Annotated in this window: 57 protein-coding genes (2 of these 57 cut by a window edge); 21 read left to right on the top strand and 36 right to left on the bottom strand. The window is 66.0% G+C overall.

Annotated elements, in window-relative coordinates:
• From BW970_RS12000 to cysQ, 4 genes are all read right to left on the bottom strand, one after another.
• Positions 1–577: the 5' portion of a glycosyltransferase family 2 protein gene (locus BW970_RS12000; RefSeq protein WP_076531588.1), read on the bottom strand. It extends 434 nt beyond the left edge of the window; the window shows 577 of its 1011 coding nt (coding positions 1–577); its start codon is at positions 575–577; its stop codon lies off the left edge, out of view.
• A gap of 57 nt (positions 578–634) precedes the next feature.
• Entirely contained in the window at positions 635–1702 is a 1068-nt protein-coding gene (locus BW970_RS11995) for a glycosyltransferase family 2 protein (RefSeq protein ID WP_083701248.1), read from the bottom strand.
• A 7-nt stretch (positions 1703–1709) separates the two neighbouring features.
• A complete protein-coding gene (gene galU / locus BW970_RS11990; RefSeq protein WP_076531585.1) occupies positions 1710–2600 on the bottom strand; it encodes a UTP--glucose-1-phosphate uridylyltransferase GalU in 891 nt (296 codons plus the stop codon).
• Positions 2601–2807: 207 nt separating this feature from the next.
• Positions 2808–3599: a 3'(2'),5'-bisphosphate nucleotidase CysQ gene (gene cysQ, locus BW970_RS11985; RefSeq protein ID WP_076531583.1), complete on the bottom strand. Its 792-nt coding sequence runs from the start codon at positions 3597–3599 to the stop codon at positions 2808–2810.
• Positions 3600–3736: 137 nt separating this feature from the next.
• Between cysQ and BW970_RS11980 the strand changes: the two genes are divergently transcribed.
• The 4 genes from BW970_RS11980 to radC all read left to right on the top strand — a co-directional run bounded on the left by BW970_RS11980 (position 3737) and on the right by radC (position 8735).
• Complete coding sequence (locus BW970_RS11980; RefSeq protein ID WP_076531581.1) at positions 3737–4558, top strand: ABC transporter permease; 822 nt, start codon at positions 3737–3739, stop codon at positions 4556–4558.
• Between the two features lie 163 nt (positions 4559–4721).
• Positions 4722–6626 (top strand): molecular chaperone DnaK, encoded by a 1905-nt coding sequence (gene dnaK, locus BW970_RS11975; protein ID WP_076531579.1) that lies wholly within the window; start codon positions 4722–4724, stop codon positions 6624–6626.
• A gap of 70 nt (positions 6627–6696) precedes the next feature.
• A complete protein-coding gene (gene dnaJ, locus BW970_RS11970) occupies positions 6697–7848 on the top strand; it encodes a molecular chaperone DnaJ (RefSeq protein WP_076531577.1) in 1152 nt (383 codons plus the stop codon).
• Between the two features lie 116 nt (positions 7849–7964).
• Positions 7965–8735 (top strand): RadC family protein, encoded by a 771-nt coding sequence (gene radC, locus BW970_RS11965; RefSeq protein ID WP_076531575.1) that lies wholly within the window; start codon positions 7965–7967, stop codon positions 8733–8735.
• Between the two features lie 30 nt (positions 8736–8765).
• On the opposite strand, the gene BW970_RS11960 is transcribed toward radC, so the two are convergent.
• The 3 genes from BW970_RS11960 to secA form a co-directional block, all read right to left on the bottom strand.
• Positions 8766–10235 carry an OmpA family protein gene (locus BW970_RS11960; RefSeq protein ID WP_083701247.1) on the bottom strand — a complete coding sequence of 490 codons (1470 nt, stop codon included), beginning with the start codon at positions 10233–10235 and terminating at the stop codon, positions 8766–8768.
• Between the two features lie 18 nt (positions 10236–10253).
• Positions 10254–11219: a hypothetical protein gene (locus BW970_RS11955; RefSeq protein ID WP_076531571.1), complete on the bottom strand. Its 966-nt coding sequence runs from the start codon at positions 11217–11219 to the stop codon at positions 10254–10256.
• A gap of 87 nt (positions 11220–11306) precedes the next feature.
• Complete coding sequence (gene secA / locus BW970_RS11950; RefSeq protein WP_076531569.1) at positions 11307–14006, bottom strand: preprotein translocase subunit SecA; 2700 nt, start codon at positions 14004–14006, stop codon at positions 11307–11309.
• 194 nt (positions 14007–14200) lie between these two features.
• Here secA and BW970_RS11945 point away from each other — a divergent pair, with 194 nt between their 5' ends.
• The 3 genes from BW970_RS11945 to mutT all read left to right on the top strand — a co-directional run bounded on the left by BW970_RS11945 (position 14201) and on the right by mutT (position 16951).
• Positions 14201–15040 (top strand): peptidylprolyl isomerase, encoded by an 840-nt coding sequence (locus BW970_RS11945; RefSeq protein WP_076531567.1) that lies wholly within the window; start codon positions 14201–14203, stop codon positions 15038–15040.
• Positions 15041–15051: 11 nt separating this feature from the next.
• A complete protein-coding gene (gene argJ, locus BW970_RS11940; protein ID WP_083701246.1) occupies positions 15052–16434 on the top strand; it encodes a bifunctional glutamate N-acetyltransferase/amino-acid acetyltransferase ArgJ in 1383 nt (460 codons plus the stop codon).
• A gap of 118 nt (positions 16435–16552) precedes the next feature.
• On the top strand, positions 16553–16951 hold the full coding sequence (gene mutT, locus BW970_RS11935) for an 8-oxo-dGTP diphosphatase MutT (protein WP_076531565.1): 399 nt from the start codon (positions 16553–16555) through the stop codon (positions 16949–16951).
• Between the two features lie 67 nt (positions 16952–17018).
• Here mutT and BW970_RS11930 read toward each other — a convergent pair whose 3' ends face one another.
• The 6 genes from BW970_RS11930 to BW970_RS11905 all read right to left on the bottom strand — a co-directional run bounded on the left by BW970_RS11930 (position 17019) and on the right by BW970_RS11905 (position 20906).
• Positions 17019–17483 carry a PTS sugar transporter subunit IIA gene (locus BW970_RS11930; protein ID WP_076531563.1) on the bottom strand — a complete coding sequence of 155 codons (465 nt, stop codon included), beginning with the start codon at positions 17481–17483 and terminating at the stop codon, positions 17019–17021.
• A 53-nt stretch (positions 17484–17536) separates the two neighbouring features.
• Positions 17537–18118, bottom strand: a complete 582-nt coding sequence (hpf, locus tag BW970_RS11925) for a ribosome hibernation-promoting factor, HPF/YfiA family (RefSeq protein ID WP_076531561.1) — start codon at positions 18116–18118, stop codon at positions 17537–17539.
• A gap of 244 nt (positions 18119–18362) precedes the next feature.
• Positions 18363–19139: an LPS export ABC transporter ATP-binding protein gene (lptB, locus tag BW970_RS11920; RefSeq protein WP_076531559.1), complete on the bottom strand. Its 777-nt coding sequence runs from the start codon at positions 19137–19139 to the stop codon at positions 18363–18365.
• Positions 19139–19639, bottom strand: coding sequence for a lipopolysaccharide transport periplasmic protein LptA (gene lptA / locus BW970_RS11915; RefSeq protein WP_076531557.1), 501 nt, complete (start codon positions 19637–19639; stop codon positions 19139–19141). Before lptA ends, lptB begins: the two co-directional genes overlap by 1 nt.
• 10 nt (positions 19640–19649) lie before the next feature.
• A complete protein-coding gene (gene lptC / locus BW970_RS11910; protein ID WP_076531555.1) occupies positions 19650–20288 on the bottom strand; it encodes an LPS export ABC transporter periplasmic protein LptC in 639 nt (212 codons plus the stop codon).
• Positions 20289–20291: 3 nt separating this feature from the next.
• Entirely contained in the window at positions 20292–20906 is a 615-nt protein-coding gene (locus BW970_RS11905; protein WP_076531553.1) for a ribonuclease D, read from the bottom strand.
• 331 nt (positions 20907–21237) lie between these two features.
• On the opposite strand from BW970_RS11905, the gene BW970_RS11900 reads away from it, so the two are divergent.
• Complete coding sequence (locus tag BW970_RS11900; protein WP_229740502.1) at positions 21238–22875, top strand: MFS transporter; 1638 nt, start codon at positions 21238–21240, stop codon at positions 22873–22875.
• A gap of 342 nt (positions 22876–23217) precedes the next feature.
• Here BW970_RS11900 and BW970_RS11895 read toward each other — a convergent pair whose 3' ends face one another.
• The 3 genes from BW970_RS11895 to BW970_RS11885 form a co-directional block, all read right to left on the bottom strand.
• Positions 23218–24585, bottom strand: a complete 1368-nt coding sequence (locus BW970_RS11895) for a sigma-54-dependent transcriptional regulator (protein ID WP_076531551.1) — start codon at positions 24583–24585, stop codon at positions 23218–23220.
• The gene (locus tag BW970_RS11890) at positions 24582–26405 is read right to left on the bottom strand and encodes a sensor histidine kinase (RefSeq protein WP_229740492.1); all 1824 of its coding nucleotides are present in this window, start codon (positions 26403–26405) and stop codon (positions 24582–24584) included. Before BW970_RS11890 ends, BW970_RS11895 begins: the two co-directional genes overlap by 4 nt.
• Before the next feature lie 63 nt (positions 26406–26468).
• Complete coding sequence (locus BW970_RS11885) at positions 26469–27056, bottom strand: TetR/AcrR family transcriptional regulator (RefSeq protein ID WP_083701245.1); 588 nt, start codon at positions 27054–27056, stop codon at positions 26469–26471.
• A 192-nt stretch (positions 27057–27248) separates the two neighbouring features.
• Between BW970_RS11885 and BW970_RS11880 the strand changes: the two genes are divergently transcribed.
• The 12 genes from BW970_RS11880 (at position 27249) to BW970_RS11825 (ending at position 37901) form a co-directional block, all read left to right on the top strand.
• Complete coding sequence (locus BW970_RS11880) at positions 27249–27701, top strand: SRPBCC family protein (RefSeq protein WP_076531545.1); 453 nt, start codon at positions 27249–27251, stop codon at positions 27699–27701.
• Positions 27698–28543 carry an FAD binding domain-containing protein gene (locus BW970_RS11875; protein ID WP_076531543.1) on the top strand — a complete coding sequence of 282 codons (846 nt, stop codon included), beginning with the start codon at positions 27698–27700 and terminating at the stop codon, positions 28541–28543. Before BW970_RS11880 ends, BW970_RS11875 begins: the two co-directional genes overlap by 4 nt.
• A complete protein-coding gene (locus BW970_RS11870; RefSeq protein ID WP_076531541.1) occupies positions 28543–29019 on the top strand; it encodes a (2Fe-2S)-binding protein in 477 nt (158 codons plus the stop codon). Before BW970_RS11875 ends, BW970_RS11870 begins: the two co-directional genes overlap by 1 nt.
• Positions 29016–31319: a xanthine dehydrogenase family protein molybdopterin-binding subunit gene (locus BW970_RS11865; RefSeq protein ID WP_076531539.1), complete on the top strand. Its 2304-nt coding sequence runs from the start codon at positions 29016–29018 to the stop codon at positions 31317–31319. The genes BW970_RS11870 and BW970_RS11865 overlap by 4 nt, the downstream gene beginning before the upstream one ends.
• Positions 31320–31440: 121 nt before the next feature.
• Entirely contained in the window at positions 31441–32628 is a 1188-nt protein-coding gene (locus tag BW970_RS11860) for an amino acid ABC transporter substrate-binding protein (protein WP_076531537.1), read from the top strand.
• A 58-nt stretch (positions 32629–32686) separates the two neighbouring features.
• Positions 32687–33577, top strand: coding sequence for a branched-chain amino acid ABC transporter permease (locus BW970_RS11855; RefSeq protein ID WP_076531535.1), 891 nt, complete (start codon positions 32687–32689; stop codon positions 33575–33577).
• Positions 33574–34476, top strand: a complete 903-nt coding sequence (locus tag BW970_RS11850; protein WP_083701243.1) for a branched-chain amino acid ABC transporter permease — start codon at positions 33574–33576, stop codon at positions 34474–34476. The genes BW970_RS11855 and BW970_RS11850 overlap by 4 nt, the downstream gene beginning before the upstream one ends.
• A complete protein-coding gene (locus BW970_RS11845; protein ID WP_076531533.1) occupies positions 34473–35189 on the top strand; it encodes an ABC transporter ATP-binding protein in 717 nt (238 codons plus the stop codon). The genes BW970_RS11850 and BW970_RS11845 overlap by 4 nt, the downstream gene beginning before the upstream one ends.
• Complete coding sequence (locus BW970_RS11840) at positions 35186–35902, top strand: ABC transporter ATP-binding protein (RefSeq protein ID WP_076531531.1); 717 nt, start codon at positions 35186–35188, stop codon at positions 35900–35902. The genes BW970_RS11845 and BW970_RS11840 overlap by 4 nt, the downstream gene beginning before the upstream one ends.
• Before the next feature lie 2 nt (positions 35903–35904).
• Entirely contained in the window at positions 35905–36192 is a 288-nt protein-coding gene (locus BW970_RS11835) for a YciI family protein (protein WP_076531529.1), read from the top strand.
• A 14-nt stretch (positions 36193–36206) separates the two neighbouring features.
• Positions 36207–36653 carry a cupin domain-containing protein gene (locus BW970_RS11830; RefSeq protein WP_076531527.1) on the top strand — a complete coding sequence of 149 codons (447 nt, stop codon included), beginning with the start codon at positions 36207–36209 and terminating at the stop codon, positions 36651–36653.
• A 3-nt stretch (positions 36654–36656) separates the two neighbouring features.
• Entirely contained in the window at positions 36657–37901 is a 1245-nt protein-coding gene (locus BW970_RS11825; protein ID WP_076531525.1) for an FAD-dependent monooxygenase, read from the top strand.
• A 197-nt stretch (positions 37902–38098) separates the two neighbouring features.
• On the opposite strand, the gene BW970_RS11820 is transcribed toward BW970_RS11825, so the two are convergent.
• The 12 genes from BW970_RS11820 to BW970_RS11765 form a co-directional block, all read right to left on the bottom strand.
• The gene (locus BW970_RS11820; protein ID WP_076531523.1) at positions 38099–38914 is read right to left on the bottom strand and encodes a bifunctional 5,10-methylenetetrahydrofolate dehydrogenase/5,10-methenyltetrahydrofolate cyclohydrolase; all 816 of its coding nucleotides are present in this window, start codon (positions 38912–38914) and stop codon (positions 38099–38101) included.
• Positions 38911–39690 carry an IclR family transcriptional regulator gene (locus BW970_RS11815; protein ID WP_083701241.1) on the bottom strand — a complete coding sequence of 260 codons (780 nt, stop codon included), beginning with the start codon at positions 39688–39690 and terminating at the stop codon, positions 38911–38913. The genes BW970_RS11820 and BW970_RS11815 overlap by 4 nt, the downstream gene beginning before the upstream one ends.
• Positions 39683–40522 (bottom strand): bifunctional 5,10-methylenetetrahydrofolate dehydrogenase/5,10-methenyltetrahydrofolate cyclohydrolase, encoded by an 840-nt coding sequence (locus BW970_RS11810; protein ID WP_076531519.1) that lies wholly within the window; start codon positions 40520–40522, stop codon positions 39683–39685. The genes BW970_RS11815 and BW970_RS11810 overlap by 8 nt, the downstream gene beginning before the upstream one ends.
• Position 40523: 1 nt before the next feature.
• Positions 40524–41675 (bottom strand): hypothetical protein, encoded by a 1152-nt coding sequence (locus BW970_RS11805; protein WP_229740493.1) that lies wholly within the window; start codon positions 41673–41675, stop codon positions 40524–40526.
• A 49-nt stretch (positions 41676–41724) separates the two neighbouring features.
• Positions 41725–42624: an ABC transporter permease gene (locus BW970_RS11800; protein WP_076531517.1), complete on the bottom strand. Its 900-nt coding sequence runs from the start codon at positions 42622–42624 to the stop codon at positions 41725–41727.
• Between the two features lie 3 nt (positions 42625–42627).
• Positions 42628–43368, bottom strand: a complete 741-nt coding sequence (locus BW970_RS11795; RefSeq protein WP_229740494.1) for an ABC transporter ATP-binding protein — start codon at positions 43366–43368, stop codon at positions 42628–42630.
• 11 nt (positions 43369–43379) lie between these two features.
• A complete protein-coding gene (locus tag BW970_RS11790; RefSeq protein WP_076531513.1) occupies positions 43380–43961 on the bottom strand; it encodes an NAD(P)H-dependent oxidoreductase in 582 nt (193 codons plus the stop codon).
• A 10-nt stretch (positions 43962–43971) separates the two neighbouring features.
• Positions 43972–45351: an FAD-binding oxidoreductase gene (locus BW970_RS11785; RefSeq protein WP_076531511.1), complete on the bottom strand. Its 1380-nt coding sequence runs from the start codon at positions 45349–45351 to the stop codon at positions 43972–43974.
• Positions 45342–46592: an amidohydrolase family protein gene (locus tag BW970_RS11780; RefSeq protein WP_076531509.1), complete on the bottom strand. Its 1251-nt coding sequence runs from the start codon at positions 46590–46592 to the stop codon at positions 45342–45344. Before BW970_RS11780 ends, BW970_RS11785 begins: the two co-directional genes overlap by 10 nt.
• Positions 46589–47374: a creatininase family protein gene (locus BW970_RS11775; protein ID WP_076531507.1), complete on the bottom strand. Its 786-nt coding sequence runs from the start codon at positions 47372–47374 to the stop codon at positions 46589–46591. The genes BW970_RS11780 and BW970_RS11775 overlap by 4 nt, the downstream gene beginning before the upstream one ends.
• A 172-nt stretch (positions 47375–47546) precedes the next feature.
• Positions 47547–47936 (bottom strand): RidA family protein, encoded by a 390-nt coding sequence (locus BW970_RS11770; protein WP_076531505.1) that lies wholly within the window; start codon positions 47934–47936, stop codon positions 47547–47549.
• A 59-nt stretch (positions 47937–47995) separates the two neighbouring features.
• Positions 47996–49138, bottom strand: a complete 1143-nt coding sequence (locus BW970_RS11765; protein ID WP_076531503.1) for an alpha-D-ribose 1-methylphosphonate 5-triphosphate diphosphatase — start codon at positions 49136–49138, stop codon at positions 47996–47998.
• A gap of 95 nt (positions 49139–49233) precedes the next feature.
• Here BW970_RS11765 and BW970_RS11760 point away from each other — a divergent pair, with 95 nt between their 5' ends.
• Entirely contained in the window at positions 49234–49914 is a 681-nt protein-coding gene (locus BW970_RS11760) for a DUF1045 domain-containing protein (protein ID WP_076531501.1), read from the top strand.
• Here the strand turns inward: BW970_RS11760 and phnN are convergent.
• The 8 genes in view from phnN to phnG are tightly spaced (at most 38 nt apart) and all read right to left on the bottom strand, a layout consistent with a single transcriptional unit that may run on beyond the window.
• Positions 49896–50423, bottom strand: coding sequence for a phosphonate metabolism protein/1,5-bisphosphokinase (PRPP-forming) PhnN (gene phnN, locus BW970_RS11755; RefSeq protein WP_076531499.1), 528 nt, complete (start codon positions 50421–50423; stop codon positions 49896–49898). The genes BW970_RS11760 and phnN overlap by 19 nt on opposite strands.
• Positions 50424–50433: 10 nt before the next feature.
• Positions 50434–51117: a phosphonate C-P lyase system protein PhnL gene (gene phnL, locus BW970_RS11750; protein ID WP_076531497.1), complete on the bottom strand. Its 684-nt coding sequence runs from the start codon at positions 51115–51117 to the stop codon at positions 50434–50436.
• Positions 51118–51120: 3 nt separating this feature from the next.
• The gene (phnK, locus tag BW970_RS11745; RefSeq protein ID WP_076531722.1) at positions 51121–51876 is read right to left on the bottom strand and encodes a phosphonate C-P lyase system protein PhnK; all 756 of its coding nucleotides are present in this window, start codon (positions 51874–51876) and stop codon (positions 51121–51123) included.
• A gap of 38 nt (positions 51877–51914) precedes the next feature.
• The gene (locus BW970_RS11740) at positions 51915–52784 is read right to left on the bottom strand and encodes an alpha-D-ribose 1-methylphosphonate 5-phosphate C-P-lyase PhnJ (RefSeq protein ID WP_076531495.1); all 870 of its coding nucleotides are present in this window, start codon (positions 52782–52784) and stop codon (positions 51915–51917) included.
• Complete coding sequence (fosX, locus tag BW970_RS11735; protein ID WP_076531493.1) at positions 52781–53200, bottom strand: FosX/FosE/FosI family fosfomycin resistance hydrolase; 420 nt, start codon at positions 53198–53200, stop codon at positions 52781–52783. The genes BW970_RS11740 and fosX overlap by 4 nt, the downstream gene beginning before the upstream one ends.
• Positions 53197–54375, bottom strand: coding sequence for a carbon-phosphorus lyase complex subunit (locus BW970_RS11730; RefSeq protein WP_076531491.1), 1179 nt, complete (start codon positions 54373–54375; stop codon positions 53197–53199). Before BW970_RS11730 ends, fosX begins: the two co-directional genes overlap by 4 nt.
• Positions 54375–54941 (bottom strand): phosphonate C-P lyase system protein PhnH, encoded by a 567-nt coding sequence (gene phnH, locus BW970_RS11725; RefSeq protein ID WP_076531489.1) that lies wholly within the window; start codon positions 54939–54941, stop codon positions 54375–54377. Before phnH ends, BW970_RS11730 begins: the two co-directional genes overlap by 1 nt.
• Positions 54938–55097 carry the 3' portion of a phosphonate C-P lyase system protein PhnG gene (gene phnG, locus BW970_RS11720; RefSeq protein ID WP_076531487.1) on the bottom strand. 287 nt of this gene lie beyond the right edge of the window, so the window shows 160 of its 447 coding nt (coding positions 288–447); its start codon lies beyond the right edge, outside the window; its stop codon occupies positions 54938–54940. Before phnG ends, phnH begins: the two co-directional genes overlap by 4 nt.

Genomic DNA, 55097 nt, shown 5'->3' with positions numbered 1-55097 from the left:
AATTGCCACTGTCGAACCAGCAGGCGATTTCAAAGGGATCCTGCCCTTCGGCATAGGCTTGTTCGTCGATCCGGCCCTTGGGGTACATATCCAGCATCATGGCCGCGAACGCCCGTATCGACGAGGCGTCCAGCCAGTCGGTCAAGGCCCGCAGGGGCCGCGTATCGCAAAACGGGTAGACGAGAAATTCGTCCGGGTCCACCGTCAGGCACCAGTGGCCATGGCCATAGCGGCGCAGCAGCCAGTTTTGCCAATCCACGCCATACCGGGCCTGTTTGTAGCTGGCGGTCGTGGTCCAGACCGACGCATCGGGCTGGTCGGCCAGCCATTCGCGCGACCCGTCGTCTGAGCCGTTGTCGATGACCAGAAAGTGCCGCACGCCCAGCTTGCGGTAATAGTCGAAGAAATACGGCAGGCGGATGCGTTCGTTGCGCAGGCAGACACAGGCCAGAATATCGCCCCGCCCAATCCTGGCGGTGCGGTTCTGCACCGGCGACAGATCCCTGCTGCGCCACAAGGCGCGAAGCCGCCATCGCTTGCGTTGAAGGCGCATCCGATAGGAACTGATCAGTCCCAAGCCACACTCCCCTTGCCCACCCAGCGGCGGTGCATCCCACTCATACCCGGCAGGCCGTCAGACCCAGCCCCCGCGCGACATCAGGCCCAGTGCTTCCAGATGCCGCCAGCCTTGATAGCGCGCGGATCTGTGGCACCACAAGTCGGGTGCCTGGGCCAATTCGTCGTAATATCCGTCATATAGCGCGCTGTTGGCGAAATGTTGGCGCCGCGCCTTCTCCTCGACCGACTTTGCGACGATGGTGTTAAGAAATTTGGTATGCAGCAAGACCCCGGACAATTTTTCGCCGCCGTCCGTGTCATAGACCGCGTTCAGCGCGCGGGGTAGCAGCGTATGGGTGGAACTGACATAGGCATAGCGCCAATGCCATTTCACCAGCGGCACCTTGCCCAGGGTCGGCGCGCGGCGCGGGGTTTCGGCAAAGAACCGGCGCGCGCGTACCCCGCCCTGAATCCACAGGTTTCCCATGAGCGGCTGGCGCCGCATGACGTAGTTTCCGGCATCGAACCAGGGCATGACCTGTGCGGGATCGTCGCCTGGCCGGTGGTGCGCCGCGTCCAGCGGTCCTTGCGGATACAGGTCGAGCATCATGGTGCCCATGGCGGGCAGGCCACGGTCCTGCATCCAGCCGGTCAGGGCGGGCAGGGGCCGCGTTTCCCAATGCGGGTAGATCAGCAACTCGTCGGCATCGACAGTCAGGGTCCAGTGGCCATGGCCATGGCGCAGCAGCAGCCAGTTCATCCAGTCCATGCCAAAGCGCGATTGCTTGTAGCCATGCCGGGTGGACCACACGGATACATCCGGCTGCGCTGCCAGAAGTGCTTGCGTGCCATCGGTACTGTCGTTGTCGACGATCAGGAAATGGGCGACACCAAGCCTGCGGTAATGCTCAAGGAAATACGGCAGCCGCTGATCTTCGTTTCGCATGGTGGCGAAGACCAGAATATCCTGGCGCTGAATCGTGTCGGTCCGGTCGGACACCACGCGCAACTGTCGGCGCCGACGGATGGCGCGGGCAAGAAGAAAGCGCCTGCTGTGCCGCAGGCGCCAGGCATCCCACAGGCGGGACACCAGCGGCGCGGACGGGCGATCGAGTGCGCCCGGCGATGTCCGCGCCAGTGGCATCGCGCGCTTACTGAGCCGCCTTCGGCAGCGCGACCATATGGGTCAGGAACTCTGCCAGTTCGTCGTGCAACTCGGCGCGGGCCAAGCCAAAGGCAACCGTGGCTTGCAGGAACCCGGCCTTGGAGCCGCAGTCATAGCGCTGGCCACGGAAACGGAAGCCATGCACATTGCCGGTTTCGGTTTCCTCGGCGATGGCGTCGGTCAACTGAATCTCGCCACCTGCGCCTTGTTTCATGCGGTTGAGGTTCTGAAGCACCTTGGGGCTGAGGATATAGCGGCCGATCACCGCAAGGTTGGACGGAGCCGTCCCGGCAGCGGGCTTTTCCACCATGCCCTTGACCTGAACAACAGAACCCATGTCCTGGGCCACATCCAGCACACCATAGGCCGAGGCCTTTTCCGGGGGCACTTCCATCGCGGCAACCATGTTGCCACCGACTTCGGCATAGGCTTCGACCATCTGTTGCAGACAGGGCTTTTCGGCGGCGATCACGTCGTCGGGCAGCAGGACGGCAAAGGGTTCGTCCCCGATCAGGCGCCGGGCGCACCAGACGGCATGGCCCAGCCCCTGCGGACGGTTCTGGCGCACATAGGCGATGGCGCCGGAATCCATGTTGGTGGACCGCAATTCGTCCAGCAAATCCATCTTGCCCTTTTTCTTCAGGGCCGTTTCCAGTTCCGGGGCGTCGTCGAAATAGTCTTCAAGTGCGGATTTCCCGCGCGATGTCACGAAAATGAATTCTTTGATGCCAGCCGCCCGCGCCTCGTCGATCGCATATTGGATCAGCGGTCGGTCGACCAGGGTCATGATCTCTTTGGGAATGGACTTGGTGGCAGGCAGGAAGCGGGTTCCAAGCCCGGCTACCGGAAACACCGCCTTGGTGACCTTTTTCTTCATTGCAAATTATCCTCGGTTTCTTGTCCCGCACCTGGGGGCGTGTCGCCCCAGACAGGGCGCGTCCCGTTTCCGCTAAACTATAAAAATTTGGCGGAATTAAGACGTGCACAGCCTGAGCGCTACCCCAGATCTAACCAGTCGGCCTCGTTGCAGCAATACCTGATTGGGGCCGGTGCTGCTGCGTTGCGGCGAGAAGCGGATAGATGCCTATCGCAGCATAACGCCCGGCGCATGGGCGATGAAAAAGGGGTTGTCCCAGCCCGGCTTGCCATAGGTCAGGGGGCTATGATCGTCGAAGCGCACCACATGCCCTCCTGCGCCGCGCAGCACCGCGTCGCCGGCCGCCGTGTCCCATTCCATCGTGCGGCCAAGGCGGGGGTAGAGATCGGCTTCGCCCGTCGCCACCAGGCAGAACTTCAGGCTGGATCCGGCGCTCGTCATGTCCTTGACAGCGTATTTGCCGATATAGTCATCCGTGGCCTGATCGCGGTGGGACTTGGACGCAACGACCATCAGCGCATCATTGTCGGGCACGGACACGTTCAGCGCCGTGAGCGCGCCGGAGGTTTCCTTGGCAAAGGGGCCGGCTTCCTCGACCGCGGTTCCGTCGGGCAGGGTGTAGAACAACCGCCCCTTGGCCGGGGCATAGACAACGCCCCGCAGCGGAATGCCGTCTTCGACATAGGCGATGTTGACGGTGAAATCGCCGCGGCGCTGCACGAATTCCTTTGTGCCGTCCAGCGGATCGACGATCAGGAAGGTGCTGGCCGACAGGCTGTGGCTGGCCGCCTGTTCTTCGGTGATCAGCGTCACATCGGGATAGGCCGCGCGCAGACCGTCCGAAATCACGGCGTCGGCCGCTTCGTCGGCGGCTGTCACCGGGCTGGCGTCGGATTTGGAGCGCACCTCGAAATCGGGCGCGCTGTAGATCTGCATGATCGCATCGCCTGCCTCCAGGGCCAGGCGCCGCATGTCCGAAACCAGCTTGTCAAAATCCATACCGTCGCGTCCCCACCTGAAATCTGTGCCTTCATCATGCCGCAAAGCGGCGCTAGGGTTATGGCCTGCGCGTAACGCTTCGGCAAGCGGTCGCGGGCAAGATGGTGCAGTTATCCCCGAAAGGCGGCAGGCGCGGCATGTTCCATATCGAAAAGCGCAGAACACGGGTCAGTGGTGCGTTCGAACTGCTGGAACTGATATTCCATGCGGCCGTGCGCAACGTGCGCAAGAGCCATGGGAACGCGGTGCTCGGGCTGCTGATCAACATCTTCCAGACCGTTCTGATGGTCGGGGTGTTCTACATCATGTTCGATCTGCTGAACCTGCGCCGCCTGGCGATCCGGGGGGATTTCCTGCTGTATGTCATGTCGGGTGTCTTCCTGTTCATGACGCATACCAAGACCGTCGGCGCCGTATCCAATGCCGAAGGGCCGACCTCGCCCATGATGAAACATGCCCCGATGAACACGATCGTGGCCATCGCCGGGGCTGCGCTTTCGGCATTGTATCTGCAACTTCTTTCGGCCGCGCTGGTGCTGTATTTCTATCATGCCGCGATCAAGCCGCTGGAGATCTTTCATCCCGTCGGCGTGATGGGGGTGTTCCTGATGAGCTGGTTCACAGGGGTCGCCATCGGCATGGTGCTGCTGGCGGCGCGGCCATGGGCGCCGGATCTGGTGGGCATGGTGACGCTGATCTACCAGCGGGTGAACATGATCGCCTCGGGAAAGATGTTCGTTGTCAATATGCTGCCCGGCTGGATGATTGCGCTGTTCGACTGGAACCCGCTGTTTCACTGTATCGACCAGGCACGCGGCGAGATGTTCCTGAACTACACCCCGCATCATACCTCGATGAGCTATCCGTTCTATGTGGCGCTCAGTTGTCTGATGATCGGTCTCATGGCCGAGTTCTATACGCGCCGCCATGCCTCGGTCAGTTGGGGTGCCGGGCGCTGATCTTGCGAAAATCACGGCGCTGTGACACTTGCAGGCCCCTTGACCCCCCCATATATACCCCTCGGAACGGGAGCGGGGTCTAACCCCGGTGCCCGAAACCTGGGATCGGGGCGGGGCGCCGCAACGGGCTCGGCCCCAGCACATCGCCTGAGAAGGAATGAACATGGCCAAAGTCATCGGTATCGACCTCGGCACCACGAACAGCTGCGTTGCCATCATGGACGGGTCGCAGCCCCGTGTGATCGAGAATTCGGAAGGGGCACGTACCACGCCCTCGATCGTCGCGTTCACGGAAAGCGAACGCCTGGTCGGTCAGCCCGCCAAGCGGCAGGCCGTGACCAACCCCACCAACACCGTCTTTGCCGTCAAACGTCTGATCGGCCGCCGGACCACCGACCCGGCCGTGACCAAGGACAAGAAGCTGGTGCCCTATGCCATCGTGGATGGTGGCAATGGCGACGCATGGGTCGAAGTGCGGGGCGATAAGTTCAGCCCGGCGCAGATCTCTGCCGTGATCCTTCAGAAGATGAAGGAAACCGCCGAAAGCTATCTGGGCGAAACCGTCACGCAAGCCGTGATCACGGTTCCGGCCTATTTCAACGACGCACAGCGCCAGGCCACCAAGGACGCGGGCAAGATTGCGGGCCTCGAAGTGCTGCGCATCATCAACGAGCCGACCGCAGCCGCCCTGGCCTACGGGCTGGACAAGAAGGAATCGCGCACCATCGCGGTCTATGACCTTGGCGGCGGTACGTTCGACATCACCATCCTGGAAATCGACGACGGCCTGTTCGAAGTCAAATCCACCAACGGGGATACGTTCCTGGGCGGTGAAGACTTTGACATGCGCATCGTGACCTATCTGGCCGACGAGTTCAAAAAGGAACACGGTGTCGATCTGACGCTGGACAAGATGGCCCTGCAACGCCTGAAAGAGGCGGCGGAAAAGGCCAAGATCGAGCTCTCCTCCAGCCAGCAGACCGAGATCAACCAGCCCTTCATCAGCATGGACCGCAACACGGGCCAGCCGCTGCACATGGTGATGAAGCTGACGCGCTCCAAGCTGGAATCGCTGGTCGATGACCTGATCAAGGCCTCGATGAAGCCTTGCGCCGCTGCGCTCAAGGATGCGGGCCTGTCGAAAGGCGACATCGACGAGGTGGTGCTGGTCGGCGGTATGACCCGTATGCCGAAAGTGGTCGAGGAAGTGACCAAGTTCTTCGGCAAGGAACCGCACAAGGGCGTGAACCCTGACGAGGTTGTGGCGCTGGGCGCCGCGATCCAGGCGGGTGTGCTGCAAGGCGATGTCAAGGACGTGGTCCTGCTGGACGTCACCCCGCTGTCCCTGGGCATCGAGACGCTGGGCGGCGTGTTCACCCGTCTGATCGACCGCAACACCACGATCCCGACCAAGAAAAGCCAGGTCTTCTCGACCGCCGAGGACAATCAGAACGCGGTGACGATCCGCGTGTTCCAGGGCGAGCGGGAGATGGCGGCCGACAACAAGATGCTGGGCCAGTTCAACCTGGAAAACATCCCCCCGGCACCGCGTGGGATGCCGCAGATCGAGGTGACCTTCGACATTGACGCCAACGGCATCGTGTCGGTTTCCGCCAAGGACAAGGGCACCGGCAAGGAACAGCGGATCACCATCCAGGCCTCGGGCGGTCTGACCGACGCCGAGATCGAACAGATGGTGCGCGACGCCGAGGCGAATGCCGAAGCCGACAAACAGCGCAAGGAACTGGTCGAGGCGAAGAACCAGGGCGAAAGCCTGCTGCATTCGACCAAGAAATCGCTGACCGAACATTCGGAAAAGGTCGATCCTTCGACGGTCGAAGCCATCGAACTGGCCATGTCGCCGCTTGAAGATGCGCTGGCAGGGCAGGATGTCGGCAAGATCCGCAGCGCGATGCAGAACCTGACCGAAGCCGCGATGAAGCTGGGCGAGGCGATCTACAAGGCCCAGGCCAGCGACTCGGATGGGGAAGAGCAACGTCCGGGCGCCGACGAAGATATCGTCGATGCCGATTTCGAGGACTTGGGCGAAGACCGCAAGCGCCGCTGACAAGGGCGGGCGCAGGCGGGGGCGGTCCTGAAAGGGGCCGCCCCCTTGCCTTGGCCCAAAGGGGTAGACAATGGCAAAACGTGACTTCTACGAAGTACTTGGCATCGCAAGGGGCGCATCCCCCGACGAGATCAAGAAGGCTTACCGGCAGAAGGCCAAAGAGCTGCACCCCGACCGCAACCAGGATAATCCGCAGGCGGAAGCGCAGTTCAAGGAAGCGAACGAGGCCTATGACGTCCTGAAGGACGAGCAGAAAAAGGCGGCGTACGACCGTTTCGGCCATGGTGCCTTTGAAGGTGGCATGGGCGGCGGCGGCGGGGGGCGGGGGGCGGGCTTTGGCCAGCAGGGCGATTTCGCCAGCGCCTTTTCCGATGTGTTCGAGGATCTGTTCGGCGATTTCATGGGCGGGCGGGGTGGCCAGGGTGGCCGTTCGCGCGCGCAACGCGGATCGGATCTGCGCTACAACTTGCGCGTGACGCTGGAAGAGGCGTTCAAGGGTGTGCAAAAGACGATCTCGGTCCCGACTGCCGTAAGCTGCGAATCCTGTCATGGGACGGGCGCCGAGGGCGGGGCAGAGCCGGTGACCTGCCCGACCTGTTCGGGCTTGGGCAAGGTTCGGGCGCAACAGGGATTTTTCACGATCGAACGCACCTGCCCCACCTGTGGCGGCGCCGGGCAGACGGTCAAGAACCCCTGCCGGGCCTGTGGCGGTGCCGGACGGGTCGAGAAAGAGCGCACCCTGTCGGTCAACATTCCTGCCGGGGTGGAAACCGGCACCCGGATCCGGCTGGCCGGAGAGGGCGAGGCGGGTCTGCGTGGCGGTCCGACCGGGGATCTGTACATCTTCATCGAGGTTCGCGAGCATCCGATCTTTCAGCGTGACGGGGCGCATCTCTATTGCCGGGTGCCGGTTTCGATCACCACCGCTGCCATTGGCGGCGAGGTGGAGGTTCCGACCATCGACGGTGGCCGGTCCAAGGTGAAGGTTCCTGCCGGAAGCCAGACCGGCAAGCAGATGCGTCTGCGCGGCAAGGGGATGCCTGCGTTGCGCGGCGGCGGGATCGGTGACATGCTGATCGAACTGGCCGTGGAAACGCCGGTGAACCTGACGGCGCGGCAGCGTGAGCTGCTGATGGAATTCGACCGGCTGTCAGAGGACAACAATCCCGAAGGATCCAGTTTCTTTTCCAAGGTGAAAAGCTTCTGGGACGGCAAGCGCTAGGGACGCGGGGGTCTGGCCCCCGCTGTTCCTGTGGCGCGGGCGGGCGCGCGCCGTGACCCACGCAGCCTGGTGGCGCTGTTAACGCCATGTTCATCTTCCTTGTGCAAGCTCGGGGCATGACCCGACAGTTTGCCGAAGCCCCCTTGCCGCTGTTCGACCCCGCCTCCGGGCCGGAGGATCCGGCGCTGTTGCCGCTGGAACGGGGCGCGCGGCTGCCCTCCTACATCAAGGATCACCGCGCGCGGTTGCGGGCGCGGTTCATGGCCGGTGGCGCCGCCGCCCTGCCGGATTATGAAATGCTGGAACTGGTGCTGTTCCGGGCCATTCCCCGTCAGGATGTCAAGCCACTCGCCCACCGCTTGCTGACGACGTTTCACGACTTCAACGGGGTCATCTCGGCCCCCTCCGCGCGGCTCGAAACCGTCGAAGGCGTGGGAGAGGCGGTGATCTGCGAGTTGAAAGTGGTCGAGGCGGCGGCCGCGCGGCTGGCGCGGGCGCGGGTGTTGAACCGCCATGTCCTGTCGGGCTGGGATGCGCTGCTGGATTACTGCCATACCACGATGGCACATCGCGCGACTGAACAATTCCGCGTGTTGTTCCTGGATCGCAAGAATGTGCTGATCGCGGATGAGGAGCAGGCCCGCGGGACGGTGGATCATGTGCCGGTCTATCCGCGCGAGGTGGTCAAGCGTGCCCTTGAACTGGATGCCAGTGCGATGATTCTGGTCCACAATCACCCCAGCGGCGACCCCACACCATCAGAGGCCGATATCGTGATGACCCACCGCATCCGCGACGCGGCAGAGGCGCTGGGCCTGGTGTTGCACGACCATATCATCGTGGGGCGGTCCCGCGAGACGAGCTTTCGCTCGCAAGGTTATTTGTAGGACGGTGGCGCAATGGCCCCGCTGCCCGTATCAGCGGATGGGACGCAGCCAGACCTCGACCCTGCGGTTGGCATGTCGGCCGCCCGCTGTGTCGTTGCAGGCGATCGGCATTGCCGCGCCCAGGCTTTCGCTGCGCAGAACCACCGTATCGGGCAGGTCGGGGGTCGCCGCCAGCAAGGCATCGCGCACCGCATCGGCGCGGGCTAGTGCTGCCGACCGGCTGTGCGCAGCCGACCCGGCACCGTCGGAAAAGCCCACCAGCACCACCTCCTGCCCGGTAAGCCGGGCGGTTGCCAGATAGGCCGACAGATCGCTCAACGCGCTGCGTGCAGCGGCATCCAGCGCGCCGTTGCGGCGATCAAAGCGAAAGGTCGGGGCCAGTCGCGTGCCGTGCGTCAGCGCGGCCAGCGCGGCCTGCCGGTCTGCCAGTGCGAGGGCGGGGTTCGGATCGGCCAAGGTATTGTACAACCGGATACCCGCCGCATCCAGCGATTGGCGCAGCATGGGCGAGGCGGCAGGCAGTCCGGCCGTGATCAGTGCCGCCTGTCCGACGGGCGACGCGAGGTGGTCGGCAAGGGCACGGGCGACGGGCGGCAGGCGGCGCCCGGTTTCGATCCAGGACACCGGCAGCAACAGCGGATGGTCGCCCGCCGCAGCGGCAAAGGGCGACAGATCCGCCATCAGGCCGCAGCCCAGCACGATGTCGCGCGCCATCAGGCCCGGCGGCAGGGGTAAGGGCAGCAACGCGATGCCCCAGGGGTCGCGCCGCAGTGCGGCGGCCAGCGTCTCAGGATCGTGCGCGCGTTCTGAAGTCGCGCGCAGCGGGCCGAGCGTCTGCGTCGTTGCCCGGTCGATACTGCCTTGAGCGGGCAGGCTGTGCCAGACAAGCGGACGGGGCTCGCTGGTCAACATTGCCCAGTCGCCGCCTTCGGCCCGCTGCCGGCGCAGGGCCTGCATGTTCAATGGGCCGGTGGGCGCATGAGGCGATGTGGCGGGCACCATCGGCAGATGCGCGACCAGCCGTCCCGCCGGTTCGGCCACCGCCAGCGCGGCATCGGCATCGTCGGCGGCCAGCACGGGCGTTGCAGGGCCGCTCAGCGGGCGCAGGCGCACCCGCAATTCCGGCTTGGGTCCATGGGCCAGTTCCAACAGGGGGCCGCGTTCCTCCAGGCTCATGCCCTCGGATCGGGCAAAGCTGCGGATCAGCGGCATCAGCACCCGGTCGGCCAGCCAGGGTTCGACCGCAATCCGCAGCTCGGGGGCAAACCGGGTCAGGTCCGGGCAACCGGGGCCCGTGCAGTCGACGGCTGCGGCATCCACGCTCAGACGGCCCCATTGGGTGTCGATGCGATAGATCAGGCCATCATAGCTGATCAGCCGCCCCGCAACGGACAACCCGCCCCCACGGGAGGTAAGCGTCGCATCCTGCGCCATCGCTGGCGTGCCAAGGCAAATGCAAAGCGCGGCGGTTCTGGCCGCCGCGCGAAAGACTGCGTGCATGATATGCTCGGGGTTTCCCTAGTTGGAGGCGAGTTTCTCTGGTGCGACGGGATTCGGCAAGACCACGTATTCGCCCACCGCCTCGCATCCCGGCATCTCGATCATCAGATCGCGCAGCGTGATATGCCCCGCGCTGAGCTGTATCGTCTCCCCCAGGATTTCGCGGCCGCAGGTGGCGGTGGTGACGGCAGATTCAATGGTCAGATCCACCTCATCGGAAAGGGCACGAACCCCGGCGGGATAGGTGTAGACCTCTGCCAGCAGCGGGCGTTGCGTCGTGGAATCGCCCAACTGGCTGAGAAACCCGCCCTCGGCCGTCGGCCGGGCCGCACTATCGCCAAAGACTTCGGCCCCTGACTGGCGGATGAAGGCGTGAAGCTGGAACGCATCGCCTTCCATCCACTGCACGCCGAAACGCTCGAACCGGGCGAGATCCGGCACAGCGATGGCCTGGCTGACCTGTGTTCCATCGGCGAAGGCAAGGGTGATCTCGGCAGGATCGCTTAGGGCGGGAATCGAGGCGATCAGGGTGCCAGCGGCGGAGGTATGGCCCGTGACCACCAGCCCGCCATGCCGGATCGTGACCCGCTGATCCGGGCGGCACGCCGCCAGAAGGCCCAGGTCGATCATGGCGCCGGGCTGGGCGATCAGGACCATGTCATCGGAACAGGCCGGTTCAGCCTCGACCACCTGTGGCGCGGGGTCGGTGACGACCACCTGCGCCGCAGGTTCCGCGACAACCGGCGCCGGCTCTGTGACCGGGGGGGAGAGTTCGGCGGTCTGGCCCGAATCGGGCACAACAGGCCGGGGCAGGGGAAGGGCGGCAGCCCCGGCGAATGCGGGTGCCACCGGATCGACAGCGGCCGCAATCCGGGGGCCTTGCGACCCCACCGGCTGACCCTTGTCCTGCGATTGCATCACAAAGCCGGTCACGCCGGCAACTGCCACGATAGCCGCCACCCGAACGATTCGTTGCTTGTTCATCTGCCCGCTCCATCACCTTACGGCACAGGACCATATTGGCGATGGAAAGCGGCAACAGAGTGGCAGCGATGGGGAAACAATCGGCCGTCAGGTCAGCTTGCCGTGGCAATGCTTGAACTTGAGGCCCGATCCGCACGGGCAGGGGTCGTTCCGGCCCGGATTGCCCCAGGTGGCCGGGTCGGCTTCGTCAAACCCGGCCAGTTGCTGCTGCGGTGCCTCGGCGGCGGGGCCTTCCAGCGGCGCAGGGGCCTGCGCCATCTGCTGCTGTGCCACCATCTGGCGCATCATCTCAGCGCGTTCGTCTTCGGTCAGCGGGCGGATGCGCGACAGGTGCTGCGTGACGTCGGCCCGCAAGGCGTTCAGCATGGATTCGAACAGCGCAAACGCTTCGGTCTTGTATTCGTTCAGCGGATCGCGCTGGGCATAGCCACGGAACCCGACGACCGACCGCAGATGTTCCAGCGTCAGCAGATGCTCGCGCCATTTGGCATCGATCCCTTGCAACAGCAGTTGCTTTTCGATGTCGCGCATCGTCTCGGGCCCGAAGGCTTCGGCCTTTTCGGCCATCATGGCATCGGCGGCTTCGACCAGGCGGTCACGGATCGCTTGCTGGTCCACGCCTTCTTCGGCGGCCCAGTCGGCGATCGGCAGGTCCATCGTCAGCTTGTCGCGCAGGGCATTTGCCAGGCCGGAGACATCCCACTGATCGGGATAGGATTTCGGCGGCATGTACTGATCGACCAGATCCTCGATGACCTGATCGCGCATGTCGGCCACCGTTTCGGACAGATCCTCGGACCGCATGATGTCAAGCCGCTGGCCAAAGATGGCCTTGCGCTGATCGTTCATCACATCGTCGAACTTCAGCAACTGCTTGCGAATGTCGAAGTTGCGCGCCTCGACCTTGGCTTGCGCCTTTTCCAGCGACTTGTTGACCCAGGGGTGCACGATGGCCTCGCCATCCTTCATGCCCAGGGTCGTCAGCATCTTGTCAAGCCGTTCCGACCCGAAGATGCGCATCAGATCATCTTCCAGCGACAGGTAGAATGCCGAGCGGCCAGGGTCGCCCTGACGGCCGGAGCGGCCGCGCAACTGGTTGTCGATGCGGCGGCTTTCGTGCCGTTCGGTGGCCAGAACGAACAGGCCGCCCGCAGCCTTGACCGCCGCCTCGTCCCCGGCATGGGCCGCCTCGACTTCGGCGCGGATTTCGTCGGGGTGGCGCTCGGGGTTGGCGGCGATAGCCTCCATCACCTTGAATTCGACATTGCCGCCCAGCTTGATGTCGGTACCGCGCCCGGCCATGTTGGTGGCGATGGTCACGGCGCCAAGTTTGCCGGCATCGGCAACGATCTTGGCTTCCTGCTCGTGCTGGCGGGCGTTCAGAACATTGTGGGCGACACCCGCCTGTGTCAGCAGCGCCGACAGCATTTCCGATTTCTCGATGCTGGTGGTGCCGACAAGGATCGGCTGGCCCTTGGCGTTGGCCGCCTGGATTTCCTTGACGATGGCGTCGTATTTTTCGCGCGCGGTGCGATAGACGGCATCATGTTCGTCCTTGCGGGCGACAGGCCGGTTCGTCGGCACCTCGACCACGCCAAGGCGATAGATCTCCATGAATTCCTCGGCCTCGGTGGCCGCAGTGCCGGTCATGCCTCCCAGCTTTTCGTAAAGCCGGAAATAGTTCTGGAAGGTCACACTCGCCAGCGTGGTGTTTTCCGGCTGGATCTGCACGCCTTCCTTGGCCTCGATCGCCTGATGCAGGCCGTCGGACAGGCGGCGGCCCTTCATCATGCGGCCGGTGAATTCGTCGATCAGCAGAACCTCGCCGTCGCGGACGATATATTGCTGATCCTTGTGGTAGAGTTTGTGCGCCCGCAATGCCTGGGTGACATGGTGCACGATGGTGGTCGATTCCGGATCATAGAGCGACTGGCCCTCGGGCAGGATGCCTGCGTTCAGCAGCGCCTGCTCGATGAATTCGTTGCCGTCGTCGGTAAAGGTGACGCTGCGCTGTTTCTCGTCCAGCTTGAAATGGTCCTCGCCCACGGCGGGGATCACCTTGTCCACGGCTGTGTAAAGTTCCGAACGGTCCTGCGAGGGGCCCGAGATGATCAGCGGCGTCCGCGCCTCGTCGATCAGGATCGAGTCGACCTCGTCAACGATGGCAAAGTAGTGGCCGCGCTGGGCCATGTCTTCCAGCCGGCCCTTCATGTTGTCGCGCAGATAGTCGAAGCCCAGCTCGTTGTTGGTGGCATAGGTGATGTCGCAACGATAGGCGGCGCGCTTTTCTTCCTCGGGCTGCCAGGGGACGACAACGCCGGTGGTCAGCCCCAGCGCGGCATAGACCTTGCTCATCCAGTCGGCATCGCGCTTGGCGAGGTAGTCGTTCACCGTGACGACATGCACGCCCTTGCCGGTCAGCGCATTCAGATAGGCCGGAAAGGTTGCCACAAGGGTCTTGCCCTCGCCGGTCTTCATTTCGGCGATATTGCCCTGATGCAGGAAGATGCCGCCCTTCAACTGCACATCGAAGGCCCGCAGCCCAAGCGCCCGCCGGGCCGCCTCGCGGCAGTTGGCAAAGGCTTCGGGCAGGATGTCATCCAGGCTTTCGCCCTTGGCGACGCGCTCCTTGAAAAGCTGGGTGCGTTCTTTCAACCCGTCGTCGGTCAATGCCTGAAATTCCGGCTCCAGCGCGTTGATCCTGGCGATCAGCGGGCGAACCGATTTGACCTTGCGGTCGTTCGGCGTGCCGAAGACCGCGCGCGCCAGTGTTCCGAAACCGAGCATCTGTCTACGTCCCTTGGGAACGGCGCCGCCGTTCGTGATCCGCCGTGCGTGGTGCGCGGGCTTGCCCATGCCCCCCGCCTTGCCTAGAAGAGCATTCAGGAGCAGGCATCCCCGCCACGCGACCCTCCGCGATGTAAGGGGCTGTCCGCAAGGTGTCAACGCCGCCAAGGTTCGCGGTATGCAGGGGATGGGCAATGAAACTACATGCAGGCGGCTTTATTCTGGCGGTTCTCGGGGCGACATGGGCCTTTGAAGCCACCGCGCAGGATGCTGCAACTGTCGTGGCCAAGGTCAATGACACTGAAATCACCCTGGGCCATCTGGCGGCGCTGCGTGCACAGCTTCCCGCGCAATATCAGCAGTTGCCCGCGGATGTCCTGTTCCGCGGCCTTCTGGATCAGGTGATCCAGCAGACCGCGCTGTCGCAGGATGCCGCGAAACTGATCACCAAACGCGACGAACTGACGCTGGAGAATGACCGCCGCGCCTATCTGGCCGGGCTGGCACTGCAAGAGTCGGTGAAGGCGGCCATCACGGACGAGGCCATTCAGGCGGCCTATGACGCCCGCTTTGCGACGGCAGAGCCGGGGACCGAATACAACGCGGCCCATATTCTGGTGAAAACCGAAGAAGAAGCGGCCAAGCTGAAGACCGAGATCGAAGGCGGCGCCGATTTCGCCGAACTCGCACGCCAGCATTCGACCGATGGGGCCGCGGCGGGCGGCGGGTCGCTGGGATGGTTCGGTCCGGGCATGATGGTCAAACCCTTCGAGGATGCGGTTGTCGCCCTGAAGGCTGGCGAGATCGGCGGGCCGATCCAGACCCAATTCGGCTGGCATCTGATCAAGCTGAACGAAACCCGCGTGGCCGAGGCCCCTGCGCTGGAGGCGGTGCGCGAGGAACTGGTCGCAGAACTGGAACAGGCCGCTGTCGAGGCCCGTATCAAGGCGGCGACCGACGGTGTGACCGTCATCCGCAGCGACGAGGGGGTCGATCCCGCGTTGCTGAACTCTCCCACGCTGTTCGGCAATTGAGAGGCGCCGTCATGGGCAAGAAGGACTGGAAGTCAAAGGCGAAGGGGCTGAAGAAAAAGCTCTCGAAGCTTTCGGCCCGCGTGGAAAAGGCGGCGGGGGATACTGCCGCCGCCGTGGCGGGGGCTGCCGGGGCTGCAATGGTCAAGGTCAACACGCCCTCGGCGGTGTCGCCGCTGGCGCCGGCCGCGTTTCCTGAGCTGCCCGTGATCGGTGGGGTCGAATTCGCATCGGCCGCCGCCGGAGTGCGCTACAAGGGCCGCACCGATGTGATGCTGGTGCGCCTTGCCCCTGGCACGTCGGTTGCCGGCGCCTTCACCCGTTCCGCCACCCGTTCCGCCTGTGTGCTGGATGCACAGGCCAAGCTGTCGACCAAGGTTTCCGCCGAGGGTGCGGCGATCCTGGTCAACTCGGGAAATGCCAATGCCTTCACAGGCGCCGCCGGTCAGGCCAGTGTCGATGCCCTGACCCAGGCCGTGGGCGACAAGCTCGGCCTTCCCGCCGCGCGCGTTTTCACCTCGTCCACGGGCGTGATCGGCGAGCCGCTTCCGCATGACCGTATCACCGATGCGCTGGACGATCTGGTCGCGGGCTTGTCGCCAGAGGGCATCGCAGGGGCGGCCCGTGCGATCATGACGACCGATACCTTCCCCAAGGGGGCGGCCGCCGAAATCGACGGCGAAGGCGGCCCGATCCGCATCGCGGGTATCGCCAAGGGGTCGGGCATGATCGCGCCCGATATGGCAACGATGCTGGTCTATATCTTCACCGATGCAAGGATCCCGCCGGGCGTGCTGCAAAAGATGGTCAGCCGCCAGGTGGATGATACGTTCAACTGCATTACCGTCGATAGCGACACGTCGACCTCCGACGCGCTGATCGTGGCCGCGACTGGCACCAGCCCGGCCGCCGAGATCAAGGATTTGCGCGGCAAGACCGCCCGCGACTTCGAAGCCGCGTTGCGCGGGGTGATGATGGACCTCGCGCATCAGGTCGTGAAGGATGGCGAAGGGGCGACGAAGTTTGTCGAGATCCGCGTGACCGGCGCGGCGGATGCCCCGGATGCGCATCGCGTGGCCATGGCCATTGCCAATTCGCCCCTGGTCAAGACAGCCATCGCTGGTGAGGATGCCAACTGGGGCCGTATCGTCATGGCCGTCGGCAAATCGGGGGCCAAGGCAGACCGCGATCTGTTGTCGATCCGTTTCGGGGACATCCTTGTTGCCGAAAAAGGCTGGCGCAACCCGGAGTATTCCGAAGACGCAACTTCGGCCTACATGAAGAACCAGGAACTGCTGATCACCGTCGATCTGGGCCTTGGAACGGCAGAGCGCAGGGTCTGGACCTGCGATCTGACGCATCGCTACATCGACATCAACGCCGATTACCGCTCCTGAGCGGCGTTGCGCCCCGATACCCCGGCAGGCATTTGCCGGGGTATCGGCGAGTGCGACCTTCAACTGCTGCCGGGGGTGGGCCGCCGCTTGGCCTGCCGCCCGCAAGGGACTGCACGCCATGAAACTCCTCCTCGTTGCCGCTGTCGCCCTTGTCGATCCTGACGGGCGTGTTCTTCTGGCCCAACGGCCCGAGGGCAAGTCCATGGCAGGGCTGTGGGAATTTCCCGGTGGCAAGGTCGAGCCGGGTGAAACGCCCGAAGCGGCGCTGGTCCGGGAACTGCGCGAGGAACTGGGCATCGACACCTGGGCCAGTTGTCTGGCCCCGCTGACCTTCGCCAGCCATGGGTACGAGGGGTTTCACCTGCTGATGCCGCTCTATGCTTGCCGCCGCTGGCAAGGGACCGTCATGCCCCGCGAAGGGCAGAGGTTGAAATGGGTCCGCCCGGCCCAACTGGCGGAATATCCGATGCCCCCCGCCGATATCCCGCTTATCCCGATCCTGCGCGACTGGCTGTAGCCCCCAATCAAAAGGCGCCCGGCAGGGCGCCTGATGGAGGATCCGGTCGCCCGCAGGGCCATTGCGCCTATGCGGCGGCCTGTGGCCGGTTTTCGGTCAGGATCGCATACAGTGTTGCAGCCTGTCCATTGGCGCGCAGTTTGGCGCAGACATTGGCATCGCGCATCGTGCGCGAGATCAGTGCCAGTGCCTTCAGATGCTCGACGCCGCTGTCCTTGGGCGCGAACAGGGTAAAGATCAGGTCGACCGGCTGGCGGTCCACACTGTCGAAATCCATCGGCTTTTCCAGACGGACAAAGACGCCGACAATGCGGTCCAGCCCTTCCAGCCGGGCATGGGGCAGGGCGATGCCGTGGCCCACGCCTGTGGGGCCAAGGCTTTCGCGTTCCAGCAGTCCATCGACGGCGACGCCGGCGGTCAGGCCATAGACGGCCGCAGCCACCTCGCCCAGATCCTGGAAAAGCCGTTTCTTGCTGGTCATACCGGCCAGCACGCGCACGGCTTCGGGTTTGAGGATTTTAGCGATGTCCATGTCGATCCGTTGCCGGGGGGCAAAGGCGCGCCTGAAAGGCGCGCCCGCCGCCGTTATTTGCTGTTGCGGGGGTCGATCCAGCCGATGTTGCCGTCTTCGCGGCGATAGACCACGTTCACCCCGCCATGTCCTTCGTTGCGGAACACCAGAAGTTTCTGGCCTGACAATTCCAGCTGCATCACTGCTTCGCCGACCGAGACCTCGGGAACCTTGGTCTCCATCTCGGCGATCACGATGGGCTGGAGCATGTCATCGGACTCTGACGATTCGTCCGGCTCCTCGGTCGCGGCGAGGATATACGAGGCCCCGGCCCCGAATTCAACAGGCTCCGATCGCCGATTGTGATGGTCGCGCAAACGGCGCTTGTGGCGGCGCATCTGCTTGTCCAGCCGCTCGCGGCAGCTTTCGAAGGCGGCATAGATTTCGGCGGCCTGGCCCTTGGCCTGGGCCGTCAGGCCCGTGGACAGATGGATGGTCGACTCGCACACCAATTCATGGGCGTTGCGCGAGAACACCACCACTGCTTCGGTCGGGCGCTGGGCGTATTTCTCGACGGTTTCTCCCAGCTCTGCCTTTACATGGGTCTGCAAGGCTTCGCCAATGTCGATGTGCCTGCCACTGATCTGATACCGCATGTCGCCTCCTTCGCGCGGGTCGGCCGGGTGTGTCCCGCAGGGTGCGGGGGCCCGTGCCTTGGGGTCGTGGGGGTCGGGGCCAGCCGGTCCGCCTGCCGGTCTGCGGCGTCGCGCAGCGGGGCGGGAATTCTTGTCCTGAGGCTGGCTCGGTGTGCACGCATCGGCTCATTTGGCGCCACGATCACGCCAGTTGTCAACTGCCACGTGCTGACAATCCGCCGCAGGGCGGGGGGTTGCCGAAAGGTCACGAAACCCGGAAGCTCTGGCCCAGATAGACGCGCCGCACATTTTCGTCGCGCACGACTTCGTCGGCGGTGCCAGACATCAACACCTTGCCATCATGCAGGATATAGGCGCGATCGACGATTTCCAGCGTTTCGCGGACGTTGTGATCGGTGATCAGAACACCGATGCCACGGTCCTTCAGATCGTGGACCAGATGCCGGATATCGCCCACGGATATCGGATCGACCCCCGCAAAGGGTTCGTCCAGCAGAACATATTTCGGTGAGGCGGCCAGACACCGGGCGATTTCCACCCGGCGCCGTTCCCCCCCCGACAGCGACAGGGCAGATGCCCGCCGCAGATGGGTGATGGAAAACTCGCTGAGCAACTCCTCCAGCCGTTCGCGGCGATGGTGGCGGTCAGGCTCGGTGATTTCCAGCACCGCCATGATGTTGTCCTCGACCGACAAGCCCCGGAAGATCGACACTTCCTGCGGCAAATAGCCCAGGCCCAGCCGCGCGCGGCGATACATCGGCATCGTCGTCACGTCGCGGCCATCCAGCACGACCTGCCCGCCTTCGGGTGTGACCAGCCCCGCGATGGCATAAAAGCAGGTCGTCTTGCCCGATCCGTTCGGTCCGAGCAGCGCCACAACCTCGCCGCGGCCCAGGGTCAGGTTCACATCGCGCAGCACCGGCCGGCGCTTGTAGCTCTTGCGCAGCCCGGTCACGCGCAGCCCGGCACTGCCTTCGGCCACCGACAGGCCGGCGCGGGGGGCGTCTTCGATCCGGGCCATCAGTTGCCGCCCTTCTGCCCCGGCTGGAATACGGTGCGGACACGGCCCTGCATCTCTCCGGTGCCGGCGCGCAGGTCGGCGACCAGCCGCTCGCCCGCGATGGTCGAGGGGCCTTGGGTCAGCAGCACCGATCCGGTCATCACCAATGCGCCTGTCGCCACCTCGTAGGTCGCTTCGGCGGCCTCTGCGGCCTCTGCGCTGGTTGCAAGCATCACCCCGCCGGTCGCGTGCAGCCGCCGGATCCCCTGACCGCCGTCGCCATATTCGACCGTCACCTTGGCCGCCGCCATCCGCAGGGCGCCCTGGATCACGACGACATTGCCGTCAAAGCTGGCCTGTCCGCTGGCGTTGTCGACCTTCAGTGCATCTGCCGTCACCTCCACCGGGGCGCCGGTGTCCTGTTGCAGACCGCCAAAACCCACGGACATGCCTTGCGCCCCGGCCATGGCAAGCTGGGCGATCAGGGCGACGGCGGAGAGCAGGGCAAGGCGGGGGATCATCGCGGATGTCTCATGGAGCCGGAACCGGCGGCGGCAGGGGCGTTTGGGGCTGATATAGCAGCTTGACCCCGCCGTTGAAAACCAGAACCTCCCGTCCGGGCTCTGCCCCCCTCGTCAAGGTAAAGCCGCCAGCCTCGATCTGTCCTTGCGGCCCGGTGGCCGTGACCGCGCCGGGGCTGCGCAACTCGCTGCGGTCCAGGCTGGCCTGCACCTCGGCACTGTCGATCCGGTAGCCCTCGGGGGTCTCTACGCGCACGGCGCCCGCCAGAACCAACTGCCCGGCGCCGGGGTCGATACGGGCCTCTTGGGCCGCGACACGGGTTTCGCCACCGTCAGGGGCGATCAGGCGCAGCAGCGGGGCCAGGGCGCGTGCGCCATTTCCGGTGGCCGGGGCGCCGGGAAAGGCGGTTTCGGCGGAAAACACCACTTCATCGCCGTCGCGTGTCACGCCGCTGTAGGTTGGCGCTGTCAGACGCGGCTCGCGCAGCAACTCACCGATATCGACCTGCGCATAGGGCAGGGCGGCATCCGGGTCGTGGCCGCGCGACAACAGGAACAGCATGGACAACAGCACAAGTGCCGTCAGCGGAAGTGCAACCTTCAGCGCGCTGACCAGCCGGGAATGCGTGTTGTCCCCCAGCATCGCCATGGCCTAGTGCTGATAGATGTCGGCGGTCTGGTCCCACCCCAGCAGGTCCAGTTCCGCCCGCGTCGGGAGAAAGGCGAACAGCCGCTCTGCCAGGTCCAGCCGGTCCTCTCGGATCAGCCGCGATTCCAGTTCGGCCTTGAGCTTGTGCAGATACAGGACGTCTGACGCGGCATAGTCCTTTTGCGCATCGCTCAGAACCGCCGAACCCCAGTCCGAGGTCTGCTGCTGTTTGGAGATATCCACCCCGACCAGATCGTTCAGCAGGTATTTCAACCCGTGACGGTCGGTATAGGTGCGGATCAGCTTGGAGGCGATCTTGGTGCACCAGACCGGCGCGGTTGTGACGCCGAAGGCCTGTTTCATCGCGGCAATGTCGAAACGTCCGAAGTGAAACAGCTTGAGCACGGCCGGATCGGTCAGCAACCGTTCCAGATTCGGCGCGTTGGTCTGGCCGCGGGCGATCTGGACCAGATGGGCATTGCCATCGCCGGACGACAACTGGACGAGGCACAGCCGGTCGCGGCGCGGATCCAGCCCCATGGTTTCGGTGTCGATGGCGACGACGGGGCCAAGGTTCAGGCCGTCGGGCAGGTCGGACTGGTAGAGATGAACGGCCACGGGCGGGCTCCTTCGCTGGGGCTGGCCCGGCATAGCGGCGGCGGCGGGCGGGGTCAACGCCGACATGGGGCGGGCAGGCGCGACGGGGCGCGTGCCGCCATGGACCGGCCTCGCACGGGCCCCAGCGAGGCGCCCCCCCCCAGGATATTGAACGCGCGGCCATTCTGCGGGTCTCCGGGGTGCGGCCCATTGACCCCGCCTGCGACAAGGTTCACCCTGAGATCGCGCAGGCCGGTCAGGGCCGGTTCTGCGGTCTGGGAGGTCGAGCCATATTGCCGGACTATGAAACCTGTTGGAGTGCGCGATTCCTGTGTCGGGCGCGCGATTGACCATGTCTGAAGTGCCACATTCCCAATCGCCGTTCGCGCCGCTGCGGCATCCGTATTTCAAGCTGATCTGGCTTGCCACCCTGGTGTCCAACCTCGGTTCTCTGGTGCAGGGGGTCGGCGCGGGCTGGATGATGGCGGAACTGACGCCATCGCATGACATGGTGGCGCTGGTGCAGGCCTCGACCACGCTGCCGATCATGATGCTGGCGATTCCGGCAGGGGCGCTGGCCGACAACATCGACCGGCGCAAGGTGATGCTGGCGTCGCAGGGGTTCATGGCGGTGGTTTCGGCCCTGCTGGCCTTTTCCGCCTGGCAGGGCCTGCTGGGGCCATGGAGCCTGCTGGTCTTCACGTTCCTGCTGGGCCTTGGTTCTGCCATGCATCTGCCGTCGTGGCAGGCGTCGGTCCGCGATCTGGTGCCGCGCGCGGATCTGGCGGCGGCGGTCACGCTGAACTCCATGAGTTTCAACCTGATGCGGTCGGTCGGTCCTGCCGCAGGCGGATTGCTGGTGGCCTGGGCCGGCCCGTCGGCGGCCTTTGCGCTGAATGCGGTCAGCTATCTGGCGCTGATCTATGCCTTGGCGCGCTGGCGTTTGCCCGCCGAAGAGGGGCGCCTGCCGGCCGAGCGGTTGGGCAGCGCCATCACCATCGGGCTGCGCTATGTGCTGTTGTCGCCCAATCTGATGCGGGTGATGGCGCGGGGCTTTGTCTTTGGCTTTACGGCGGTGGTGCTGCTGGCGTTGCTGCCGGTGGTGACGCGCGATCTGTTGCTGGGCCAGGCCTCGACCTATGGGATGTTGCTGGGCGCCTTCGGGCTGGGGGCGATCGGGGGCGCGCTTGGCAGCCCATGGCTGCGCCGCAAGCTGGGGATCGAGGCGATTGTCGCCATCGCCTTTGTCGTGTTCGCGGCGGGCACGGCGATGGTCGCGCTGTCGTCCCATCTGGCGCTGGCTCTGCCCGGTCTGCTGATCGCGGGGGCGGCCTGGGTTCTGGCGTTGTCGCTGTTCAATGTATCGACCCAATTGGCAACGCCGCGCTGGGTGGTGGGGCGCGTTCTGGCGATCTATCAGACATCCACCTTTGGTGGCATGGCGCTGGGCAGTTGGGTCTGGGGCGGGTTGTCCGAGGTCTGGGGCACCATTCCGGCGATGCTGGTGGCGGCGGGGCTGATGCTGTTGGGGGCGGCGCTGGGCCGGGTGATACGGATGCCGGATTTCTCCGAGGTGGATCTGGATCCGGCGAACAGGTTCCATGAACCGGCGCTGCGGCTGAACCTCAAGGCGCGGTCGGGGCCGATCACCGTCATGGTGGATTGGGACATTGCGCCCGAGAATACCGAGGCATTCCTGGCCGAGATGGTGGAGCGCCGCAAGGTCCGGCTGCGGGATGGCGTTCGGGACTGGTCGTTGATGCGGGATCTGGAAAACCCCGATATCTGGATCGAATGCTATCATGTTCCGACCTGGACGGATTACATCCGCCACAACCAGCGCCGCACGCGCGCCGATGCGGCGAATTATGACCGGCTATTGTGCCTGCACCGCGGGCCGGAGCGTCCGCATGTGCACCGCATGATCGAACGTCGGGCTGTGTCGGCGCATGATGACATGCCGATCATCGAACGCCCCAAGACCCTGTAGCCCTGTCGGCTTTTGCGAAATGCGAAAGTTGCATTGTGCAAAACGGCTCCGGCTCTATTGCAAAACGCGAAGGGGCGGCCGGTCCCGGCCACCCCTTGCCCCCTTCCTGCCGGGACGATCTTGGGCTGTCGTCCTCGGTGAAGTCCCGATCCGGGTGGCGCCCTGCCCGGAACGTGCTGTCCGGCGCGCACAGACCTGGGCTCGCGTCGGATCAACCTGACGGAGCCGTGGCGTATCACGCAAATGTCATGTCCCGCGCCCTGGCACTTTCGCGCCGGAGGCTGCGGGAAATGGGTGGATCAGGTGACAGATGGCCGGATTCATGGGTGGATTCCCACCCATTTACAGCGGATCTTCGCTGGCGTCCGGGGTTTCGAGGATCAGCCGCCGGTCAAGTTCGTGGCGCTGCATCTTTTCATAGAGCGTCTTGCGCGAGATCCCGAGGGATTCGTAGACCGCCTTCAGGCGCCCGCCATGTGCGGCGATGGCGCCCGCGATCAGGCTGCGTTCATAATCGGCCATGCGGTCTGCCAGCCGGGTGCCGGTGGGGGCGGCGGCACCACGTGCGCCGGTGGTGTCCAGCGGATCGAGATTGAGGACATAGCGTTCTGCCAGATTGCGCAGTTCACGCACATTCCCCGGCCAGTCCCGCGTGGCCAGCGCCGACAGGCGCTCGGGCAGCACATCGCGTTCTGCAATACCATGGCGGGCCGCCGATTCCCGGACCAGTTGCAGAAACAGCAGCGGTATGTCCTCGCGCCGGGCCGAGAGCGGGGGCACGTGCAGCACCGCAACATTCAACCGCCAGTACAAATCCTCGCGGAAGGCGCCCTGCGCCACGGCGGCGGCCAGATCCGTCTTGCTGGTGGCGACGAAGCGCACGTCAAGCGGCACTGGCTCGTTCGATCCCAGACGGGTGATGACCCGTTCCTGCAAGACGCGCAGCAGCTTGGCCTGAAGTTCGGTCGGCATGGAGCCGATTTCGTCCAGCAGCACCGTTCCACCGCGGGCATGTTCGAATTTGCCAAATCGTGGTCGCAGAGCGCCAGGAAAAGCCCCGGCCTCATGCCCGAAAAGTTCGCTTTCGATAAGTGCCTCTGGCAGGGCGGCACAGTTTATGGCGATGAAGGGGCGCCCGGCACGGGCAGAGATGTCATGCAGCGCGCGGGCGACCACCTCTTTGCCCGCGCCGGTGGGCCCGATGATCAGCGTATCGGCATCCGAGGCGCCAATCGCCCGCAGGCGATAGCGCAGATCCACCATCACCTGGGTCCGGCCCGGCAGGCGGGCTTCGATGTCGTCCCGCTTGCCTGCAACCGCGCGCAGGCGGCGGTTCTCGATCACCAGCGCACGATGATCGGCGGCGCGGCGCAGCACGGTGGCAAGATCCATCACGACAAAGGGTTTTTCGATGAAGTCATAGGCGCCCTTGCGCATCGCCTCGACCGCGAGCTGCACTTCGGCGTGACCGGTCACAAGGATCACCGGAATTTCGGCGTCCATCTCGTGCAGGCGGGCCAGCAGGGTCATGCCATCCATTGCCGGCATCCGGATGTCGCTGACGACGACCCCGTTGAAGCCGGGGCTGGCAAGCGCGAGCGCCTCCTCGGCGGAGGACAGGGCCTCGACGGCAAAGCCGGCCAGTTCCAGCGCCTGGGCCGTCGAATGCCGCATCCCCGGATCGTCGTCCACCAGCAGAATCCGGGTCATGCGGCCACCTCTGACACGGGCAGGGCGGCGGGCAGGACGACGCTGAACTCCGCCCCCGGACCGGCATCCCGCAAGGAAATCTCGCCGCCGAAGTCCTTGACGATGTTGTAAGAAATCGAGAGCCCCAGGCCCAGCCCGACGCCTTTGGTCGTGAAGAACGGATCAAAGATCCGTTCTGCGATCGCCGGGGCAACACCGGGGCCGCGGTCCCGCACCCGGATCACGACCCTGTCGCCTTCCAGTCGTGCGGACAGTGTGATGCGGCGGTCGTCCAGCCCTTCGACGGCATCGGCAGCGTTGGTGACAAGATTCACCAGAACCTGCTGCAACCGCGTGGCACCGGCCATCACCGGCGGCAGGTCGGGCGGCAGATCCACCAGAATCTCGGCGCGGGCCGAGGCAAGGCGGCCCCCGACGATGACCTGGGTTTCTTCCAGCAGGGCGGGCAGATGCACCGGGTCCAGGCGCTGGTTCGGCTTGCGCGCGGCATTGCGCAGGTGGCGGCCGATGGCACCGATACGGTCGATCAGGGACAGGATCAGCCCGATGTTGTCGCGCGCGCGCGCCACCTCGCCGCGATCCAGCAGGATGGCCGCGCTGTCGGCATAGTTGCGGGCGGCGGCCAGCGGCTGGTTGATCTCGTGGCTCAGGGCCGCCGACATCTGGCCAAGGGCGGCCAGCTTGCCCACCCGCACCAGATTGGCCTGAGCGGATCGCAAGGCCGCCTCGGTCGCCTTGCGCTCGGCCACTTCCTGCTCCAGATGCGCGTTGACACGGGCCAGGTCGGCGGTGCGTTCGGCGACCCTGCGTTCCAGATCAGCCTTGGCGCGCGCCTCATAGGCCAGCCGTTCGGCGGCCCGTGCCCGGCGTTGCAAGACGACCAGCCCGCCCACTCCGATCAGGCACAGCGCGAGGGCCACGCCCGCCGTGGCAATGCGCGCATCCGTCAGCGCGCCCGCGCTGTCCAGCAGGACATGCACCGTCCAGCCCGCCGATGGCATGACCTGCGCGGTTGCGACATGATCATGCGGTCCACCATCGGCCATCATGCGCACCAGCGGCACACCGGCCGAATCCGTTGCCGTGACCGGCAGTTCCCGCAGCGCGGCGTCGGAATAGCGGCGCGACGCGGCCGTGCGCGACAGCCGGTCAGGCGTCAGCGGCAGGATGCTGCCATAGAGCCAGTCGGGTTCCGAAGACAGGAACACGATCCCTTCGGGGTCGGTCACGAAGATGCGGTATTCGCTGCCACGCCAGCCCATCTCCAGCGCATCGACGCCGACCTTGACCGCGATGACCCCGGCGATCTGACCCGCGAGGTTGCGAATGGGCGCAGAAAAGTAATAGCCGCGCACCCCCGATGTCGTGCCCAAGGCATAGAACCGGGCCGGTTCGCCTTTGGCAGCGTCATAGAAATAGGGGCGATAGATGAAATTCTGTCCGATGAAACTGTCTGGCCGCGCGTGGTTCGAGGCTGCGATGGTCTCGCCATCCATCCGCATGATGTAGATGTCGGACGATCCCACCACATCGTTGCGATCCTCCAGCAGCCGGTTGATCGTGGCGCGGCGGATCGGATCGTCGGGGAACGTCACCATCAACCGGATCGCATCGAGTTCGGCGAGAAGTTGTGGCGTCACCTCATAACGCGCAAGATAGGCGGCCAGCGCATTGGTGGTCAGCCCCAGCGCGGTTTCGGTGCGGGCCTGCGCTTCGGCCAGATAGCTGCGGCGGGCCTGACGTTCGGCATGGCCGACCGCAACGGCCGTCAGCAGCACGGCCAGGGCAATGGCCAGAATACGTCGGGTGGTGGCGGTCACGCCCGGCTCCTCCTGCAATCAGGCAGAGTTTAGGCGGTATTGCCCGCGCATCCAATGGGCAGTTCAGGCGGCGCGACGGTCGGATATGGCGCCGAACAGCCGCATCACGGCCGCGACCGATTGTGCCTCGTCCAGATCGGTGCGGCGCAGGTTCTGGCGCAGGGCGACCCCGTCAAAGGCCAGGATCAGCGCCTGCACCAGCGCATGGCGTTCGGTCGCCGTGGTGTCGGGCAGGCAGGCGGCCATCATGGCGCCGATGCGGTCCATCGTCCAGTTCAGCAGGTCGGGGCTGTAGTTGTCGCCCGGTCGCGCGGTGGCCAGCGCCTGAACCAGCGTCAGGGTTTGCCCCGAACGGTCCCCGGCGATGCCTTCGAGCAGGCCGCGCACCATCAGGCGCAGCCGGGCGGTTGTGTCCGTTTCGGCCAGCACCTGCGCCTCCAGCGCCTCGATCTGATCGCGGAACCAGGGGTCGAACACGGCAAAGGCGATTTCGATCTTGGACGAAAAATAGACATAGACGTTGGACTGTGAGGTTCCCGCGGCCTTGGCGATGCTGCTGATGGTCGTGGCGATATAACCCTTTTCCTCGAACAGCTTGGCGGCTGCGTCAAGGATCGCCTTGCGGACCTGTTCGTTCTTCACTCGTGCCATGCAGGACCACCTCCTGATAACCGAATGACATTCTCTATTGACAGAATCAAGATATATGTTTTCCCTTTAGAGAACGACGTTCGCTAATGCGCCGCAGAGCGCCGAACCAAGACAGGGAACCAGAATGACCAGCTTCACTTGCCAGCCGGACTCCGTCCGGCGCATCGCCTCCCTTGGCCGCAGGGGTCGGGCATGAAGATCGCCGGGGAATTTCAGGTGGACGCGCCGCAGGATCGCGTATGGGACAAGGTGCGTGATCCGGAACTGATGGTGCAGTGCATTCCGGGTTGCGAAAGCATCGAACAGATCGACCCGATGGCCTATCGCGCCAAGGTGTCGGTCAAGGTCGGGCCGATTTCGGCGCGGTTCAATCTGGTGGTGACGGTACTGTCCGAAGAGGCGCCGCACACCGTGATCTCCCGTACCTCGGGCGAAGAGGGCACGCGCGCCTCGGTCGTCTCGTCGGACAATGTGCTGCGGCTGGAGCCGACGGAAACCGGCGGCACCAAAGTATCCTACGAGGCCGATGTGTCGATGACCGGGCGGTTGGGGAAATTCGGCCTGGGCATCTTTCGCAAGAAGGCAGACCAACTGGCCGATGTGTTCGTCGAGACGTTCCGGCACAAGCTGGAGGTGGCGGCATGACGCAGGTTCTGTTTCCCGACACGCTGGATCAGGCGGTGGCGCTGTTGGCCGATCACCCGGAGGCACGGCCCATTGCGGGCGGGGCCACGCTGGTGGCCATGCGCAATGCCGGGCTGGTGGACAGCAGCCATCTGATCAGCCTGGACCGCATAGCCGGCCTGCGCGGGATCGAGCGTTTGGCAGATGGCCGCCTCCGGGTGGGTGCCATGACCCGTCACGCCGATACGGCCGGGTCGGACCTGCTCACCGGCTCGCTGATGGTGGTGCGCAAGGCGGCCGGGATGATTGCGAACAAGGTGGTGCGCAACATGGGCACCATGGGCGGATCGGTCGCCAATGCCGACCCCGCGGCCGATTACCTGCCCGCGCTGGCCTGTGCCGATGCCGTCCTGTCGTTTCTGGGACCAGAGGGCGCGCGCGATGTGCCGATCCTGGACTATGTGCAGGACTGGTACGAAACCGCGCTGGAACCAGGCGAGATTCTGACCGCCATCACCCTTCCGGCGCCGGAGGCCGCTGCCTCGACCTATCGCAAGATTGCGCGGGTGTCGGGCGATTATGCCACCGCCTCTTGCGCCATGGCGCTGACGGCGGATGGCCAGGGACTGCGGGTGGCGATTGGCGCCTGTGGTCCGGGCCCGATCCGCGACCGCGACGCCGAGGCGGCCTTGCACGGCCATCTGCACGACGCGGGCGCCGTGGCCGAATTCGCCGCCGCGCTGGTGGCGCTGGCCGATCCGGTGGACGACGTGCGGGGCAGTGCCGAATACCGGCTGGCGCTGATCCCGCGGCTGATCACGTTGGTTCTGGCCGAACTCAACCCCGTGATGGAGGCCGCGTGATGGCGAAAAAGGCCCTGTTCACCCTGACCCTGAATGGCGAGGACACCGAGGTGGCAACCGCCCCCGATGCCACGCTGCTGGAAACCCTGCGTGATGGTCTGGGCGTGCTGTCGCCCAAGCGTGGCTGCAATCAGGGCGTCTGTGGCGCCTGCACCGTGCTGATCGACGGCCTGCCCGTGCGCGCCTGCCTGACGCTGACCGCGCGCTGCGAAGGCCACGATCTGCGCACGATGGAGGGGATGAACAGCGATCCCGTCATGGCCACCCTGCAACGGCACATGGTTGAAAGCGGCGGGGTTCAGTGCGGGTTCTGCACATCGGGGATGTTGCTGTCGGCCCGCAATCTGCTGGCGGAAACCCCGCGCCCCAGCCGCGAGACGGTGAAATCCGCGCTGTCGGGCAATCTGTGCCGCTGCACCGGATACCGCACCATCGTGGATGCGGTTTGCAACGCTGCCGAGGAGTTGACGCCATGAGCCTGGATGCCCCCTTTGCCGGCAGCACGGTCGGTAAGCCGGTTGCCAAGGTCGACAGCCTGGAAAAGGTGCGCGGTCAGGCGCAGTACATTGCCGACCTTTATCGCCCCGGCATGTTGCATGGCGCCATTCTGGCCAGCCCGCATCCCCATGCCCGCATCCTTGGCTATGACCTGACAGCGGCGCTGGCTGCGCCTGGCGTGGTGGCCATTGTTACCGGCGATGATGTGGGCGACGGGCGTATGGGCGCCTTTATCAAGGACGAACATGCCATTGCACGCGGCAAGGTGATGTATGTCGGCGAACCCGTCGCCGCCGTCGCCGCCCGGACCGAGGCCGAGGCCCGCGCCGCCTGTCGTCTGATCGAGGTGCGGTACGAGGAACTTCCTGCGGTCCTGTCGCCCGAGGACGGGCTAGCCGAAGACGCGCCGATCCTGCACGAGCATCTGGCCGACTATATCAAGGTGTTCGATGCCGGATCCCAGGGCAACCTGTGCAGCCGCACCAGGCTGGAAGAAGGCAATGTCGATACCGCCTGGGATCAGTGCGATGTGATCGTCGAAGGCGAATATACCACGCAGGCGCAGGCCCATGTGTCGATGGAACCCTGCGGCGCGCTGGCCGAGGTGGATGCGAATGGCCGCGTCACCCTGTGGTCGGCCAACCAGTCGGTGTTCCGCGTGCAGGCCAATGTCTGTGAATCGCTTGGCCTGCCGATGTCGCAGCTGCGCAGCCTGACCCCGCGTGTGGGTGCCGGGTTCGGCAACAAGATGGAGCCGCATATCCAGCCGATCTGCGTCGCGCTGGCGATCAAGGCGCAGCGCCCGGTCAAGATGATCCTGTCGCGCGAAGAAGATTTCGAGATGGTCCGCGCCCGCCATCCGTTCAAGGTATGGATGAAGACCGGGGCACGGGCGGATGGCACGCTGGTGGCGCGCGAATGCCGCGTGTTGCTGGATTGCGGCGCCTTTGCCGACGACAGCCCCGGCGTGATGGGCTATGCGCTGCTGATGAGCGGCGGGCCGTATCGCATTCCGCACATGCGGGCGTCGGGCCAGCTGGTCTATACCAACAAACTGCGGTTCGGCGCCTTTCGCGGATTTGGTAACCCGCAGGTGTTGTTTGCCGGCGAGCAGCAGATCGACCAGATCGCTGAAAAGGTCGGGCTGGATGCCTTTGCCATGCGCCGCAAGAACATGCTGCGCGAGGGCGATACCTGGTTCGTCGGGCCAAAGATCGCCTCGAACGGGTTGGCGCGTTGTCTGGATGTGGTGGAACAGGCGGCCAGCACACCGCGCGCCGATGGCCGCCCGCGCAACTTCGGGCTGGCGGTGTCGGCGCATATCTCGGGCCTGCTGGGCACCGGCGCCATCGTGCGGATGCTGGAGGACGGGACGATCTCGCTCAACACCGGCGCCACGGATATCGGGCAGGGGTCCGATACTGTGCTGGCCCAGATCTGCGCCGAAGAACTGAAGGTGCCGCTGGACCGTGTGGCGGTGGCCAGCCCTGATACCGATGGGTCGCCCTATAACTGGGGCACGACAGCCAGCCGCGTGACCTATACCACCGGGCGCGCGGTCAAGGCGGCGGCCAGGGCGGTGGTGGACAAGGCGATGGACCACGCCGCCGAGATGCTGGAGTGCCCCATCGAGGATCTGGAACTGCGCGAGGGCGGACGCATTGGCCGCAAGGGGGCGAACACCGACCTGACCTTTGCCCAGATCTCGGGGCGTGCGCATTGGGCGGCGGGCGGCCCTATCGTGGGCGCGAACACATTGGTCTTTGACGAACCCACCCATGACCCCAAGCGCGCCATCGCGCTGGGCCTGCCGTTCCCGCGGATCGGCGTGTTCAGCTTTGCCGCCATGGGGGTGGATGTCGATGTGGATCCCGTGTCGGGCCAGGTCAGCGTGCACGAGGCATGGTCGGCGGCCGATGTGGGCCGGGCCATCAACCCCAGGTTGGTCGAGGTGCAGTTGCACGGCGGCTTTGTCCAGGGGCTCGGCTATGCGCTGGTCGAGGAAATGGTCTGGGATGGCGCGCGTTTGGCCAACCCCTCGCTGATGGATTACAAGGTGCCGACGATGCGCGACGTGCCCGACGCGATCCACACCTACATCATCGAGGATCCCGAACCCTCCGGCCCCTTCGGTGCCAAGGGCGCTGGCGAAATCGGGCTGAACCCGGTCGTGGGCGCGGTGGCCAATGCGGTGGCGCAGGCCACGGGGGCCCGGCACCACCACCTGCCGCTCAGCGGCGAACGGGTTCTGAACGGCATGACCGGGGCAGGCGGCTGACCCCGCCCCGGCGCATCGGACGACACCGGGCATGGCCCGGATCCGGCACGACCACCTTACGACGACACGACCCCGGACCAAAACCGGGGCGCACGACCACCCCAACAGGAGTCAGGACACGATGAAACGACCCAACAGTCTGGCGGGACTCGCGCTGACGGCGTTGATGACGCTTGCCTCTACGGGCGCGGAGCTGGCCGCCGATCCCATCCGCATCGGATATTCCATCGCGCGCACCGGCATCTTTGCCGCCGCCGCCCCATCGCAGGAAAACCCGTATCTGCTGTGGCAGGACCAGGTGAACGCAAGCGGCGGACTGGAACTTCCGGGCGGCGAAAAGCGCCCGGTGGAATTCGTCAGCTATGACGACCAGTCGAACCCGGCCAATACCGTGCGCATCTATGAACGGCTGATCACCCAGGACAAGGTTGATCTGCTGGCCGCGCCCTGGGGCACGCCCATGCATCTGGCGCTGGCGCCGGTGCTGCAACGCTACAAGTTCCCCATGGTCGGCAACACTGCCGCCTCTGTCCAACTGCGCAAGGTGGCGCCGGGGTATATCTGGTTTACCACCTCGGCCATCCCCGACAGCATGGGCACGGAAATGGCCGCCATGCTGAAAGCCAACGGCATGACATCGGTGGCCGTTCTGGCCAATGAACTGCCCTATGCGCAGGAATTCCGCAGCTTTCTGCTGCCGGCGCTGAAAGAGGCCGGGATCGAGGTTCTGGTCGATCAGAGCTATCCGCCCGATGCCAAGGACATGACCTCGATGCTGGTCGAGGTAAAGGGCAAGGCGCCGGATGCCGTTCTGGCGCTGACCTATCCTGCCGATGCCTTCCTGTTCACCGGACAGGCGCGGGAACTCGGGATCGCGGCACCATTCGTGCTGTCGCTGATCGGGCCGACCATTGACGCCTATCGCAAGGCCTTTGGTCCGGGTGCCAATGGCATCGTGTCCTCGGCCCATTGGTCGGGGCAGGCCGATGCCTGGCCGCGCGGCAAGGCGTTCTTTGACGCCTATGTGGCGAAGTTCGGCGAGGAACCCGATGCGCTGGACAGTGCCGTCACCTGGATGTCGATGGAAATCCTGCAACAGGCCGTCGCCAAGGCCGGGCTGGACCGCGAAAAGCTGCGCGAGGCCATTTCCACCGGCACGTTCGAGACGATCAATGGCGAGGTGACGTTCGAGGGTGTGCAGAACACCAGGACGCCCACCGGCTTTGTCCAGATCCAGGATGGCAAGATCGAACTGGTTTGGCCCCCCGCGATCGCCACGGCCGAATTCGCCCCGAAACAGGGCTGGTAAGCGGGCAGGCCCCGCCCGTGTGGGGCGGGGCACCCCCTGACACATCGGAAACCGAACCATGGTGGATACCCTCCTTTCGGGGCAGCTTCTGTTTGCCGCGCTGGTGTCGGGTTCGCTTTACGCGCTGGTCGCGCTGGGGCTGAACCTGGTCTATGGCACGCTGCGGCTGCTCAACATCGCGCATGGCGATCTGGTGATGATCGGCGCCTATGTCGCCTTCTGGCTGTTCACCCTGTGGGCGGTGCCGCCGCTGGTGGCGCTGGTGCTGGCGGCGGTTCTGTGTGCAGGGCTGGGCTGGGCGGTCTATGCCGGGCTGTTCCGCCGGATGCTGGCCAAGCCCGCGCTGGCCAAACGGGTCGAGGCGAATTCGCTGATCCTGTTCTATGGCATCTCGGTCATCTTGCAGAATGCCGCCGCACTTGCCTTTACCGCCTCGCCGCGGGCCTATCGCTGGCTGGATACGGTAATCACCTGGGGCGGGGTCAGCATGACGCTGAACCGGCTGCTGACGCTGGGGGTGGCGGCGGGCATCTGCTTTGGCGTGCTGGCCTTTCTGCGGTTCCATCTGTTCGGCTGGGGCCTGCGCGCGGTGATCCAGCGCAAGGATGCCGCGCAGGTCGTGGGTGTGAATATCGAGCGGGTGCAACTGATCACCATCTGCGCCGGTTTCGCCGTGGCAGGCATGGCGGGCGTGCTGGTCAGCATGACCGAGCAGATCACGCCCTTCATGGGCTTTCCCTTCACCATTGTCGCCTTTGTGGTGATCATCGTCGGCGGGCTTGGCAATATCGGCGCGGGGGTGCTGGCGGGCTTTGCGCTGGGGCTGGTGGAAACCTATGGCATCGCGCTGACCTCTGCGGGGTATCGGTCGATCCTGATCTACGGGATTTTCGTGGGTGTGCTGATGTTGCGCCCCGAAGGGCTGTTCACCAAGGCGGTGCGGACATGAGCGCGCTGTGGCCCCTTGCCGGGATTGCCCTTGCCCTGCTGGGCGTGGCGGCGCCCTTTGGTGGCAATGCCTATGCCACCGGCATCGCCTTTCAGGTCGCCATGTGGATCGCGCTTGCGCAAAGCTGGTCGATGCTGTCGGCGACCACCGGCTATATCTCGCTGGGACATGCGGTATTCTATGGCATCGGCGGCTATGTCGCGGTGCTGATGGTCGATGCGGCGCCGTTCCCGGCGGTGATGCTGGTGGCGGCGCTGGCGCCTGCGGTCTTTGCCGCTGTGGTGGGCCTGCCGGTGTTGCGGGTGCGCGGCCCCTATTTCGTGATCCTGACCTATGGTCTGGCCGAACTGGTGCGCCATGTGGTCATGCGCATCGAATCCGCGCTGGGCAGCTTTGGCCGGATGATCTTTTCCGCACCGTCGCCCGATGCGTTGTTGTGGTGGATGGTGGGGCTGGCCGTGGCCGCCACGCTGGGCGCCTGGGCCGTGCGGCATTCGCGCTTTGGCGCCGGGCTGGCCGCCATCCGCGAGGATGAGATCGCCGCCGAAACCCTGGGCGTGCCCACCGCGCGGCTGAAGCTGCTGGCGCTGATCGCCTCGGCCACCATTCCCGGTGCTGTGGGCGCGCTGGCCATGATGCGCACGGGCTATTTCGAACCCGGACAGGCGTTTGACCCGGTGGTCAGCTTTACCATCGTCACCATGGCGCTGGTTGGCGGCACCGACAGCGTGCGCGGCCCCATTCTGGGCGCCATCGGCTTTGCCCTGCTGTCCGAGGCGCTGTGGTCGAACTTTCCGCAGCTTTATATGATCGTTCTGGGCGCCGCGCTGATCGGCTTTGTGCTGTTCGTCCCGCAAGGGCTCTCGGGGGTGCTGGACCGCAAGGGGGGCCGCGCATGACCTTGCTGGAGGTGCGCCACATCACCAAGCGGTTCGGCGGCATCGTGGCGCTGAACGATGTCAGCCTGTCGGTCGCCAAGGGCGAGATCCTGGGGCTGATGGGGGCGAACGGGGCAGGCAAGACCACGCTGTTCAGCGTGATCGCGGGCCATGCCGCCCCCACCAGCGGCGAAGTGCTGTTCAAGGGCCAGCGGCTGACCGGCCTGTCACCGGCGCGGATCTGTCGTCAGGGTATATGCCGCACCTTTCAGATCGTGCGTCCGATGGCCGGGCTGAGCGTGGCAGAGAACGTGCGGGTCGCGGCGCTGTACGGCGCCCATGCCCTGCGCGGCGCCCAGGTCGGGGCCAGGGTGGCCGAGGCGCTGGCAGCCGTGGGCCTGGCGGATCAGCGCGATACGCTGGCCGGGGCCCTGACGCTCTCGGGGCAGAAGCGGCTGGAAATCGCCCGCGCCCTGGCCACCGGCGCCGAGCTGGTGATGTTGGACGAGGTGATGGCGGGGCTGAACCCGACCGAGATTGCCGCCATGCTGGACACCCTGTCCAGCCTGCGCCGCGACCGGGGGCTGACCTTTGTGATCGTCGAACATGTCATCGGCGCGCTGATGACCCTGTCCGACCGTATCCTTGTCTTGCACCACGGCGAGGAAATCGCCAGTGGCACACCGCAGGAGATCGGGCGCAACGCCCAGGTGGCAGAGGTGTATTTCGGATGACCGATGTCCTGTTGTCCGTCCATGACCTGAGCGTGGCCTATGGCCAGGTGCAGGTGCTGTTCGGCGTCGATCTGGCGGTGGCGCGTGGCAGTGTCACCACGCTGATCGGGGCCAATGGCGCAGGCAAGACCACGCTGATGAAAACCCTTGCCGGCATGGTGGCCCCCCGCAGCGGCACCGTGCTGTTTCAGGGCCGCGACATTGCCCATCTGCCCAGCCATGCGCGGGTCGATGGCGGGTTGGCGCTGATCCCCGAGGGCCGCCTGGTCTTTGGCGGCATGACGGTGGAGCAGAACCTGCGCCTTGGTGCCATCGCCCCGTCGGCCCGCGCCGGACATGACGAGATGCTGGCCGAGGTCTATCGCCGGTTTCCCCGCTTGCAGGAACGCCGCCACCAGCGCGCGGGCCTGATGTCGGGGGGCGAACAGCAGATGCTGGCGCTGGGGCGCGGTCTGATGGCGCGGCCCCGGCTGATCCTGATGGATGAACCCACCCTTGGGCTGGCTCCGGTGATGGTCCGAAAGGTGTTCGACACCATCGCCGAACTGCGCGCGGCGGGCTTTACCATCCTGCTGGCCGAACAGAACGCCCGCGTGGCGCTGGAAATCGCCGACCACGCCACCCTTTTGGAAAACGGCCGCATCGCCATGACGGGGACCGGGGCCGAACTGCTTGCCGCGCCCGCCGTGCGACGCGCCTATCTGGGACTGTAACCATGCGCTTCATCGCCCTGTTCTTCGACGATATTCAACCGCGTGACCTCGACCCTGCGCTGACCTCGGCGCATTTCGACTATCTCGCGCGGCACCGCGACCGCATCACCGAGGCGGGCGGTCTGCGCACCGATGCCGATGCGCCCTTCTGTGGCTCGCTGTGGGTGATCGAGGCGGACAGCCTCGCCGACGCCCGCGCCCTGGCCCTTGGCGATCCCTATTGCACCGCGGGCCTGCGCCCCGACACCCGTATCCTGCAATGGAACCGCGCCCCCCTTCCCAAGACCTGACAGAGGACTCCGCCATGACCACCCCCGACGGCACCAGGGTGATGATCTTCACCCCCAAGACCACCGCAATTGCAAAACAGGGAATGCCCGCCTTTTTCGGCGTGTCGGAAAACAGCACGGGTGCAAGGAACCTGTCGCTGAACCTGACCGCCTTTGGTCCCGGCGGGCGGGCGAAAACCCATTACCACCGCGACTATGAAACCGCGATCTATACGGTCTCGGGCGCCATTGTGCTGCTCTATGGTGACAAGCTGGAACACGAGGCGCTGATGCTGCCCGGCAGCTTCACCTATATTCCGCCGGTGGTGCCGCATATCGCCTTCAACCTGTCGATGACCGAACCCGCCACAGCCATCACCGCCCGCAACGATGCGCGCGAACAGGAAAATGTCGTGCTGATGCCAGAGCTGGACGGGCCCTGGCTGGATCAGATCATCGCCGACCGTCGGGCAAGGGGCTGAGCCATGAAAGTCATCATTGCCGGGGGCGGCATCGGCGGGCTGACCGCCGCCCTGTTTCTGCACAAGGCAGGTGTGCCTTGCAAAGTCTATGAAAAGGTGCCCGAAATCGGCCATCTGGGGGTCGGCATCACCCTGCTGCCCCATGCTGTCAAGGCGCTGGACGAGATCGGGCTGATGGCGCCGCTGGACCGGCTCGGGGTTCGTACCGACCGCATGATCTTTCGCACGCGCGGCGGTCAGGCGGTATGGGATGCGCCGCGCGGCCTGAAGGCGGGCTATGACGTGCCGCAGATCACCGCGCATCGCGCCGATATTCATACCGTCCTGCTGGATGCGGTGGCGGCGCGGATGCCGGCGGGCACCCTGACGCTGGATGCGGCCTTCGAGTCGGCCACGGAGACCGGCGACGGGGTTGTCGCCACCTTCCGCCGCGCCGATGGCAGCACCTTCACCGATCATGGCGATGTGCTGGTTGGTGCCGATGGCATCCATTCCGCCGTGCGCCGCCACCTGAACCCCGACGAGGGCGCGCCGCGCTGGTCCGGGCTGTTGCTGTGGCGCGGCTCTGTCGATTGGCCGGTGGTGCTGGACGGGCACACGATCATCAATTCCGGGGGCATGACGCGCAAGTTCATCTTCTATCCGATCGGGCCGGGCAAGACGCCGGGCACGCAGTTGATGAACTGGGCCTGTGTGATCCGCGCAGCCGCCCCCGGCAGCCCCACCCCCGGCCGCGAGGACTGGGACCGCGAGGCCAGGGCCGAGGTGCTGCACCCGATCCTGCAAGACTTCACCGTGCCCGAGACCGATATTCGCGCCATGGTGGATGCCACCCCGGTATTCTGGGATTTTCCGATGTGCGACCGCGACCCGCTGGCCAGTTGGACGCGCGGCCGCATCACCCTGCTGGGGGATGCGGCGCATCCGATGTATCCGTTCGGGGCCAATGGATCGGCGCAGGCCATTCTTGATGCGCGGATGCTGGGGCAGATCTGCGGACAGGGCGGCGATCCCGCTGCGGCCCTGCTGGCCTATGAGGCCGCGCGGCTTGGCCCGGTCAACGAGGTTGTGGCGGGCAACCGCATGGGCGGCCCCGAGCGCGTGATCGACGAGGTCGAGGCCCGCATCCGCGATCTGCCGGGGCAGCGGTTCGACGATCTGGAGACGATCATGCCATTGGCCGAACGCGAGGCCATCGTGAACGGCTATTCGCGCATCGCCGGGTTCGCCACCGAACAGATGCGGTGATACCCGCCCGGCGATGGGGCGGCCCGGCGCGCGCGGTCTGACACAGGTCCGGGCTGCGGGCCGCCCGGACCGCGCCGGTCGCCCGGCACCCGCCGGGTCCGGGGCACCGGACAGGGCGGCAAGGTACCGGGCGATCCCGCCGGGGGTGAATGCGCCACCCGGCCCCGAGGGGGGCGGATCGCCGCCTTTCCTGGGCCTCAGCCTCGCGCGGCCTTGGCGATATTGGCGATCAGGCAGGCCGTCGTCACTGGCCCCACGCCATCGGGGACGGCGGACACCAGCGCGGCATGGCTGTCCAGCGCCGCCCGGTCCGCGTCGCCGACCAGCCCTGCGGCTGTCGGTATGACCGCCAGATCCAGCACCCTGCCGCCCGGCGCCACATGATCGCGCCCGATCAGCCCCTTTACGCCTGCGGCTGTCACGATCAGATCCGCCCGGCGCGTATGGGTCGCCAGATCGCGGGTCTCGGCATGGCACAGCGTCACCGTGGCCCCCGCATCGGTCAGCAGCATCGCCAGAGGGCGCCCGATCAGCCGCGAGGCGCCGACCAGTGTCAGGTCTGCGCCGCGCAGATCCCCCAGAATCTCTCTGGCACATAGCAGCGCCGCCTGCGCGGTCGCGGGGGGGCGTGTGGTACCATCGCCCAGCAGCAGGCCGCCCGCGTGGGTCGGATGCTGGCCATCGACATCCTTTTCCGCCCCGACAAGCGCCGCCACCGCCTGTGGTGTCAGCCCGTGGGGCAGGGGAAACAGCGCCGCCACCGCATCGACCGCCGGATCGGCGGCATATGCCGCCAGCCGAGCGGCCGGATCGTTGCCCCAGTCGCTGGCCGAGATCCTCACCCCGGCGCTGGCGGCCATGGCGCTCTGGCGGGCCAGATAGGCTGCGGCGGCGCCATTCGCCGGATCCAGCAGCGTCACGCAGACCGGCGCGCGGCCCAGCCGTCCGACCATGGCCCGCGTCCCGGCCTGAATCCGCTCTGCCAGTGCAAATCCCGTGAACACCTGCGTCATGGCAATGCGCCTGACAGCTCTGCGGCGCCCGCCTGCATCCGGGGCGCGATCCGTCCGGCAATCTCTGCCGCATCAAGGCCATGGGTGGGAAAGATGATCGAGATCGCCCCCGTCACATGCTGCAATCCGTCGAACACCGGCACCGCCAGCGAGGCGACACCCTCGACATAGTCGCTGTCCGACAGGCAATAGCCCAGCCGCTGGCAGTCGGCCAGGATCGTGGCCATCCGATGCGCCTCGTCCGGGGTCTGCGGCGCGGGGGCGGCGGCGGCCAGCCGGGCCGTCAGGGCGGCGCGTTCCCCCACAGGCAGAAAGGCCAGGATCACCCGCCCCGCCGCTGTCGGCAACAGCGGCACCCGTGAGCCAACCGTTACCCTGTTCAGCGTGAAGCGCGACGGCAGAAAGGCATGGGCGACATAGACCGCCTCGGTGTCGTCCAGCATGGCAAAAGAGGTGGATTCGCCAATCTCCTCGGCCAGACGGCGCAGGATCGGATGCACGATCTGCGGCAGGCTGCGCCCTTCGATGAAGCCGCGGATCAGCCGCAGCACATGGGGTGTCAGTTCGTACTGCCCCCGGTCGGCGCGGGCATAGCCCTTCATTTCCAATGTGCGCACAAGGCGGCGGGTGACGGCGCGGTTCAGGCCGGTTCGGGCGGCCAGTTCCGAAACCGACAGGCGGCGTTCGGTCCCGGCAAAGGCTTCGATCACGTCCAGCCCCTTGGCGAAGGTCAACGAAACCTCCTTGTCGGTGTCCATGGGGGGGCGGTCAGCCATGGCGGCGGACCGCGTCGATCAGGTTGGCCAGCAGCATGGCGCGGGTCAAGGCGCCGACCGACCCATGCGGCGGGGTGACATGGCCAGCCACCCCCGCCACATCGGCGGCAAGGTCCGAAACCATCTGGCCGCCGACATAGCTGATCCCCACGCCCACCACGGCGGCGCCGGGGCGGATCATGTCGGCGCGGATCAGGCCGGGCTGCCCGGCCGCGGCGATCACCACATCGGCGCGGCGGGTCTGGGCGGGCAGGTCGGGCGTGGCAGAATGGGCCAGCGTCACCGTGGCATCGACGCCCCGCGCCGACAGCATCAGCGCCAGCGGCCGCCCGACCAGCAGCCCGCGCCCCACGATGACCACATGGCGCCCGGCCAGCGGCACGTCATATCGGTGCAGCAGCGCCAGCACGGCGGCTGGCGTGCAGGGGCGCAGGCCCGGCAGCCCGGCGATCATCCGGCCCAGGTTTTCAGGCGCCAGCCCGTCGATGTCCTTGTCCGGGGCGATGGCGGCGGCGACCGCCCTCGCATCATGCCCGCCGGGCAGCGGAAACTGCACAAAGAACCCGTCCACCGCGTGATCGGCATTCAGCCGCGCAACCGTGTCCAGCAGGGCGGCGGGCGTCGTGTCGGCCGGCATGGTCACCAGATCGGCGGCGATCCCCAGTTCGGCGCAATCGGCATGTTTGCGCCCGATATAGGCGCGGCTGGCCGGGTCATCCCCGACCAGCACGGTGGCCATGCGCGGCGGGCGGGGCAGGCGCCCGACCGCCGCCGCCATGTCGCGGCGCAGGGTCGCGGCCAGCGCGTCACCGTCCAGCAGCACGGCCGCCATGTCACTTCAGCCCGATGGCGGGGTCGATGAAGCGGTTGGTGACCACATCCTCGGGCGTCACATCGGGATTGGCGCGTTCGTCCAGCCAGGGTTTCACGATGTCATACATCGCCTTGACCTGATCCATATCGAAATCGCCCAGCGTGGCATTGGGGCCGTTGCCGACGATGCCGCGTTCCTTTTGCGCGGCGGCGGAAAAGGCGTTCAACTCCATCGAGGTTTTCCACCAGCTTGTGGCAAATCCACCGGCGTTGAAATCGTGGATAACCTTGTTCGCCATCTCGGGTGCGGTGATGTAATCCACCTGCGCCTGTTGCAGGATCGGTACCAGCCTGGTCAGACAGGGGGCCAGTTCCTCCAGCCGGTGATTGGCGACCGCCAACATGCCGGTATAGGTGGGATAGCCCAGTTCGTTCACCGTCACCGCATCGACCGGCTTGCCCCAGTTGTTGCCGTGGCTGTACTTGTAGACCTCGGATGTGACAAAGCCCTGGTTCAGCCAGGTTCCGTTGCTGGTGACGAAATTCTCGCCATCGCCGCGATAGCCTTCGACAAAGACATCCTTGGGCACGCCGGAATTCACCAGATACAGGCCGAAGGTCCGCGTGATGGTCGAGACATAGATCATCCCCGTGCCGCTGGCGGCAAAGGCCCGGAGATCCTCGATCGAATGGAAGCCTTCGGGATAGGTGCCGACATCCCAGAACAGGCCCGACGGCGCCTTGTCCAAGGCGGTGAAGACGCCCGTCACCGGGAACCGCCTGGAAAAGATGAAGGCGTTGTCCAGTTCCTGAAAGCCCAGATGCGGGGTGACGCCTGCCCTGGAATTGCCGTTGAACAGTGCCGAATAGGCGGTTTCGCCATCGCCCAGGCCGATGTTGCCTCCGCCTTCCAGGATCACAAGGTCGATCCCGGTGGATCCCAGCGGGCCGGTATAGCGGCCCTGTTCCATCACGCCGCCCGGCCCGATCAGCTGGTACAGCCCGCCGTGTTCGGCCTGCGCCAGCCAGTCCTTCTGGATATACAGCGGGCTGGGGCATACATCGGCCAGCGGTGTGGCATAGCGTTCGGCAGTGGTGCCCTGGGCAAGGGCAGGCAGCGCGGCAAGCGCGGTCGTCGTGGTGGCGACGGCGCAAAGCAGACCTTTGATCATGGCGGTTCCCTGTGGTTCTTGGAGGAGGAGGCGACAGGTTCGGGGCAGCTCAGCCCCGGCGGGCGGCACTTTCGTGCCAGCTTGCGAACAGGCGGTTTCCCGCCCAGGTGAAGACCAGGTACACCGTTATCGACAACGCCGAAGATGCGATCAGTGCGGCATACATCTGCTCGTACTTGAAGTCGGTCTTGGCGTTGATCAGCATTTGCCCCAGCCCGCCCTTGCCCGCAAGGAAGAACAGTTCCGACGTGACCGCGCCGATGATCGCCATGCCGGTCGAGATGCGGAACCCCGCAAACAGCGCCGGCGCGGCCGAAGGCAGGCCCGCCTTCCACAGCATTGCCCCCCAACTGGACCCTTGCAGGCGGAACAGGTTCAGGATGCCGCGGTCCAGGCTTTTCAGCCCCAACAGCAGCGTGGTGGGAAAGGCGAAAAAGGTGAACAGCGCCACGATCAGCACCTTGGGCATGAAGCCGAAGCCAAGCCCGCTCTGGATCAGGGGAATGATCGCCAGGATCGGAATGGATTGCAGCGCCACCAGATAGGGAAATACCGCGCGTTCCATGACGTGAAAGCGGAACATCACGATGCCGATGGCCATGCCCAGCGGGATCGACACCCCAAGCCCGGTGAGCGCGATGGTGATGGTCACAAGGCTGCGGTCCCACAATTCGGCCAGCACCTCGGGGCGGGACAGCGCCTCGGTCCACAGGCCATGGGCCGATGGCATCAGGAACTGGCGGTGCGGCGGCAGGTTCCAGCGGGTCCAGGCGTACAGCGCCAGTAGCAGCAGCCCCATGATCACCGGCGGCAACATCAGCGCCACAAAGGCCCGCAAGGGGCCGGGGGGCTGTTCCACCGGCACGGGGGCAAAGCGTTCAGGGTGAATGCGCGGCGCGCGGGTGACAGGCGGGGGGGCGACAGGCTGGGGGGCGTGGCGGGTGGTCATGGCCTAATCCTCCATCGCGCGGCGCAGGGCGACCGATACCTCGCCCGCCAGCCGGGTGAAATCCGGGTTCCAGCGCAGATCTGCGGTGCGGGGCCAGTCAAAAGGGATGTCGAATTCGGCCATGATCCGGCCGGGGCGCCGGCTCATCACCACCACGCGGGACGACAGATACACCGCCTCGGGGATGGAATGGGTGATGAACAGGCCGGTGAACCCCTTGCGCAGATAGAGCCCGATCACTTCGTCGATCAGCCGCTCGCGGGTAATCTCATCCAGCGCACCAAAGGGCTCGTCAAACATGAACACCCCCGGATTCAGCGCCAGGGATCGCGCCAGCGCGGCGCGCATCCGCATTCCGCCCGACAGCCGCTTGGGATAATGGTTCTCGAACCCGTTCAGCCCGACAAGGTCGATCTGTTCCAGCGCGATCCGTCGGCGTTCGGCTGCCGGCACGCCGCGCAGCTCCATCAGCAGTTCCACATTGGGCAGCACCGTGCGCCAGGGCAGCAGGGTCGCATCCTGAAACGTGTATCCCAGACTGGCCCGGTCCACCCAGATCTCGCCCCCGGTATGGGTTTCCAGCCCCGAGGCGAGTTTCAGCAACGTCGATTTCCCACAACCCGACGGCCCGACGACCGAGACGAATTCGCCCGGCGCCACCGACAGATCCACCCCCGCCAGCGCAACAGTGCCATCGGGATATTGCATCGACACGTTGTCGAACCGCAGGGCAGGGGCAGTCATGGCAGCTTCCATCAGAATTTCAGCATCGCCGCGCGTACACGGGCGACATAGGCGTCGGTTTCGGCACGGCTTACGTTGTTCATGTCGTATAGGGCATGATAGCTGACCTTTACCATCGGATTGCAGCATACCCGCAGAAACCGGGTGGCATTCCGCCGGGGCGCATCGCCCAGAAACCAGGCCCGCCAGCGTTTCGACCCATAGGTGGTCACGGTGGCCAGCTTGCGGATGTTCTGCAACCCTGGCGACACCTGGCCATCGTGCATCCTGAACGAGACATCGGGCAGGAACACCTTGTCGAAATACCCTTTCAGGATTGCAGGCCAGCCGAAATTCCACACCGGATGGCACAACACCACCGCATCGCAGGCTTGCAGGCGCTGGACATACCCGTCCACCCGCGCCCGGTTGGCAGGCACATCGTGATAGATATCGCGGTCTGCACGGGTCAACACAGGGTCGAACCCTTCGGCATACAGATCCAGATCGTCCACCTGATGCCCGGCCTCGGTCAGCGCCTGAACCACGGTGCGATGCAGCGTGGCATTCAGGCTGTCGGGCTGCGGGTGGGCGTAGATGACATGCACCTTCATCGTGGGGCCTTCATTCGGTGAACAGGAAATTCTTGCCGGTTTCCGGCGTCCAGTCGGGGGTGGTCCAGGCGATCATCTTGCCGGGGTTCATCAGCCCCAGCGGATCGGTCTGGCGCTTGAAGTCCAGTTGCGAGAGGTCGGTCCGCTTCATCCCGCCTTCTTCCAGTGTCACGCGATGCGGGTTGAACACGGTGATCGGAAACTCGGCTTCCAGAAGTTGTATCAGCTCTTCCAGCCGGTTTTCGGTCGTGAAGCGGACAAGGGGCATCGCCACAGGGCTGACCACGCCGTTGAACCGTGTGTATTCGCAATGCAGCATCAGTTCGTTGCCAAAGCGGAGCTCCAGTGCGGCAATGGTTTCGGCCATGCGGTCGCGCGGGAACATCATTTGCAGATAGGTCACGCCGGGGTCGATGCGGATGGCGCGCAGGGTGGTGTGGTTCCAGGCCATTTCATACAGCGCGGGCAGGCGTTCGGCCGGATCGGCCCGGTCGGCGCGATAGGTGATCGCGGCCCCCGGCCAGGCGGTGACGCGGGCCTCCAGCGCGGGCAGCGCGTCGCGGGCCACCATCAGCGCGAGGACCGCGCGGCCCGTGCCCGCATGGCGGCGGTAGCGCTGGAAATACAACTCCGGCACCGGCGCGGCGAAGGTGGACAGCATCCGCAACAGCAGTGCTTCGCCCAGTTCGATCGCCAACTGGTTGGCGGCGATGAAATCTGGCGCCGTGATCATCACATCCACCCAGTCGCCTGCCGGGTCCACCGGCAGTTCGACTTCTGTCATCACGCCGTTGACGCCATAGGCATGGGCGGCCTTGTGGATGTCATGCCCGGTCAGGTCCAGCACGCGCGGCGTTTCCTCCATGGTCACCAGCCGCAGGCGGCGGATGTTGGCGGGGTTGCGCAGGCCCCCCCAGCGGATCGCGCCCACCCCGGACGATCCGCCCGCGATGAACCCGCCGATGGTGGCCGTGGCCGTGGTGGACGGGAACAGCCGGATCTCCCGGCCGTTCCGGCGCAGATGCTGTTCGATATGGTCGATGACCGTTCCAGAGCGGACGACCACATGGTCGTCGCCCAGGGCGATGACGCCTGCCATATGCTGCATGTGCAGCACCACGCCGCCTTGCAGTGGCATGGCCTGGCCATAATTCCCGGTCCCTGCACCCCGCACCGTCACCGGCACCCTGTGGCGGTAGCAGGCGGACAGCACGCGGATCACCTCGGCCTCGTCGCGGGGGGAAATGACCAGATCGGCGGTGATCCCGTCCAGCTGGCGTTTCAGGATGGGCGAATACCAGTAGAAATCGCGGCTCTTTGCCCGCAGCACGCTGGGGCGGTCGTCGATGTCCAGCCCGTCGAGATCGGTTTTCAGCGCGGTCAGGTCCATGCGGGGGGGCTTTCAAGGGGGCGGCCCGCGCGCAGGACCAGCCGGTTTTCATGTGCGCGGGACAACAGCCCGGTCCAGTCGCAGGCGTCGAACAGGATCAGGTCCGCCGGGGCACCGGGGGCAATGCGGGCGCTGCGGCCCATGGCCGTGGCGGGGCGGGTGGTGATGGCGGCGATCCAGTCCTGCGGGGCAGCTTCCAGTTGCATGGCCAGCACCGCCTGGCGGAACACTTCCCACAGGTCATAGCTGCCATGGGGGTAAAAGGCATCGCGCACATTGTCCGATGCAAATCCGACAGGCACGCCCAGGGCGGCCAGTTCCTGCACCAACGTCATGCCGCGCAGGCGCGGGCTGGTGCCGGGGCAACGGTCCATCAGGAAGGCATTGGTCAGGGGCAGGGCGAACACCTGCACCCCGGCATGGGCCATGCGTTCGGCAATGTGCAACGCCTTCAGGCGATCCATGGCCGACAGCGCGCAGCAATGGCCGAAAGTGACCGAACGGTCGAAACCGGTACGGGCAATGGCATCCAGCACGGTTTCGATCCCGCTGGCGTCGGGGTCCAGCGTCTCATCGACGTGGAAATCCACCGCAAGCCCGGCATCGCCTGCATGGATCAGAAAGGCATCGACCGCCGCCCTGTCACAGCCCTCTGGCGGAATATACCCGCCTGCCAGCCCGCCGCGCGCGGCGATCTGTGCACAGCGGGCGGCAAATCCCGGCTCCAGCGCGCGGTCGATCCGCATCAGGGCCACGGGTTCCAGATGCATCCGCAGGTGCCAGCGGTCCTGCATCACCGCCAAGGCCTGCCATGCCGGGCTGTCATCGGGGGCGGCCATGCTGTCCAGATGGCTGCGCAGCGCCACGGTGCCATTGGCATGGGCCATGGCAATGGCCCGGTCCATCCGCGCGATCAGGTCGGGCAGGGTGCGGTGCGGCGCGTCGGCGATCGACAATTCCACCGCCTCGGCCAGTCCGGTGCGGCTGACGCCGGTGCGATGCGCGGTCAGGGACTTGTCCAGATGCACATGCGCATCGACCAGACCCGGCACGGCGATGCGCCCGCCCATGTCGCGGGTTTCCCGTGCCGGGCGCAGCGGGGTGATGCGGCCATCGGCCACCGCCAGATCGGCCCGCATCAGCCCGTCGCCCAGATCGGTGCCCTCCAGCCCGTCGCACAGCGCGGCGGGCAGCACCAGATTGCGCAACAGCAGGTCGGCAAGGGGCAAGGGGTCGGTCATGCGCGTCGTGCCGGCAGCGCAAGGGCGGCCACCTCGTCCAGCAGCAGCCCGAACCGGCGCGCGGCATGGTCGGCAAGACGGGCGCCCAGTTCGGCGGTGGCACCGCGCGCATCGCCAGCGGCGCCGTCAGGGTGCAGATCCTCGGCCCGCCAGCCCAGGCCGACCGGCCCCAGCATCCGCAGCACCTGATTGCGCTGCGCGATATCGGCCGAGGCGGGGCGAAAGTACCTTGCCTGGGTCATGTCCACCAGATCGGGCCGGAAATGCAGCATCGCCGCCGTTTCCACCAGCCCGCCGTGAATGCCCTCGGTCTGTTCGGGCGCCGGAACCGCGCCGTCGGGAAAGCCCATCGACACCCAGCCTGCGGTGGCCACCAGCATGTCGTGCCGCAGCCGCAAGCTGCGCGCCAGCAGGTGCAGCACCGGCACATTGCCGCCATGGGCATTCAGGCACACCAGCCGCCGCACACCCGCCCGCGCGACCGAGGCGCCGATCTGTTCCAGCACCGCCAGCAGGGTGGGACCATCCAGCGTCAGGGTGCCCGGAAAGCCGATATGTTCATCGGATTTTGCCACCGTGACCGTGGGCAGCACCAGCACCGGGGCGGTGGCTGCGGTGGCGGCCAGCCGCGCCATGCCCTCTGCCAGCACGGAATCGGTGGACAGCGGCAGATGCGGCCCGTGCTGTTCCGTGGCGCCCACGGGCAGCAGGGCCACGGTCCGATCCGGATCCAGCGTGGCGAAATCGGTGGTCTTCAGATCTGACCAGTGGCGCAGGGGCATGGGGTTGTCCGATTATCGAGCAAGTGTTCGCATGTCGTAGACTGGCCCTGGCCGCCCCGCATGGGCCAGACCTGCCGCCACAGAGCGTCGGTAAAAATGCCGCAGCGCCGCATCGTTGCCCAACAATGCGGCGTCGCGCCCGGCGACAGGGCAGGTTGCAATCGGCGAAGGGTCAGGGCCGGGCGGCCAGCAACTCTATTTCCACCTTGAACTCGGGCCGGGTGAAACCCGTCACGATCATCAGGGTCGAGGCCGGGGCAGGTTGCGCAAACAGCCGGTCGCGCACCGCCATATAGGGGGCCATATGCGCCCGGTCGGTGACATAGGCGTTGATCCGCACCACATCGGCCAGGGTCATGCCTGCCTCGGCCAGGATCGCGGCGCCGTTGGCAAAGCAGCGCTCGGCTTGGGCCCCGGCATCTTCGGGCACATCGCCCTGCGGCCCGATGGCCAACTGGCCCGAACACAGCACCAGCCGCGCCCCGGCCGCGATTTCCACGCCGTGGCTGTAGGCGGCCAGAGGCCGGGCGATGGTGGCGGGCAGCAGGTGGCGCAAGGTCATGGAACGCTCCGTGTCAGGGGACGGCAGCAGGGTTTCACGCCGCGCGCCACAGGGCAAGGTCAGCCAACGCGGTTGCCCTGCACCCAGACACCGCGCACCGCCGCCCCCGCATCGCCGATCCGCGCCACGCGGATCACATCGGCCCGTGCGCCGGGCGCCAGACGGCCCCGGTCCTGCAATCCCGTCGCCCTGGCGGGTGCCGCCGTGACGGTGGCAATGCCGCGCGCCATGTTGCCCCACAGATCGCCCAGCATCAGCGCCCCCGACAGCAGCGACGAGGGCACGTAATCCGATGACAGGATGTCCAGAAGGTCCATCCCCGCCAGATCGGCCGCCGCCACATTGCCCGAATGCGACCCGCCCCGGATCAGGTTGGGCGCGCCCATCATTACCCCGATGCCATGAGTGCGGCAGGCCTGCGCGGCCTCGACCGTGGTGGGGAATTCGGCAAAATGCACGTCATGCGATTTCGACGTCGCCACATGCCCGGCGGTGGTGTCGTCATGGCTGGCCAGCACCGCGCCATAGCGCCGCGCCTCGGCAACCGCCGTCGCCTCGTGCAAGGCGCCCAGCCGGTCGCGCAGCGCGCGCTGGCTGGCAACATGGGCGACAAAGCCTTCGTCGGACAGGCCGTGTTTGCCGCAGACATAGTCCTTGAGCTTGGACAGATCGCGGAACTGCCTCTCGCCGGGGGTGTGGTCCATCAGGCTGACGATCCCGATCCGGTCCGCAGGGCCGAACTTGGCCATTTCCGCGACCAGCGTCTCGGAACAGACCTCGGCGCGCAGATGCAGGAAATGGCTGACCCGCAGCGCCCCGCTGGCGCGCAGGCCCAGGATCTCGTCTGCCAGCCCACGGGCATATTCGCCATAGTTGGTCGCACTGTTGACCACCGACCCCACGCGCAGCGCATCGAACACCGTGGTGATGCCGACGCTGGCCAGTTCCGCATCATGCGCAATGATCGCCGCCATATGCGGCCAGCTTACCCTGGGGCGCGGCTGCATGTGGCGCTCAAGGTTATCGGTATGCAGCTCCACCAGCCCCGGCATCACCAGATCGCCACCGCAATCCATGGCACCCGCAGGCACCGCCGGGCCGGGATCAATCGCGCGGATGCGGCCCTGCGACAGGCGGATGGCACCGTGGATCACCTCGTCCGGCAGGACAATCTGGGCATTGGCAAGGATCGTATCGGTCATCTTGGGTCGTCCTGTCTTGCGGTCGGGGGCGCGGGCGGGCTGAATGGCATCCGACTGTCACGCCCGTGTGACAGTGGGCCGCTAGGGGCTGCGCCATGGATCAGATGAAACGCTTTGCCGTGTATTACGCCCCGCCGGCCGGGGACTTCTGGGATCGCGCCAGCCACTGGCTGGGCTGGGATGCGGCCCGCGGCCAGCCGGTCGCTCCGCCCGATCTGGGGCTGGACGCCGCGGCGATCACCCGCGATCCGCGCAAATACGGCTTTCACGGCACCATCAAGCCGCCCTTCCGGCTGGCGGATGGTGTCGATCTGGCCGCGCTGCAAGGTGCCATGGCCGATCTGTGTGCCCGGCTGGCGCCGGTCGAACTGCCGGGGCTGCGGCTGAAGAACCTTGACGGTTTCCTTGCGCTGGTGCCCGACGGCGATGCCGCCACACTGCGCACCCTGGCGGCTGCGGTGGTCGAGGGGCTGGACCCTTTGCGCGCGCCCCTGACCGCGGACGAGATCGCCCGGCGCCGCCCCGAACGGCTCAGCCTGCGCCAGAGGGAATTGCTCTATCGCTGGGGCTATCCCTTTGTGATGGAAGAGTTCCGCTTTCACCTGACGCTGACCGACCGGCTGGCCGGGGAGCAGGCGGCAAAGGCAGCGACCGCGCTGGAGGCGCATTTCGCCCCCCTGTTGCCGCGCCCCATCCGGGTTGCCGATCTGTGCCTGTTCGGTGAGGCAATGGACGGGCGCTTTCACCTGCTGCACCGCTACACCCTTTCTGGCTGAAGCGCAGCCATGAACCGGGCCAGCCCCACCTCGGGGCTGGCGTCGTTTTGCACCACGGCCACATCCAGCCCGTCTGGCAACGCAAAGCCCGCCCGCGCCAGCCGTGCGGCCTGATCTGCGCCGCTTTCCCGGCCCCGCCCGGCCAGCCGGGCCGCCAGCACCTCGGGTGGTGCCGTCACCAGCACGACGCGCAGGCCGGGAAACTGCGCCGCCGCTGCGCCCAGCACGGCGCGCGAGGCGTTGAACAGCACGATCCCGCCCCCAGCCAGTTCGGTGGCCGGAATGCCATAGCCCAGCCCGTGCGCCCGCCAGTGCAGTGCGAAATCTCCAGCCTCGGCCCGCGCGGCAAAGACCGCCTCGGTGACACCGTCGAAATCCTCGCCCCCGGCCTCGGACGGTCGGGTGATCACCCGCCGGGCCGCACGGATGCGCGGATCGGCCGCACAGGCCGCGGCCATCAGCGTATCCTTGCCCGCCCCCGAGGGGCCGACCACAGCCACCGGCCTCATGCCACCCGCCTCATGCCACCCGCGCGGGCGTAAAGGCGGTGACGTCCACCAGCCGGTCACAGACCTGCGCCCGCGCGCCCTCGTCATGGAAAATGCCCAGGATCGCGGCCCCGCGTGCCTTGGCCTCGCCGATCAGTTCCAGCACCACCGCGCGGTTGGCGGCATCCAGACTGGCGGTCGGCTCATCCAGCAACAACGCCGGATAGCCATGGGCAAAGCCGCGCGCGATATTCACCCGCTGCTGCTCGCCCCCCGAAAAGGTGGTGGGCGACAGGCCCCACAGCCGTTCGGGAATGTTCAGCCGCGCCAGCAAGGCCGCCGCGCGGTCGCGCGCCTGATCCGCCGGGATACCCAGCCGCAACAACGGGTCGGCCACCACCTCTATGGTGGGAACCCGCGGCACCACGCGCAGGAACTGGCTGACATAGCCCAGCACCTCGCGCCGCAATGCAATGATCTGCCGCGGCTCTGCCGTCACCACATCGACCCCACCGACAAGGATGCGGCCGCCCGCCGCCAGATAATTGCCATAGACCATCCGCATCAGCGTCGACTTGCCCGCCCCCGACTGGCCCACCAGCCCCACACATTCGCCCGGCGCCACGCGCAGCGCCGCGCCCGCCATCACCGGAATGACCGCGCCACCCTGATTGTGCAGGGTAAAGGCCTTGGACAGATTGCTCACCTCGATCATCGCTCACACCTGTAGGACAGAGGACACAAGCAGCTGCGTATAGCCATGCTGCGGATCGTCCAGAACCTGATCGGTCAGGCCGGTTTCCACCACCCGCCCCGATTTCATCACCATCAGCCGGTCGGCCAGCAACCGCACCACCGCAAGATCATGCGTCACGATCACCACCGACAGGCCCAGATCGCGCACCAATCCGCGCAACAGATCCAGCAACCGCGCCTGCACCGACACGTCCAGCCCCCCTGTCGGCTCGTCCATGAACACCAGCCGGGGGCCAGTGACCAGATTGCGGGCGATCTGCAACCGTTGCTGCATCCCACCCGAAAATGCGCTGGGCCGGTCGTCGATGCGGTCAGCGGCAATCTCCACCCGCCCCAGCCAGTCGGTCGCCGTGGCGCGGATCGCACCATAATGCCGCGCGCCCGTCCCCATCAGCCGTTCCCCGACATTGCCCCCCGCACTGACCCCCATGCGCAAACCGTCGCGCGGGTTCTGATGGACATAGGCCCAGTCGCCCCGCAACAGCCGCCGCCACGCCGCCTCGGACAGCGCCAGCACATCGTCGCCATCATAGAGGATCCGCCCCAGATCAGGCCGTTGATGACCCGCCAGACAGGACAGCAGCGTCGACTTGCCCGACCCGCTTTCCCCCACGATCCCCAGCACCTCGCCCGGCCACAGATCGAACGACACATCCGCGCAGCCGATCCGCGCGCCATAGCGCTTGGTCAGACCTTGCACAGACAGCAGCGGTTGCAGTTTCATCTTGCCAAAAATACCCAATTCCCCGGCCCCCATCACGCGCGCCCCTCGGGCGAAAGCCGCCCGCGTTGGCCCTCGGCCCGGCGGCTGGTGCAATAGTCGGTGTCGGAACAGACGAACATCCGGCTGCCCCTGTCATCCGTGATCACCTCGTCCAGATAGCTGGTGCCCGATCCGCACAGGTCGCAGCACGCGTCGGCCTTGGAGGCGACAAAGGGATGATCCTCGAAATCCAGGCTCACCACATCGCAATAGGGCGGCAGGGCATGGATCCGCGCCTCGCGCCCGGCCCCGAACAACTGGATCGCGGGATTTCCGGCCAGCTTGGGGTTGTCGAATTTCGGGATCGGCGAGGGGTCCATGACATAGCGCCCTTCCACCTTCACAGGATAGGCATAGCTGGTCGCAATTTCGCCATGCCGGGCGATGTCTTCGTACAGCTTCACATGCATCAGGCCGTATTCTTCCAGCTCGTGCATCTTGCGCGTTTCGGTCTCGCGCGGTTCCAGAAAGCGCAAGGGTTCCGGGATCGGCACCTGATAGACAAGGATCTGCCCTTCGCTCAGCGGCTGTTCGGGAATGCGGTGGCGGGTCTGGATCAGCGTCGCCTCGACTGTCGCCTCGGTCACTGCCACCCCTGCGGTGCGCTGAAAGAACCGGCGGATCGACACTGCATTGGTCGTGTCATCTGCGCCCTGGTCGATCACCTTCAGCCTGTCATCGGGCGTCAGGCAGGCCGCCGTCACCTGCACCCCGCCGGTGCCCCAGCCATAGGGCATGGGCATCTCGCGGCTGGCAAAGGGCACCTGATAGCCCGGCATCGCCAGCGCCTTGAGCAGCGCGCGCCGGATCATCCGCTTGGTCTGTTCATCCAGATAGGCGAAGTTATAGGCGTGGTCGGTCATTGCGCCGTCTCCTTGCCCTGCGCATAGCGTGCAAGCCGGTCCTGCAAGGTGCCGGAATGCACTTCGAAAAGGTGGTTGTCGGGGCCGTAAAAGTAGATCGACCGCCCTTCGCCTGCGACCCTTGGCCTTTCGGGACGGATCTCGAGTCCCAGATCAAGGATGCGGGCGCGGCAACCTTCGATGTCCGCATCGTCAACCTTGAAGGCCGCATGGTTGTAGCTGCGCGACGGCAGCGGATCGCCCTGCATGATGGCAACCCAGGTTTCGCCGATCAGGAAGAACCGCTCGGCCGACAGCGAAAAGGTGTCGTCGCCGCTGTCATACACACAGCGCGCACCGAACACCTGCTCCAGTACCCTTTGCATCCGGTCCAGATCCGCGACGACAAAGGTCACATGCGACAGGCCGCTGCTCATTCTGCCGCCTCCCGCACCGCCAGGGCCTCGCGCCGCAGGCGACGGACCAATTCCAGCTCGGCCTGGAAATCCACGTAATGCGGCAGCTTGATATGTTCCAGAAATCCGGTCGCCTGGATGTTGTCGCAATGCGACAGCACGAATTCCTCGTCCTGCGCAGGCGCCCCGATGAAATCCTCGCCCAGTTCCTGCCAGCGCAGGGCGCGGTCCACCAGGCTCATGGAAATCGCCTTACGTTCCGACTGGCCCATCACAAGGCCATAGCCGCGGGTGAACTGCGGCGGTTCGGTCCTGGAACCCTTGAACTGGTTGACCGTCTCGCATTCGGTCAACTCGATCTCGCCGATCTCGACGGCAAAGCCCAGTTCCGGCAACTCGACCTCCACCGCCACCATGCCGATGCGCAACTCGCCGACAAAGGCATGGGTGCGGCCGTAGCCGCGCTGGGTGGAATAGGCCAGCGACAGGGTGAATCCCTCGTCCGCCCGCGCCAGTGCTTGCAGCCGCAGCGCGCGGCTGGCGGGCAATTCCAGTGGCTCGCGTGTCAGATCGCGCGGCGCCGCTTCATCGGGGTGCGCGGGTTCGATCAGCCCGTCGCGATCCAGCAGGCCGGTGACATGGGGAACGGGGTCCGGGGGCGCCCCCCCTCCCCCTCCCTCCCCCACAAGGGGGGAGGGGGGCACCTGGCCCGCCATCGTTGCCCCGCGTGTCCCGCTGTGCGCCTCCCCTCCCCCTTGTGGGGAGGGGATGGGGGAGGGGGGCGCCCCCTCGGCCATCAGCGCGAAATCCAGCAGCCGGTGGGTATAGTCGAAGGTCGGCCCCAGTACCTGCCCGCCGGGCAAATCCTTGAAGGTTGCCGAAACCCGCCGGTCCACCGCCATCGCCGCCGTATCGACCGGGCACGAGGCGCCAAAGCGTGGCAGGGTGGTGCGATAGGCGCGGATCAGGAACACGGCCTCGATCAGGTCGCCGCGCGCCTGCTTGATCGCCAGCGCCGCCAGATCGGGATCGTAGAGCGACCCTTCGGCCATCACCCGGTTCACCGCCAGGGCCATCTGCTCGCGGATCTGCGGGATGGTCAGTTCGGGCACCGACAGATCGCCGCGCCGCTCCTCTGCCAGCCAGTCATGGGCGGCATCAATCGCGCGCTCGCCCCCTTTGACGGCAACATACATCAGATATCCTCCACGCGGGTGCTGCGGGGCAGGGCGGCCAGCCGGTCGCCACAGGTCAGGATGGTATCGAACCCCAGCGGGTACAGGCCACGGTTGGCCTGAAAGGCTGCGGTCTCGGGCAGGCTCAACCGTATGTCCGTGGCGATCCCCGGCCCGGTCAGGCGGGCGCCGGCATTGGCCAGATGACCGACCTCGACGATCAGCGTGGCCGAACGGTCGGGATAGGCAGGCTCTCCCCGGCGAAAGCGCGCGGCGGGGGCCAGCGCCGCCCATGTCCCCAGTGCGAAGTGTGCCGCCTCGGCAGCGACCAGCGGTGCGCCGGTGTGAAAGGCGATCCAGCCGCGCACCGCCGCGCAATCGGCGGCCCCGGCCAGATGCACCGGGGTGGTGCTGTCGGTCAGCACCAGCAGGGCGACCCCGGCCGCAACAGACAGGGGCGCGGGCGGTGTGGCGCCGGACACAGGGAAAATCCGGCCCGGTCGCGCCATCGCCTCCAGCAGGGCGCGGAACGCATGGGCCGATTGCACCGCCGGATCGGCAAAGCCGCCAGTCAGAAGGGCGCTCATTGGTCTTCCCCGCGCACCATGGTGAAGAATTCGACGCGCGTTCCCGCCGCCTTTGCCGCTCGGGCGGCGCGCGCTGCCGCAGCCGCATGGCGCAGCGGGGCCAGTACCCCGGCCTCAAGCTCTGGCCCCGCATCGGTTTGCAGCATCGCATCGGCC

The organism is Gemmobacter megaterium (genome assembly GCF_900156815.1).
Taxonomy (GTDB): domain Bacteria; phylum Pseudomonadota; class Alphaproteobacteria; order Rhodobacterales; family Rhodobacteraceae; genus Wagnerdoeblera; species Wagnerdoeblera megaterium.
Note: the sequence above shows the minus strand (reverse complement) of the source record. Positions and strands in the feature narration are given on the sequence as shown.

What these genes read in the sequence shown, in the direction of transcription:
- lptB (WP_076531559.1), bottom strand. Translation starts at nt 19,139, where the DNA reads ATGGCCCGGATCGAAGACGCCCCCCGCGCCGGCCTGTCGGTGGCCGAA.
- BW970_RS11880 (WP_076531545.1), top strand. Translation starts at nt 27,249, where the DNA reads ATGAAGATCGCCGGGGAATTTCAGGTGGACGCGCCGCAGGATCGCGTA.
- BW970_RS11820 (WP_076531523.1), bottom strand. Translation starts at nt 38,914, where the DNA reads ATGACGCAGGTGTTCACGGGATTTGCACTGGCAGAGCGGATTCAGGCC.
- BW970_RS11945 (WP_076531567.1), top strand. Translation starts at nt 14,201, where the DNA reads ATGAAACTACATGCAGGCGGCTTTATTCTGGCGGTTCTCGGGGCGACA.
- BW970_RS11865 (WP_076531539.1), top strand. Translation starts at nt 29,016, where the DNA reads ATGAGCCTGGATGCCCCCTTTGCCGGCAGCACGGTCGGTAAGCCGGTT.
- phnL (WP_076531497.1), bottom strand. Translation starts at nt 51,117, where the DNA reads ATGATCGAGGTGAGCAATCTGTCCAAGGCCTTTACCCTGCACAATCAG.
- BW970_RS11805 (WP_229740493.1), bottom strand. Translation starts at nt 41,675, where the DNA reads ATGATCAAAGGTCTGCTTTGCGCCGTCGCCACCACGACGACCGCGCTT.
- fosX (WP_076531493.1), bottom strand. Translation starts at nt 53,200, where the DNA reads ATGAGCAGCGGCCTGTCGCATGTGACCTTTGTCGTCGCGGATCTGGAC.
- BW970_RS11840 (WP_076531531.1), top strand. Translation starts at nt 35,186, where the DNA reads ATGACCGATGTCCTGTTGTCCGTCCATGACCTGAGCGTGGCCTATGGC.
- BW970_RS11780 (WP_076531509.1), bottom strand. Translation starts at nt 46,592, where the DNA reads ATGACCGACCCCTTGCCCCTTGCCGACCTGCTGTTGCGCAATCTGGTG.
- BW970_RS11775 (WP_076531507.1), bottom strand. Translation starts at nt 47,374, where the DNA reads ATGCCCCTGCGCCACTGGTCAGATCTGAAGACCACCGATTTCGCCACG.
- BW970_RS11955 (WP_076531571.1), bottom strand. Translation starts at nt 11,219, where the DNA reads ATGAACAAGCAACGAATCGTTCGGGTGGCGGCTATCGTGGCAGTTGCC.
- BW970_RS11785 (WP_076531511.1), bottom strand. Translation starts at nt 45,351, where the DNA reads ATGGACCTGACCGCGCTGAAAACCGATCTCGACGGGCTGGACATCGAC.
- phnN (WP_076531499.1), bottom strand. Translation starts at nt 50,423, where the DNA reads ATGAGGCCGGTGGCTGTGGTCGGCCCCTCGGGGGCGGGCAAGGATACG.
- lptC (WP_076531555.1), bottom strand. Translation starts at nt 20,288, where the DNA reads ATGGCGATGCTGGGGGACAACACGCATTCCCGGCTGGTCAGCGCGCTG.
- dnaJ (WP_076531577.1), top strand. Translation starts at nt 6,697, where the DNA reads ATGGCAAAACGTGACTTCTACGAAGTACTTGGCATCGCAAGGGGCGCA.
- BW970_RS11795 (WP_229740494.1), bottom strand. Translation starts at nt 43,368, where the DNA reads ATGACTGCCCCTGCCCTGCGGTTCGACAACGTGTCGATGCAATATCCC.
- BW970_RS11835 (WP_076531529.1), top strand. Translation starts at nt 35,905, where the DNA reads ATGCGCTTCATCGCCCTGTTCTTCGACGATATTCAACCGCGTGACCTC.
- argJ (WP_083701246.1), top strand. Translation starts at nt 15,052, where the DNA reads ATGGGCAAGAAGGACTGGAAGTCAAAGGCGAAGGGGCTGAAGAAAAAG.
- BW970_RS11885 (WP_083701245.1), bottom strand. Translation starts at nt 27,056, where the DNA reads ATGGCACGAGTGAAGAACGAACAGGTCCGCAAGGCGATCCTTGACGCA.
- BW970_RS11980 (WP_076531581.1), top strand. Translation starts at nt 3,737, where the DNA reads ATGTTCCATATCGAAAAGCGCAGAACACGGGTCAGTGGTGCGTTCGAA.
- BW970_RS11960 (WP_083701247.1), bottom strand. Translation starts at nt 10,235, where the DNA reads ATGCACGCAGTCTTTCGCGCGGCGGCCAGAACCGCCGCGCTTTGCATT.
- BW970_RS11760 (WP_076531501.1), top strand. Translation starts at nt 49,234, where the DNA reads ATGGATCAGATGAAACGCTTTGCCGTGTATTACGCCCCGCCGGCCGGG.
- BW970_RS11900 (WP_229740502.1), top strand. Translation starts at nt 21,238, where the DNA reads ATGTCTGAAGTGCCACATTCCCAATCGCCGTTCGCGCCGCTGCGGCAT.
- BW970_RS11855 (WP_076531535.1), top strand. Translation starts at nt 32,687, where the DNA reads ATGGTGGATACCCTCCTTTCGGGGCAGCTTCTGTTTGCCGCGCTGGTG.
- BW970_RS11800 (WP_076531517.1), bottom strand. Translation starts at nt 42,624, where the DNA reads ATGACCACCCGCCACGCCCCCCAGCCTGTCGCCCCCCCGCCTGTCACC.
- secA (WP_076531569.1), bottom strand. Translation starts at nt 14,006, where the DNA reads ATGCTCGGTTTCGGAACACTGGCGCGCGCGGTCTTCGGCACGCCGAAC.
- BW970_RS11740 (WP_076531495.1), bottom strand. Translation starts at nt 52,784, where the DNA reads ATGACCGACCACGCCTATAACTTCGCCTATCTGGATGAACAGACCAAG.
- BW970_RS11765 (WP_076531503.1), bottom strand. Translation starts at nt 49,138, where the DNA reads ATGACCGATACGATCCTTGCCAATGCCCAGATTGTCCTGCCGGACGAG.
- cysQ (WP_076531583.1), bottom strand. Translation starts at nt 3,599, where the DNA reads ATGGATTTTGACAAGCTGGTTTCGGACATGCGGCGCCTGGCCCTGGAG.
- BW970_RS11730 (WP_076531491.1), bottom strand. Translation starts at nt 54,375, where the DNA reads ATGTATGTTGCCGTCAAAGGGGGCGAGCGCGCGATTGATGCCGCCCAT.
- BW970_RS11810 (WP_076531519.1), bottom strand. Translation starts at nt 40,522, where the DNA reads ATGGCGGCCGTGCTGCTGGACGGTGACGCGCTGGCCGCGACCCTGCGC.
- dnaK (WP_076531579.1), top strand. Translation starts at nt 4,722, where the DNA reads ATGGCCAAAGTCATCGGTATCGACCTCGGCACCACGAACAGCTGCGTT.
- BW970_RS11875 (WP_076531543.1), top strand. Translation starts at nt 27,698, where the DNA reads ATGACGCAGGTTCTGTTTCCCGACACGCTGGATCAGGCGGTGGCGCTG.
- BW970_RS11895 (WP_076531551.1), bottom strand. Translation starts at nt 24,585, where the DNA reads ATGACCCGGATTCTGCTGGTGGACGACGATCCGGGGATGCGGCATTCG.
- hpf (WP_076531561.1), bottom strand. Translation starts at nt 18,118, where the DNA reads ATGCGGTATCAGATCAGTGGCAGGCACATCGACATTGGCGAAGCCTTG.
- BW970_RS11825 (WP_076531525.1), top strand. Translation starts at nt 36,657, where the DNA reads ATGAAAGTCATCATTGCCGGGGGCGGCATCGGCGGGCTGACCGCCGCC.
- BW970_RS11995 (WP_083701248.1), bottom strand. Translation starts at nt 1,702, where the DNA reads ATGCCACTGGCGCGGACATCGCCGGGCGCACTCGATCGCCCGTCCGCG.
- BW970_RS11815 (WP_083701241.1), bottom strand. Translation starts at nt 39,690, where the DNA reads ATGGCTGACCGCCCCCCCATGGACACCGACAAGGAGGTTTCGTTGACC.
- BW970_RS11830 (WP_076531527.1), top strand. Translation starts at nt 36,207, where the DNA reads ATGACCACCCCCGACGGCACCAGGGTGATGATCTTCACCCCCAAGACC.
- radC (WP_076531575.1), top strand. Translation starts at nt 7,965, where the DNA reads ATGACCCGACAGTTTGCCGAAGCCCCCTTGCCGCTGTTCGACCCCGCC.
- phnH (WP_076531489.1), bottom strand. Translation starts at nt 54,941, where the DNA reads ATGAGCGCCCTTCTGACTGGCGGCTTTGCCGATCCGGCGGTGCAATCG.
- galU (WP_076531585.1), bottom strand. Translation starts at nt 2,600, where the DNA reads ATGAAGAAAAAGGTCACCAAGGCGGTGTTTCCGGTAGCCGGGCTTGGA.
- BW970_RS11930 (WP_076531563.1), bottom strand. Translation starts at nt 17,483, where the DNA reads ATGGACATCGCTAAAATCCTCAAACCCGAAGCCGTGCGCGTGCTGGCC.
- BW970_RS11860 (WP_076531537.1), top strand. Translation starts at nt 31,441, where the DNA reads ATGAAACGACCCAACAGTCTGGCGGGACTCGCGCTGACGGCGTTGATG.
- BW970_RS11770 (WP_076531505.1), bottom strand. Translation starts at nt 47,936, where the DNA reads ATGACCTTGCGCCACCTGCTGCCCGCCACCATCGCCCGGCCTCTGGCC.
- BW970_RS11790 (WP_076531513.1), bottom strand. Translation starts at nt 43,961, where the DNA reads ATGAAGGTGCATGTCATCTACGCCCACCCGCAGCCCGACAGCCTGAAT.
- BW970_RS11845 (WP_076531533.1), top strand. Translation starts at nt 34,473, where the DNA reads ATGACCTTGCTGGAGGTGCGCCACATCACCAAGCGGTTCGGCGGCATC.
- BW970_RS11870 (WP_076531541.1), top strand. Translation starts at nt 28,543, where the DNA reads ATGGCGAAAAAGGCCCTGTTCACCCTGACCCTGAATGGCGAGGACACC.
- BW970_RS11850 (WP_083701243.1), top strand. Translation starts at nt 33,574, where the DNA reads ATGAGCGCGCTGTGGCCCCTTGCCGGGATTGCCCTTGCCCTGCTGGGC.
- lptA (WP_076531557.1), bottom strand. Translation starts at nt 19,639, where the DNA reads ATGATCCCCCGCCTTGCCCTGCTCTCCGCCGTCGCCCTGATCGCCCAG.
- mutT (WP_076531565.1), top strand. Translation starts at nt 16,553, where the DNA reads ATGAAACTCCTCCTCGTTGCCGCTGTCGCCCTTGTCGATCCTGACGGG.